At 68.0% G+C, this 45670-nt stretch carries 52 protein-coding genes and 1 pseudogene; 35 read left to right on the top strand and 18 right to left on the bottom strand.

Annotated features, from left to right (window positions below; translation table 11 throughout):
- Positions 1–11 precede the first annotated feature (11 nt).
- Together A5701_RS15825 and A5701_RS15820 are read right to left on the bottom strand one after the other, a co-directional pair.
- A pseudogene (locus A5701_RS15825) lies at positions 12–464 on the bottom strand (hemerythrin domain-containing protein); the annotation flags it as partial.
- A 164-nt stretch (positions 465–628) separates the two neighbouring features.
- Entirely contained in the window at positions 629–1726 is a 1098-nt protein-coding gene (locus tag A5701_RS15820) for a F420-dependent hydroxymycolic acid dehydrogenase (RefSeq protein ID WP_067755344.1), read from the bottom strand.
- A 66-nt stretch (positions 1727–1792) separates the two neighbouring features.
- Here A5701_RS15820 and A5701_RS15815 point away from each other — a divergent pair, with 66 nt between their 5' ends.
- Positions 1793–2398 (top strand): GNAT family N-acetyltransferase, encoded by a 606-nt coding sequence (locus A5701_RS15815; protein ID WP_067755342.1) that lies wholly within the window; start codon positions 1793–1795, stop codon positions 2396–2398.
- A gap of 37 nt (positions 2399–2435) precedes the next feature.
- On the top strand, positions 2436–2828 hold the full coding sequence (locus A5701_RS15810) for a hypothetical protein (RefSeq protein ID WP_067755338.1): 393 nt from the start codon (positions 2436–2438) through the stop codon (positions 2826–2828).
- Positions 2829–2877: 49 nt separating this feature from the next.
- Here the strand turns inward: A5701_RS15810 and A5701_RS15805 are convergent, their stop codons facing one another.
- The gene (locus A5701_RS15805; RefSeq protein ID WP_197499038.1) at positions 2878–3525 is read right to left on the bottom strand and encodes a TetR family transcriptional regulator; all 648 of its coding nucleotides are present in this window, start codon (positions 3523–3525) and stop codon (positions 2878–2880) included.
- Positions 3526–3622: 97 nt separating this feature from the next.
- On the opposite strand from A5701_RS15805, the gene A5701_RS15800 reads away from it, so the two are divergent.
- Genes A5701_RS15800 through A5701_RS15785 form a run of 4 tightly spaced genes read left to right on the top strand, consistent with a single transcriptional unit; the run spans position 3623 to position 7464 of the window.
- Positions 3623–4711, top strand: a complete 1089-nt coding sequence (locus A5701_RS15800) for a ferredoxin reductase (protein WP_067755336.1) — start codon at positions 3623–3625, stop codon at positions 4709–4711.
- 28 nt (positions 4712–4739) lie between these two features.
- A complete protein-coding gene (locus A5701_RS15795) occupies positions 4740–5846 on the top strand; it encodes an acyl-CoA desaturase (RefSeq protein WP_067755334.1) in 1107 nt (368 codons plus the stop codon).
- Positions 5847–5896: 50 nt separating this feature from the next.
- The gene (locus A5701_RS15790) at positions 5897–6421 is read left to right on the top strand and encodes an SRPBCC family protein (protein ID WP_197499039.1); all 525 of its coding nucleotides are present in this window, start codon (positions 5897–5899) and stop codon (positions 6419–6421) included.
- Positions 6421–7464 (top strand): LLM class flavin-dependent oxidoreductase, encoded by a 1044-nt coding sequence (locus A5701_RS15785; protein WP_067755332.1) that lies wholly within the window; start codon positions 6421–6423, stop codon positions 7462–7464. The genes A5701_RS15790 and A5701_RS15785 overlap by 1 nt, the downstream gene beginning before the upstream one ends.
- A 75-nt stretch (positions 7465–7539) precedes the next feature.
- On the opposite strand, the gene A5701_RS15780 is transcribed toward A5701_RS15785, so the two are convergent.
- Together A5701_RS15780 and A5701_RS15775 are read right to left on the bottom strand one after the other, a co-directional pair.
- The gene (locus A5701_RS15780; protein ID WP_067755330.1) at positions 7540–8652 is read right to left on the bottom strand and encodes a DUF1214 domain-containing protein; all 1113 of its coding nucleotides are present in this window, start codon (positions 8650–8652) and stop codon (positions 7540–7542) included.
- A complete protein-coding gene (locus A5701_RS15775) occupies positions 8649–9224 on the bottom strand; it encodes a TetR/AcrR family transcriptional regulator (RefSeq protein ID WP_067755328.1) in 576 nt (191 codons plus the stop codon). The genes A5701_RS15780 and A5701_RS15775 overlap by 4 nt, the downstream gene beginning before the upstream one ends.
- Before the next feature lie 28 nt (positions 9225–9252).
- Between A5701_RS15775 and A5701_RS15770 the strand changes: the two genes are divergently transcribed.
- Together A5701_RS15770 and A5701_RS15765 are read left to right on the top strand one after the other, a co-directional pair.
- Positions 9253–10488: a sulfotransferase gene (locus A5701_RS15770; protein WP_067755326.1), complete on the top strand. Its 1236-nt coding sequence runs from the start codon at positions 9253–9255 to the stop codon at positions 10486–10488.
- Positions 10489–10517: 29 nt separating this feature from the next.
- Complete coding sequence (locus A5701_RS15765) at positions 10518–11408, top strand: alpha/beta fold hydrolase (protein WP_067755317.1); 891 nt, start codon at positions 10518–10520, stop codon at positions 11406–11408.
- 3 nt (positions 11409–11411) lie between these two features.
- Here the strand turns inward: A5701_RS15765 and A5701_RS15760 are convergent, their stop codons facing one another.
- The 3 genes from A5701_RS15760 to A5701_RS15750 are packed head-to-tail and all read right to left on the bottom strand — an operon-like array spanning position 11412 to position 13322.
- Positions 11412–12455, bottom strand: a complete 1044-nt coding sequence (locus A5701_RS15760) for a zinc-binding dehydrogenase (RefSeq protein WP_067755314.1) — start codon at positions 12453–12455, stop codon at positions 11412–11414.
- A 3-nt stretch (positions 12456–12458) separates the two neighbouring features.
- A complete protein-coding gene (locus A5701_RS15755) occupies positions 12459–12671 on the bottom strand; it encodes a molybdopterin-binding protein (RefSeq protein WP_067755312.1) in 213 nt (70 codons plus the stop codon).
- 39 nt (positions 12672–12710) lie between these two features.
- Positions 12711–13322 (bottom strand): TetR/AcrR family transcriptional regulator, encoded by a 612-nt coding sequence (locus tag A5701_RS15750; protein ID WP_067755311.1) that lies wholly within the window; start codon positions 13320–13322, stop codon positions 12711–12713.
- A 131-nt stretch (positions 13323–13453) separates the two neighbouring features.
- On the opposite strand from A5701_RS15750, the gene A5701_RS15745 reads away from it, so the two are divergent.
- A complete protein-coding gene (locus A5701_RS15745) occupies positions 13454–14770 on the top strand; it encodes a cytochrome P450 (RefSeq protein WP_067755308.1) in 1317 nt (438 codons plus the stop codon).
- Positions 14771–14779: 9 nt separating this feature from the next.
- Here the strand turns inward: A5701_RS15745 and msrA are convergent, their stop codons facing one another.
- Positions 14780–15292 (bottom strand): peptide-methionine (S)-S-oxide reductase MsrA, encoded by a 513-nt coding sequence (msrA, locus tag A5701_RS15740; RefSeq protein ID WP_067755305.1) that lies wholly within the window; start codon positions 15290–15292, stop codon positions 14780–14782.
- Between the two features lie 90 nt (positions 15293–15382).
- Between msrA and A5701_RS15735 the strand changes: the two genes are divergently transcribed.
- From A5701_RS15735 to A5701_RS15720, 4 genes are all read left to right on the top strand, one after another.
- On the top strand, positions 15383–15889 hold the full coding sequence (locus A5701_RS15735) for a nuclear transport factor 2 family protein (RefSeq protein ID WP_067755302.1): 507 nt from the start codon (positions 15383–15385) through the stop codon (positions 15887–15889).
- Positions 15886–16905 (top strand): NAD-dependent epimerase/dehydratase family protein, encoded by a 1020-nt coding sequence (locus A5701_RS15730; RefSeq protein WP_067755299.1) that lies wholly within the window; start codon positions 15886–15888, stop codon positions 16903–16905. Before A5701_RS15735 ends, A5701_RS15730 begins: the two co-directional genes overlap by 4 nt.
- Before the next feature lie 78 nt (positions 16906–16983).
- Entirely contained in the window at positions 16984–17799 is an 816-nt protein-coding gene (locus A5701_RS15725) for a class I SAM-dependent methyltransferase (protein WP_067755296.1), read from the top strand.
- Positions 17800–17858: 59 nt separating this feature from the next.
- A complete protein-coding gene (locus A5701_RS15720) occupies positions 17859–18239 on the top strand; it encodes a DUF427 domain-containing protein (protein WP_067755293.1) in 381 nt (126 codons plus the stop codon).
- On the opposite strand, the gene A5701_RS15715 is transcribed toward A5701_RS15720, so the two are convergent.
- Positions 18236–18634, bottom strand: a complete 399-nt coding sequence (locus tag A5701_RS15715; protein ID WP_067755290.1) for a nuclear transport factor 2 family protein — start codon at positions 18632–18634, stop codon at positions 18236–18238. The two genes, A5701_RS15720 and A5701_RS15715, sit on opposite strands and share 4 nt — an antisense overlap.
- A 48-nt stretch (positions 18635–18682) precedes the next feature.
- Between A5701_RS15715 and A5701_RS15710 the strand changes: the two genes are divergently transcribed.
- Together A5701_RS15710 and dps are read left to right on the top strand one after the other, a co-directional pair.
- Positions 18683–19597 (top strand): DNA-3-methyladenine glycosylase, encoded by a 915-nt coding sequence (locus A5701_RS15710; protein WP_197498984.1) that lies wholly within the window; start codon positions 18683–18685, stop codon positions 19595–19597.
- A 94-nt stretch (positions 19598–19691) separates the two neighbouring features.
- On the top strand, positions 19692–20237 hold the full coding sequence (dps, locus tag A5701_RS15705) for a DNA starvation/stationary phase protection protein Dps (RefSeq protein WP_067755283.1): 546 nt from the start codon (positions 19692–19694) through the stop codon (positions 20235–20237).
- On the opposite strand, the gene A5701_RS15700 is transcribed toward dps, so the two are convergent.
- Positions 20234–22201 carry a chloride channel protein gene (locus tag A5701_RS15700; protein WP_067755280.1) on the bottom strand — a complete coding sequence of 656 codons (1968 nt, stop codon included), beginning with the start codon at positions 22199–22201 and terminating at the stop codon, positions 20234–20236. The genes dps and A5701_RS15700 overlap by 4 nt on opposite strands.
- Before the next feature lie 182 nt (positions 22202–22383).
- On the opposite strand from A5701_RS15700, the gene A5701_RS15695 reads away from it, so the two are divergent.
- From A5701_RS15695 to A5701_RS15665, 7 genes are all read left to right on the top strand, one after another.
- Positions 22384–23367, top strand: a complete 984-nt coding sequence (locus tag A5701_RS15695) for a pirin family protein (protein WP_067755277.1) — start codon at positions 22384–22386, stop codon at positions 23365–23367.
- Positions 23368–23369: 2 nt separating this feature from the next.
- Positions 23370–24005: a TetR/AcrR family transcriptional regulator gene (locus A5701_RS15690; RefSeq protein WP_067755274.1), complete on the top strand. Its 636-nt coding sequence runs from the start codon at positions 23370–23372 to the stop codon at positions 24003–24005.
- A 72-nt stretch (positions 24006–24077) separates the two neighbouring features.
- Positions 24078–25019 (top strand): class I SAM-dependent methyltransferase, encoded by a 942-nt coding sequence (locus A5701_RS15685; protein WP_067755271.1) that lies wholly within the window; start codon positions 24078–24080, stop codon positions 25017–25019.
- A gap of 29 nt (positions 25020–25048) precedes the next feature.
- Entirely contained in the window at positions 25049–25990 is a 942-nt protein-coding gene (locus A5701_RS15680) for a class I SAM-dependent methyltransferase (protein WP_067755268.1), read from the top strand.
- Positions 25990–26919, top strand: a complete 930-nt coding sequence (locus A5701_RS15675; RefSeq protein WP_067755265.1) for an SAM-dependent methyltransferase — start codon at positions 25990–25992, stop codon at positions 26917–26919. The genes A5701_RS15680 and A5701_RS15675 overlap by 1 nt, the downstream gene beginning before the upstream one ends.
- A gap of 129 nt (positions 26920–27048) precedes the next feature.
- The gene (locus A5701_RS15670) at positions 27049–28476 is read left to right on the top strand and encodes an aldehyde dehydrogenase family protein (RefSeq protein ID WP_067755262.1); all 1428 of its coding nucleotides are present in this window, start codon (positions 27049–27051) and stop codon (positions 28474–28476) included.
- A 53-nt stretch (positions 28477–28529) separates the two neighbouring features.
- Positions 28530–29393 (top strand): SDR family oxidoreductase, encoded by an 864-nt coding sequence (locus tag A5701_RS15665; protein ID WP_067755260.1) that lies wholly within the window; start codon positions 28530–28532, stop codon positions 29391–29393.
- Here A5701_RS15665 and A5701_RS15660 read toward each other — a convergent pair.
- On the bottom strand, positions 29390–30214 hold the full coding sequence (locus A5701_RS15660; protein ID WP_067755257.1) for a tyrosine-protein phosphatase: 825 nt from the start codon (positions 30212–30214) through the stop codon (positions 29390–29392). The two genes, A5701_RS15665 and A5701_RS15660, sit on opposite strands and share 4 nt — an antisense overlap.
- Positions 30207–31427, bottom strand: coding sequence for an acyl-CoA dehydrogenase family protein (locus tag A5701_RS15655; protein ID WP_067755350.1), 1221 nt, complete (start codon positions 31425–31427; stop codon positions 30207–30209). The genes A5701_RS15660 and A5701_RS15655 overlap by 8 nt, the downstream gene beginning before the upstream one ends.
- A gap of 240 nt (positions 31428–31667) precedes the next feature.
- Here A5701_RS15655 and A5701_RS15650 point away from each other — a divergent pair, with 240 nt between their 5' ends.
- From A5701_RS15650 to A5701_RS15635, 4 genes are all read left to right on the top strand, one after another.
- Positions 31668–32129, top strand: coding sequence for a nuclear transport factor 2 family protein (locus A5701_RS15650; RefSeq protein WP_067755348.1), 462 nt, complete (start codon positions 31668–31670; stop codon positions 32127–32129).
- A gap of 227 nt (positions 32130–32356) precedes the next feature.
- Entirely contained in the window at positions 32357–33439 is a 1083-nt protein-coding gene (locus A5701_RS15645) for a Re/Si-specific NAD(P)(+) transhydrogenase subunit alpha (RefSeq protein WP_067755253.1), read from the top strand.
- Between the two features lie 9 nt (positions 33440–33448).
- Entirely contained in the window at positions 33449–33778 is a 330-nt protein-coding gene (locus A5701_RS15640) for an NAD(P) transhydrogenase subunit alpha (protein WP_007167221.1), read from the top strand.
- Positions 33775–35199 carry an NAD(P)(+) transhydrogenase (Re/Si-specific) subunit beta gene (locus A5701_RS15635; protein WP_067755250.1) on the top strand — a complete coding sequence of 475 codons (1425 nt, stop codon included), beginning with the start codon at positions 33775–33777 and terminating at the stop codon, positions 35197–35199. The genes A5701_RS15640 and A5701_RS15635 overlap by 4 nt, the downstream gene beginning before the upstream one ends.
- Before the next feature lie 66 nt (positions 35200–35265).
- Here the strand turns inward: A5701_RS15635 and A5701_RS28230 are convergent, their stop codons facing one another.
- Positions 35266–35391 carry a hypothetical protein gene (locus A5701_RS28230; protein ID WP_007167223.1) on the bottom strand — a complete coding sequence of 42 codons (126 nt, stop codon included), beginning with the start codon at positions 35389–35391 and terminating at the stop codon, positions 35266–35268.
- Between the two features lie 164 nt (positions 35392–35555).
- Here A5701_RS28230 and A5701_RS15630 point away from each other — a divergent pair, with 164 nt between their 5' ends.
- Positions 35556–36179, top strand: a complete 624-nt coding sequence (locus A5701_RS15630; protein WP_067755243.1) for a TetR/AcrR family transcriptional regulator — start codon at positions 35556–35558, stop codon at positions 36177–36179.
- Here the strand turns inward: A5701_RS15630 and A5701_RS15625 are convergent.
- The gene (locus tag A5701_RS15625; RefSeq protein ID WP_067755240.1) at positions 36176–37075 is read right to left on the bottom strand and encodes an alpha/beta hydrolase; all 900 of its coding nucleotides are present in this window, start codon (positions 37073–37075) and stop codon (positions 36176–36178) included. The genes A5701_RS15630 and A5701_RS15625 overlap by 4 nt on opposite strands.
- 110 nt (positions 37076–37185) lie before the next feature.
- Between A5701_RS15625 and A5701_RS15620 the strand changes: the two genes are divergently transcribed.
- The 8 genes from A5701_RS15620 (at position 37186) to A5701_RS15585 (ending at position 43812) form a co-directional block, all read left to right on the top strand.
- The gene (locus A5701_RS15620) at positions 37186–38286 is read left to right on the top strand and encodes a diacylglycerol kinase (RefSeq protein ID WP_067755237.1); all 1101 of its coding nucleotides are present in this window, start codon (positions 37186–37188) and stop codon (positions 38284–38286) included.
- A gap of 16 nt (positions 38287–38302) precedes the next feature.
- On the top strand, positions 38303–39043 hold the full coding sequence (locus A5701_RS15615; RefSeq protein ID WP_067755234.1) for a glucose 1-dehydrogenase: 741 nt from the start codon (positions 38303–38305) through the stop codon (positions 39041–39043).
- 39 nt (positions 39044–39082) lie between these two features.
- Positions 39083–39673: a TetR/AcrR family transcriptional regulator gene (locus A5701_RS15610; protein WP_067755231.1), complete on the top strand. Its 591-nt coding sequence runs from the start codon at positions 39083–39085 to the stop codon at positions 39671–39673.
- 99 nt (positions 39674–39772) lie between these two features.
- A complete protein-coding gene (locus A5701_RS15605; protein ID WP_067755228.1) occupies positions 39773–40525 on the top strand; it encodes a cysteine hydrolase in 753 nt (250 codons plus the stop codon).
- Complete coding sequence (locus A5701_RS15600; protein WP_067755225.1) at positions 40512–41456, top strand: aldo/keto reductase; 945 nt, start codon at positions 40512–40514, stop codon at positions 41454–41456. The genes A5701_RS15605 and A5701_RS15600 overlap by 14 nt, the downstream gene beginning before the upstream one ends.
- A gap of 18 nt (positions 41457–41474) precedes the next feature.
- Positions 41475–42068, top strand: a complete 594-nt coding sequence (locus A5701_RS15595; protein ID WP_067755346.1) for a DNA-3-methyladenine glycosylase I — start codon at positions 41475–41477, stop codon at positions 42066–42068.
- Positions 42069–42086: 18 nt separating this feature from the next.
- Positions 42087–43427: an FAD-binding oxidoreductase gene (locus A5701_RS15590; RefSeq protein WP_067755222.1), complete on the top strand. Its 1341-nt coding sequence runs from the start codon at positions 42087–42089 to the stop codon at positions 43425–43427.
- A gap of 34 nt (positions 43428–43461) precedes the next feature.
- A complete protein-coding gene (locus A5701_RS15585) occupies positions 43462–43812 on the top strand; it encodes a hypothetical protein (RefSeq protein ID WP_067755218.1) in 351 nt (116 codons plus the stop codon).
- Here A5701_RS15585 and A5701_RS15580 read toward each other — a convergent pair.
- The 3 genes from A5701_RS15580 to A5701_RS15570 form a co-directional block, all read right to left on the bottom strand.
- Positions 43809–44351 carry a TetR/AcrR family transcriptional regulator gene (locus A5701_RS15580; RefSeq protein WP_067270068.1) on the bottom strand — a complete coding sequence of 181 codons (543 nt, stop codon included), beginning with the start codon at positions 44349–44351 and terminating at the stop codon, positions 43809–43811. The two genes, A5701_RS15585 and A5701_RS15580, sit on opposite strands and share 4 nt — an antisense overlap.
- A gap of 28 nt (positions 44352–44379) precedes the next feature.
- Positions 44380–45216: a thioesterase family protein gene (locus A5701_RS15575; protein ID WP_067755215.1), complete on the bottom strand. Its 837-nt coding sequence runs from the start codon at positions 45214–45216 to the stop codon at positions 44380–44382.
- Positions 45217–45229: 13 nt separating this feature from the next.
- Positions 45230–45670, bottom strand: a 441-nt coding sequence (locus tag A5701_RS15570; protein ID WP_197504989.1) for an SMP-30/gluconolactonase/LRE family protein, incomplete at its 5' end; no start/stop codon positions are given.

Below are 45670 nucleotides of genomic sequence, written 5' to 3'. Positions count from 1 at the left end.
CGTAGTCAAACGTGGGGGCGGGTGGGGGCCATTTTCTTTGCCTGCTCCAGCTTTTCGCCGATCTTCTCCAGATCTTCGCGGCTGATCGCCAACTCGACCTGCGGCCACACCACGTCCTGCTCGTAGGCGATGTGTTCGCGGCCGGCCTTGACGAACTCCTGCAGCGCTTCGTGATAGTCGGGTTCGCCGGGCTTGCCGTCCTCGAGCCGCTGCAAGAGTTGCTTGCCGGCCTGCTCCTGCTCGATCGCCTTGTCGACGATTCCGTCGCCGATCGCATCGCGCACCGCCGGCCAAAACAATTGTTCCTCAATGGCTTCGTGCTGGGACTCCGCGATGATGAGATTGTTCACGAAGGTCTCCAGGCCGCTCGCTTCGGCGCCCGAACCCGACGGCGCCCCGTCGAGCGTCTCGAACAATCCGAGCACGCTTTTGTGGTCCTGGCGAAGAAAAGTGATTGCGTCCATGCCTTGCCTTCCAGTTGGGCTGATGACTCGAAGTGGCCTGCGGATACCCGGGGCGACGGCATTGAAACGCGCTGGCCCGCGGCGAATTTCGAGTGATGGTGGGGGAGAGAGCTGCGCGCGGTGCGCGCCGTCTACATTCAGCCCGAGGCCCGTCCCACGTCGGACTAGCGCAACTTCGGCAAGACGTTGGTGCGGTAGAACTCGATGGCCGTCAGCGGATTGCCCTGCGGGAAGTGCAAAAACGGGACGGCGCCCGCGTCCAGGATCGCCTGCACCGCCTTGACGTGGGGTGTCGCGTCGGTTCCGACCGTCCAGTTCGCCAGCACCTTGTCGATGGGGTTGGCCTGCGCGGCGCGCTGGATTTCGACCGGATTCGGCTGGTCGACGGCGCCGGCGGTGAAGCGCCACAGATTTGCCGCGGCGGCGGCCTCTGCGGCGTCGCCGACGACGGCGAACAGCTCGGCCCGCTTGCCCATGCCGCCCGGGTCGCGGCCTGCGGCGCGCGCGCCGGCGCCGAACGCCGCCAGCAGCGCCGGATTCGTGACGTCGCGTGCCTGACCGATCCAGCCGTCGCCGTATTGGCCGGCCATCGTCGCACTCTTGGGCCCGCTGGCCGCCACGAAGATCGGCGTGGGGCTGGCGGGCGTGTCGTAAAGCTTCAACGCGTTGGTCTGAAAGTACCGACCGGCGAACGAGATTCGTGATCCGCTCCACAACTGTCGGATCAGGCTGATCGCTTCGACCAGCCGGTCGTGGCGCTCGGTGTAGTTGCCGAAGGCGTTGGTGCTCGCCTGTTCGTTCAGCCGTTCCCCGGTCCCGACTCCCAGGAACACCCGTCCGGGATTCAGGATGGCCAGCGAGGCAAAGGCCTGGGCCACCACGGCCGGGTGGTAGCGGTAGGTGGGGCAGGTCACGCCGGTACCGAACGAGACGCGGTTGGTGGCGTTGCCGACCAGCGCCAGGGTCAACCACGGGAACATCGAATGGCCCTCGTTGTCCTGCCATGGCTGGATGTGGTCGCTGGCCCAGACGTGGGCAAAACCGGCCTGTTCGGCCGCCTGGGCCTGCGCCACGAGTTGTTCGGTGCGGAACTGCTCGTGCGAGAGCACCAGACCCACCGGCCTGGCCGCGGGCGGTGGTGGGGAACCGGGCGCGGCGTGGTCGGTGCCCGGCCGCCCGCAGCCGGCACCGAGCCCGGCGGCGCCGAGCATGCCCGCACCGGCGGCCGCCCGCCCGAATGCGCGACGCGAAACGCCGGTCATCGAAACAACGTACCCACCGGTTCTGCGATGACACCCCGGATGCGGGTAACCGCTAACCTGACTCGGGTGACCCCCCAGGCGCGCCCGGCGCGGAAGGCCGATGTCCGCGAACTGTCGCGCACCCTGGCGCGTGCCTTTTACGACGACCCGGTGATGACCTGGCTGCTGCCCGACGACAGGGCGCGCACCGCGAACTTGCACCGGGTCTTCGGCACGATGACGCGACACCATCATCTGGGCTGTGGCGGCGTCGAGGTGGCCTGCGACGGCCCGGGCATCGGCGCGGCGGCACTCTGGGATCCGCCCAACCGTTGGCGGGAGACGCGCCTGGGCGAACTGGCGATGACCCCGACTTTCCTGCGCGTGTTCGGCATGCGCGCGACGAGGGCCCGCGGCGTGCAGGAATTGATGAAGCGCACGCATCCCGAAGAGCCGCACTGGTATCTGGCCGCCATCGGGAGCGACCCGTCCGTCCGCGGCCAAGGCTTCGGCCAGGCCCTGATGCGGTCCCGGCTCGACCGCTGCGACGCCGAATACTGTCCGGCGTATCTCGAATCGAGCAAGCCCGAAAACGTGCCGTACTACGAACGTTTCGGTTTCACGGTGACCCGCGAGTTGGTGTTGCCCGACGGTGGTCCCACCATGTGGGCGATGTGGCGCACGCCGCGGTAGCGTTTAGCCCCCCTACCCGGCGGGCAACCGATCCCGCATGAGCGAAAACCCGCAAGCCGAGGGCGACCCCGCGGACTTCCCCGAGGAGGGCGGGCCCGGCGACACCCTGAACGCGAGCGAAGGCACCGACTCCGACGAACTCCACAACGACGACGGTGACATCGTGGTCGACCCTCCCGAGGACTGGAGCGAGGCCAACCGCTTCGGCATGACGGCGCGGGAAGAGCGCGAGGGGGAATCCCTGGACGCCCGGCTCGCCGAGGAGGAACCCGACGTCTCGCCCGACATGCCGGGCGCGGGCGTGCCGACCGACGGTCCGCCCGGACGCGCTCATCGGGGCCAGATCGACGGAGCGCCCGAGGACGGTGAGTCGCTGTATGAGGTCGTCGACGAGAACGCGGCGCCGGACATCACCCAGACGACGGAGTGATGCGGCCAGTGTCCGACTGTTCACTGCGCATGCGGCGGCTGGGCGCCCGCTAAGGGGTGCTCTTCCAGCCGGCGATGCCGATCGCGATCATCCGCAGTTGCTTGACGGCGATCCGCCGGATGTCTTCGAGCGCCTCGGCGCTCTGCGCGTCCTCGATCGCCTCGGCGATGACGATCATCGCGTTGACGAACAGGGTCGCCAGGACGTTGAGGTCCTCGGTGGTCCACTCGTGCAGCCGCGGAAAGCGGGCCAGGTCGGTCGCCAGCTCGGAGGTGATCAACCGGATCTCGGTCCGGATGGCGTAGCGCAAAACGCTCAGCCCGCTGTTGCGTTCGCGCGCGATGAACCGCCAATGTTCGCGCCGCTGCGCGACGCTGGCGACCAGTATCTCCACCGATGACTCGATGACTCGGTTCGGGTCGAGCTTCCCGGCGCGGGCTTCACGCAGGGTATCGCGCAGGCTGCGGAATGATTCGTCGATCAGGACCAGCCCCAGTGCCTCCATCGACTCGAAGTGGCGGTAGAACGCCGCAGGCACGATCCCGACCTCGCGGGTCACCTCCCGCAGGCTGAGGCTGGAAAAGCTGCGGTCCTGCAGCAGCTTGAGGGCCGCGGCGATGATGGCGCGCCGGGTCGCCTCCTTGCGCTCCTCACGCGACCGGCTTTCGCGCACGCGCTCGCGACCAGAACCGCGCACCCGTGAGCTAGGAGTACGGCTGTTCACTGTGTGAACCCTACCACAGACCTGCAGTAAACCCTTGACTGACCGGGTGGTGCGGCTGCACGGTGTACATATGTTCACTCAAGCTACTTCGAGTCGGGCCCTCGCCCGAACTCTTCGGAAGCGGGTGTTGGGTTCCGACCTCCTCGATCTGCTCACCGGGCCGCACGGTGTCGACCGTTACACCGAGCTGGTGGACCCGACCTGGACGCTGGGCCAGGCCCGCGCCAAGGTGATCGACGTGCGCCGCACCACCGCGCGCAGCGTCACCCTCACGCTGGCCCCGAACGAAAGCTTCACCTCCGCCTGGACGGTCCAAGCCGGCCAGTACGTCAACCTCGCCGTCGAGATCGACGGTCGCCGGCACACCCGCTGCTACTCCCCGGCCAATGTCGAAGGAGCCGCCAATCTCGAGCTGACCATCGGCCGGCACGACGGCGGCCTGGTCTCCAACTACCTGTACGAGCAAGGCCGCCGCGGCATGGTGTTCGGCTTGACGGGCGTGGGTGGCGACTTCGTGTTGCCGGCAAACCGACCGAACCGGATCCTCTTCGTCTCCGGTGGCAGCGGCATCACTCCGGTGATGGCGATGCTGCGCACGCTGGTCGCCGAGAATCACCCGGGCGAGATCGCGTTCGTGCACTACGCACGCACCGCGGCCGAGGCCTGCTACCGCGACGAGCTGGCGACCCTGCCCGGCGTCCGCGTGCTGCACGGCTACACCCGATCCGGCGGTGGCGATCTGGAAGGCCGGTTCGGCGCCGCGCATCTGGACGCCGCCATGGCCTCACCCGACGCGGTGTTCGTCTGCGGCCCAACGCCTTTGGTCGACGCCGTACGGGCCCACTGCGACAACGTCTACACCGAAAGCTTCGTGCCGCCGTCGTTCGAGGCGCCCGCCAGCCCGTCGGGCGGCAAGGTCACCTTCGCCGACAGCGGGGTTGACGTCGTCGACGACGGACGCTCGCTGCTGGAACAGGCGGAATCCGCCGGCCTGTCACCCGAGAACGGCTGCCGGATGGGCATCTGCCACACCTGCACCCGACGGAAGACCGCCGGAACGGTGCGCAACCTGATCACCGGCGCCGTGTCCACCGGACCCGACGAGGACGTGCAGATCTGCGTGTCCGTCCCCGTCGGCGATGTCGACCTATCGCTCTAGCCGCCAGAAATTTCCGAGAGGAAAAGCCATGACACAGAACAAGATCAGCCTGACCCCCGAACAGGCCGACGCATTCGGCCGCGAGCTGGACGCCATCAGGGAGCGCGTGATGGCCAGCCTGGGAGCCGAGGACGCCGACTACATTCGCCGCGTCATCAAAGCGCAGCGAGCGCTGGAGGTCGGCGGGCGCGCGCTGCTCTTCCTGCCGCCCGCCTGGCTGCTGGGAACCACGATGCTCGGCTTGTCCAAGATCCTGGACAACATGGAGATCGGCCACAACATCATGCACGGTCAATACGACTGGATGCGTGACCCGACCATCTCCGGCCGGTCCTTCGAGTGGGACACCGCGTGCCCGGCCGATCAGTGGCGGCATTCGCACAACTACATGCACCACACCCACACCAACATCGTGGGGATGGACCGCGACATCGGCTACGGCATCCTGCGGATGAGCGAAGACCAGCGCTGGGAGCCCTACTTCCTGGGCAACCCGCTCTACGCCTTCCTGCTGATGGTGCTGTTCCAGTACGGCGTCGCGCTGCACGAGCTGGAAACCGAGCGCATCCGCGCGGGTGAGATCGAATTCGCCGACAAGCGCGAGGTGCTGCGCGAGATCTGGAAGAAGACTCGCCGGCAGACGCTGAAGGACTACGTGGCCTTCCCGCTGCTGGCCGGCCCCTTCGCGCCGTTCGTCTTCGCGGGCAACCTGTCGGCCAACCTGATGCGCAACGTGTGGTCGTACATGATCATCTTCTGCGGCCATTTCCCCGACGGCACCCAGGAGTTCACCGTCGAGGAGACCAAGGACGAGTCGCGCGGCATGTGGTACTTCCGGCAGGTCCTCGGTTCGGCAAACCTGACCGGCGGCAAGCTCTTTCACCTGCTATCGGGCAACCTCTCCCACCAGATCGAGCACCACCTGTTCCCGGACATGCCGGCACGCCGGTACGCCGAGATCGCGCCGGAGGTGCAGGAGATCTGTGAGCGCTACGGCATCCCCTACAACCGCGGCCCGCTGCTGAGGCAGTTCGGGACGGTCGTCCGCAAGATCGTTCGGCTGACGTTCCCCGACTCCATGGTGCGGAAGGTTACCGGCGACCGCTCGGCCGATCCGGTGCCCGTGGCCGCCTGACGGTCGCCCACGTCCCCCACGCGCAAACCGGGCCTTGCGCGCGGGGGACAATGGGCTGCGTGGAGTGGACCGGCGCACGCTATGCGGACAAACCGACGGTGGAGGCATCGACGTGGATCGATGCGGATCCGGCCCGGGTGTGGAGCCTGGTTTCCGACATCAAGCTGATGCCGACCCTGAGCAACGAGTTGCAAGCCGTCGAGTGGGCCGAGGGTGCCGACGCCCCGTGCGTGGGCGCGCGCTTCGTCGGACACAACCAGCACGACGCGTTCGGGCAATGGAGCACCACCTCCCAGATCGTCGCATACGACGAACCGCGTGAATTCTCCTGGGCCGTAGGCGAACCCGACAATCCCGCGGCGATGTGGCGGTTCAGGCTGACGCCCCGCGACGGCGGCACCGCGCTGAGCTACTGGATGCAGATGGGGCCGGGCCGTTCGGGGTTGTCGGTGGCCATCGAGTCGATGCCCGACAAGGAGCAGAAAATCGTGTTCGTGCGGATGCGCGAGTTCGAGGCCGCGATCGGCAAGACACTCGCGGCGATCAAGAGGCTGGCCGAACACGGGGTGCGCTGATGCGCACCGCGACGACGGTCGAGTTGTCCAGCGCCGCGGGCGAAACCGCCGCTTTCGTCGTCGAAGCGGAACGACTGGGCCTCGACGTGTGCTGGGTCGCCGAGGCCTGGGGCTCCGACGCGCCCTCGGCGCTCGGCTACCTCGCGGCGCGGACCGAGCGGGTCCTACTGGGCTCCGGTGTCCTGCAGGTGGGCGTCCGCTCGCCGGTCATGGTCGCGCAGACCGCCATCACGCTGTCCAACCTGTCGGGCGGACGATTCCTCCTCGGGCTCGGCGCATCCGGCCCGCAGGTGATCGAGGGCCTGCACGGCGTCTCCTTCAGCCGGCCCCTGGCGCGCATCTCCGAAACGGTCGACATCGTGCGGCAGGTCTTCGCCGGCGGCAAAGTGTCCTACTCCGGCAAGCAATTCCACATTCCGCTGCCCGGCGGCGAAGGGGTGCCGATGCGGTTGTCGACCCGGCCCGAGCACCCGATCCCGATCTACCTTGCCGCGCTCTCACCGGCGATGCTGCGGTTGACGGGTCGGACCGCCGACGGGTGGCTGGGCACCAGCTTCGTCCCGGTGGGTGCCGGCGAGGCCTACTTCTCACACCTCGACGAGGGCTTGGCCGCCGCCGGCCGCACCCGCGCCGACGTCGACATCTGCCAGGGCGCCGAAGTCGCCTTCGCTGCCGACGAGCAGGAGTTGCGCGGCATGGTCGCGGGCCGCAAAAAGGAGCTCGCCTTCAGCCTGGGCGGCATGGGCTCGTCCAGCACGAACTACTACAACCAGGCCTACAGCCGCCAAGGCTGGTCCGAGATCGCCGCCGAGGTACGCGAACGCTGGCAGCGCGGCGACCGCGACGGCGCGGCCGCACTGGTCACCGACGAGATGGTGTTGGCCACCACGCTGATCGGCACCGAGGAGATGGTTCGCGCCCGGCTCAGCGTGTGGCGGGACGCCGGCGTGAGCACCGTGCGGCTGTATCCGGCCGGCGACACGCTGGATGCGAAGCTTGGCACGCTCGGCCGGGCCATCGAGCTGGTCGGCGAGATCGGCTAAACCCCGACCGTGGCGGATATGGACAAATCAACGACGGGTTTTCGTACCCGGGCCACACGCTCGGCGGCCGGGGCGTCAGCGAACGGCCGTGGGCGCGTCGGTCGCCTTGACGAGTCGCACCTCCGGACGCTCCGGCACCCCGTCGGCCAGGAACCACCGGAAGGCGAGGTTGCCGCGCGGATAGTCCAGCGTGGTCAGCGAATTCGGGTGGGCGGTCATCCCGCGGGACAGGACGATGGTCACCGTGCCGTCGCTGTTGAGCGCGGCGGCGTGGCCGTTTATCGAGCAACGGGCGTCGGCCGCGCCGAACGTGGCCATGAACTGGTTCCATACGACCAGGTTCCAGAACCTGCACGACGGCGGGCGGTGCGTGATGACGAGCGCTTCGTCCTCATCGAGCACAAAGCTGCCGTAGGAGTAGCAGGCGTCGCGCGCCGACCAACCGAAGTTGGCGTCGGGGACCTGGTAAGGATCGGCGAATGCATTTGCCGCGTGCGCGGTCTCATGTCCGAGGGCGTGTTGGTCCTGCACGCGCGTCCCGACGGCCAGCGGCACGATGGCGAACATGGTGCGCAGCCAGGTCGCGATCGCCCTCAGCCGCGCGGCCGTCTCGGCATCCCCGTGCCGGATCGGGTCCGGCTCGTCGAGCGCCTCGATCCGCCAGGTGACGGGGCGGCCGGTCAGCGGGTCGGCCTGATAGTCGCGCGTCATCAGGACGGCCGCGTCGGGCGTGGGGCCGAGATCGAACGCGAAGTTGCCGGCGGCGTCCATATTGAGGACATCGAGATCGCTGTCGCGGACGATTGCCACCACCCGGTCCGACCACGCGCCCGGTGACGGCTCGTTGTAGGCCGTGACCGAAAAGTAGGCGCTGTCACCCTTGTTGCCGCTGATGCGGTAGCGGCGCCGCGGATCGATCGGGCAGATGTAGTAGTAGGCGTCGGTGTTGTCGCCGCCCCAGCGCCGGTCGCGACGAAACGGGGTGTTCACGGCGACGAACTGCGGCCGGCCGGGTTCGGTGAAAAGGTAGGTGTCGAAGGCGACGCCGAGCGTGCTGGCGATCATGCGGTAACCGTCGGCGACGTGCCGGTCGTCGACCACCGCGCGGTCGCCCTCCAGGAACGAGCGGTCAAGGGTGCCCAAGGTGGCGAGCAGCTCCTGCCACGCGGTCGTCGTCTCGTGCGTCATGCGCGGATTCCCTTCAGGAGCAACGTGGTTGTGCGATCGACCCACCCGTCGTCGAGTTCGGTGACGCGGGTGAGCAAGCCCATCAGCGTGATGCCGGCGATGGCATCCGTGAGTTCGGTGGCGGTCACTTCGGGCCGGACCTCGCCGCGGCGCGCCGCCCGTCGCAACAACTCGGCGAGGCCGCCGCCGATGACGCCGGCGAATCGCTCCAGCAGCGCCGAATGCAGGGTCGGGTCCGCGGCCATCTCACCCACCAGCCCGGGCAGGGCGGCTCTGGCGGCCGGGGTGGTCAGGAAACGCATTGCACGACGGACCATTTCGCGCAGGTCGTCGGGCAGGGACCCGGTATCGGGCAGCTCGGTGGCGGCGCCGATGGGGAACACCGCCTCGTGGACCAGGTGCGCTTTGCTCGGCCAGCGCCGGTAGATAGCGGGCTTGCTGGTGCCCGCGCGTTCGGCGATCGCGGAGACCAACAGCCCGCTGTAGCCGGTCTCGGCGAGCAGCTCCACGGTCGCGCTCAGCACTGCGCCGTCAATGCGTGGGTCACGGGGGCGGCCAAAATCCACTACCATTACGAAACCGAGAGTAACATAAGTCGCCGTGACCGACGCCGTTCGCCTTGATGACCTCGCCGAGCCCCGCTTCAGCCCCGAGGCCCGGCAAATCCTCGACATGATGGCCTCGCTGGCGCCGGACTGCCCACTGGACGCCGACGCGCTGCACGCCAGGGCCGCCGCCGACACCGGCCTGGACGATTTCGGGCCGCCGGACTACGGGGAGCGGCTCGACGTCTATCTGGCCGCGCTGCGTGACATCGACGGCCGCCACGACGCGGGCACGGTCAATTTCTTCGGGCAGCTGCTGCAGCTGCTCAAGAACCGGCTGCTGTTGACCGACCTGGTGCGGCGGCATCCCGAGATCGACGACATCGAGCTGCGACCGCCGGTGGTGATCGCGGGGCTGCCGCGCACCGGCACCACCCATCTGCACAACCTGCTGGCGGCCCCGCCCACGTTCCGCACCATGCCGTACTGGGAAAGCGTCGAACCGTTCCCGCTGCCGGCCGAGGCCGGGATCGAGCCGGATCCGCGGCGCGCGCGGATGGACGTGGCGGTCGGCGTGATCAACACCGTGATGCCCTATTTCCCGCTGATGCACGAGATGACCACCGAGCACGTCCACGAAGAGATCCAGCTGCTGGCCAACGACTTCTCGACCATGCTTTTCGAGACGCTGGCCCACGTGCCGCGCTGGCGTGCCTACTACCAGACCCACGACCAGACGCCGCACTACGAATACCTCGCCCGGCAACTCAAGGCCATGCAGTTCTTGCGCGGCGGGCGGCGCTGGCTGCTCAAGTCGCCCCAGCATCTCGAGCAGGTGCCGGTGCTCGATCGCGTCTTCCCCGGCAGCATCGTCGTTTTCACCCACCGCGACCCGGTGCCGGTGGCGCTGTCAATGATCGCGATGATCACCTACTCCGCGCGCATGCACCGCTCGCCGGTCCCGGTGGAGGAGATCGCGGCGTCGTGGATCGACCGCTTGGACGACATGCTGACCGCGCTCGTCCGCGATCGCGACACGATTGGCCCGGATCGGTCGATCGACGTCCGGTTCGACGACTTCATGGCCGACGAAATCGGCGTCGCCCAACGGGTGTACGCGCTGGCCGGCGAGCCGTTCGGCGACGACGCCAAGTCGGCGATCGACGAGTACCTGGCGGGCCATCGGCGCGGTCGGCTGGGGAACGTTGCGACGTCCTGCGCGATGTTCGGGTTGGACGAGGCCGACCTGCGCGACCGGTTCGCGCCTTATGTCGAGCGGTTTCTGGCCTAACCCGCGGCAGGCGGCTACGTTCTCCATTCATGGTCAATATGCCCGCGCTGGACGGTGTCGAACATAGGTATGTGGAGCTCGGAGGCGGCGTGACGATCCACGTCGCGGATGCGGGCCCCGCCGAAGGGCCGGCGGTGATGTTGGTGCACGGTTTCCCGCAGAACTGGTGGGAATGGCACAACCTGATCGGCCCGCTGGCCGCCGACGGCTATCGCGTGCTGTGCCCCGACCTGCGCGGCGCCGGCTGGAGCTCGGCGCCCCGCACGAGCTACACCAAGACCGAGATGGCCGACGACCTGGCGGCCGTCCTGGATCGCCTCGGTGTGGCGACGGTCAAGCTCGTCGCGCATGATTGGGGCGGACCGGCCGCGTTCATCATGATGCTGCGCCACCCGGAGAAGGTGAGCGGGTTCTTCGGAGTCAACACGGTGGCGCCGTGGGTGAAGCGCGATCTGCGTGCGGCGCGGAACTTTTGGCGGCTCTGGTATCAGATCCCGATTTCGCTTCCGGTCGTCGGGCCGCGGATGATCGGCAATCTCAACTCGAGGGCGAGCCGCGTGCTCGGCTCGTGGGTGGGTGGCGGCTACGCACTGCCCGAGGACGACCTGCGCATCTACGCCGAGTGCATGCGTCAGCCCGGCCACGCGGAGGCGGGCTCGCGCTGGTATCGCAGCTTCCAGACCGGGGAGATGCTGCGCTGGATGCGCGGCGAGTTCGACGACGCGCACGTCGAGGTGCCGGTCCGCTGGCTCACCGGCACCCAAGACCCGGTGATCACTCCCGACCTCACCGACGGGTATGCCGACCACATCAGCGATTTCAAAGTGGAGCTGGTCGACGGGGTCGGACACTGGATCATCGACCAGCGCCCGGAGCTGGTGCTCGACCGGGTTCGGACCTTCCTGCGCGGCGAAGGATAGGCGTCAGGGCTGCACCAGGATCCGGATGGGGTTGCCGTCCTGGCGCTCGAGCTTCTCGATGCCCTCCGTCACGTCCTCCAGCGCGACGATCTCGCTGATTGACCTCGAAACGTCAAGGCGCCCAGCCGAAACCAACTTCGCCAGCGTCTCGATGTCCACGTTCTGATATCCCAAGTGCCCGAGCACCTGCTTGTGGGTCAACCCGAACAGGGAGGTGGGCCCGACGGTCGGCGCCTCGGCGCTCATCCCGACACCCACCAGCCGGCCACCGGGTGTGAGGCAGTCGAGCCCCTGCTCGAACGTCACCTTTCGCCCGACGGCGTCGAAGGCCACATCGAGCAGCCGCCCGCCGGTGACTTCCGCGACGTTGTCCCTCAGCCCGTCGTCGCGGGGGTCGAACGCGTAGTCCGCGCCGAGGGTCAACGCCCGCTCCAGCACTGCGGGGTTGATGTCGACGGCGATGATGGGTGCGGCGCCGACCAGCCGCGCGAGCTGGACGATGTGGGTGCCGACCCCGCCCACGCCCCACACGCCGACCGATTCACCGACCGTGACTTTACCCGTCCGGACGACGGCCCCGAACGGCGTGGACACCGCGTCGGCCAGGATCGCCGCCTGCTCCAGCGGAACGTTGTCGGGCACCCGCGTCAGCCCCGTCGCTTGCGCCACGGTGTATTCGGCCCACGCCCCGTCGTAGGCGAATGCCATCAATTGGATTCGCAGGCAATTGACCCCATCGCCGCGGCGGCAGTTCGCGCAGCGTCGGCACGGCCGGCCGGCGGGGACCACCACCCGGTCGCCCTCGTCCCAGCCGGTCACCTCCGGCCCCAGTTTCGCGACGGTGCCCGACGCCTCGTGGCCCTGGGTCACCACGGGCTGCTGCGCCGGGAAAGTGCCGTTGATCAGGCTCAGGTCCGAGTGGCAGATGCCGCAGAAGGCGACCTTGACCAGAACTTCGCCGGGGCCCGGCTCGGGAATCGGAACGTCTTCGAGCGCAACGGTTCTGGTGTCTGCGTAGAAGCGCTCGGCGCGCATCGTCGGCGCCATGGGCTAGTCGACCCCGATGGTGACTTCCGTGGACTTGATGAATACGGTCGCCGGCTGCCCGGCCTCGAGCCCGAGATCGATCGCGGCGTCCTTGGTGACGGAGGACGTGACGATCTGCTCACCGCCGTCGAGCTTGACCTTCACGATCGCCATCACGCTGCCGAGGTCGACCTCGGTGATGGTCCCTTTGAGTTGGTTCCGGGTCGACAGCCGCATCGCAAGGTCCTTTGTTCGGTTGAGGTTCTGTGCTCGACCCTACTGTCGCGGGCCGAGCAGGGCGATGGAGGCGTCGACGGCCGGCTCCACGATGCCCCGCACCGGTTTTCCGTCTTCGACGGCGAGCGCGGTCAGTTCGCGCAGACCGCCGAGCAGGATGACCGCCAACGGGGCGGTCAGCGGAGGCAGCTCGGCTCGCTGGAAGCCGGGGCTGGCGCTGAGGTCGATCAGCAGACTTGACAGCAGTTGCAGCCCGCGGCGCTGTACCGGGCGGGCGGCGGCGCCGAGCGAGGGCAGTTCCCGAATCCAGCTGAGCGTGATCGCCGGCCGGGACTCGATGTAGCCGACGTACGCCTCGACCGCCTGGCGTATCTGCTGATGCCAGTCGGCCTCGGGATCGACGGCCGCAGCGATGCACTCACCGAGCCTTTCGATGTCGGTGCCCAAGAGCTCGAGGAAGCACTCGTCTTTGCTTGCGAACTGGTCGTAGAAGGTGCGCTTGGACGTGCGGGCGTGACGAACGACGTCGGCGACCGTGCTGGCGCGGTAACCGCGCTCGGCGATGGAGGCGGCGAGGCCGTCGAGCAACCTCAGCCGAAACGGGTCGCCAAGGACCGCTTCGTCAGCCGTCGCTGTCGCCGCTGGGCTCACGGGCGGCCCCTTCCATCGGTGCGGCACCCTCTTGTCATCGGTTGGTACCACAGAGTACCGTATCGGGAAAGGTTTTGGTACACCGCGGTACCACCCCGGCGTCCGGGGGAGATGATGGGGAGCAGCCCGCCATGAGTGAAGTCGTCACCGCCCCCGCGGCCGTCCGGTTGCCCCCGGCGGCTCGCCTGCCAAAGCTGTTGCAGGGTCTGGGTTTTGCGATCTCACGGCGCGGGATGATCCAGCGCCTGGCCCGTCGGTACGGCGACGTCTTCGCGCTGAACCTGCCCATGTACGGCGAGGTCGTGGTGGTGGCCGACCCGCAACTGGCCAAGCAGATCTTCACCACCAGCCCCGACGAGCTCGGCAACATCCAGCCCAACCTGAGCCGGCTGTTCGGCTCCGGCTCCGTGTTCGCGCTCGACGGGGAGGACCATCGCCGTCGCCGCCGGTTGTTGGCGCCGCCGTTCCACGGCAAGAGCATGAAGAAGTACGAGTCGATCATCGAAGAAGAGACCCTGCGGGAGACCGCGGGCTGGCCGGAGGGTGAGGCGTTCGCGACTCTGCCGTCGATGATGCGCATCACGCTCAACGCGATCCTGCGCGCGGTTTTCGGGGCCGAAGGCGCCGAGCTCGACGAGCTGCGCCGCCTCATCCCGCCGTGGGTCACGCTGGGCTCGCGGATGGCGACGATGCCCAAACCGCGGCGCAGCTACGGGCGCTTCACCCCATGGGGGCGCCTGGACGAGTGGCGCCGCCGGTACGACGCCGTCATCGACAGGCTGATCGAAGCCGAGCGGGCAGATCCCAACTTCGACGAGCGCAGCGACGTGCTCGCCCTGATGTTACGCAGCACCTACGACGACGGTTCGGTCATGTCGCGCAAGGACATTGGCGACGAACTGCTCACGCTGCTGGCCGCCGGTCATGAAACGACGGCCTCCACGCTGGGCTGGGCGTTCGAGCGGCTGACCCGGCATCCGGACGTGCTGGCCGGTCTGGTCGACGAGGCCGACACCGACGGCCAGGAGTTACGTCAGGCGACCATCCTCGAAGTCCAGCGGGCCCGGACGGTGATCGATTTCGCCGCCCGGCGCGTCTACCCCCCGCGGTACCAGCTCGGGGAGTGGGTCATCCCCCGCGGCAAGTCAATCCTGGTGAGCATCGCGCAGATTCACGAAAACCCCGAAGTCTTCCCGAATCCGGAGCGCTTCGATCCGCAACGCTACATCGGGACCAAGCCGTCGGCCTTCGCGTGGATCCCGTTCGGCGGTGGCACCCGCCGGTGCGTGGGGGCGGCGTTCGCCAACATGGAGATGGACGTCGTGCTGCGAACGGTGTTGCGGCACTTCACCATCGAGACCACGACCGCACCCGGAGAGCGGTGGCACGGCCGCGGCGTCGCCTACACGCCCAAGGACGGCGGCCGGATCGTGGTGCGCCGGCGCTGAGCCGGGCGCCTACTGGTCGGCCGTGGCCCGGCGCGGCAGTTTCCAGCCCGGGCGGATGTAGTGGCAGGTGTACCCGTTCGGGTAGTGCTGCAGGTAGTCCTGGTGCTCGGGCTCGGCCTCCCAGAAATCGCCGGCCGGGCTGACTTCGGTCACGACCTTGCCGGGCCACAACCCCGACGCGTCGACGTCGGCGATGGTGTCCAGCGCGATGCGCTTCTGCTCCTCGTCGAGGTAGAAGATGGCGGACCGATAACTGAGTCCACGGTCGTTGCCCTGGCGGTTCTTCGTCGTCGGATCGTGGATCTGGAAGAAGAACTCGAGCATGGTGCGGTAGTCGGTGACCGCCGGGTCGTAGACGATCTCGATGGCCTCGGCGTGCGTGCCGTGGTTGCGGTAGGTCGCATTGGGGACGTCGCCGCCGGTGTATCCGACCCGCGTCGAAACCACGCCCGGCTGTTTGCGGATGAGTTCCTGCATCCCCCAGAAACAGCCGCCGGCGAGTACCGCTTTTTCGGTTGCCATTGCTCGTCCTCCTAACCGGCCACGATGCCGCCCAGGCTACACTCCGCCGATGAGCCGCAACGTCGCGACGATTTCGGGAAGTGCCGCAGCATGACGACTCCTACGTTTTCCCGCGGCGAACTAGCCGCCGCCTTCGAGAAGTTCGAGCAGACGGTGGCCCGGGCCGCCGAAACCCACGACTGGGACGCCTGGGTCGAGCAGTACACCCCCGACGTCGAGTACGTCGAGCACGCGGCCGGCACGATGCACGGACGCGACGAGGTCCGCCAGTGGATCAAGCGGACGATGACCACGTATCCCGGCAGCCACATGGTGGCGTTCCCGTCGTTGTGGTCCGTCATCGACGAGCCCACCGGGCGGATCATCTGCGAACTGGACAACCCGATGCGCGACCCGGGGGACGGGAGCGTCATCAGCGCGACCAACATCTCGATCGTCACGTACGCGGGGGACGGGTTGTGGCGCCGCCAGGAAGACATCTATAACCCGCTGCGCTTCCTGCGGGCCGGGATGAAGTGGTGCCGTAAGGCCCAGGCGCTGGGCACGCTCGACGAGGACGCGGCGCGGTGGATGCACGAGAACGGAGGAGCCCAGTGAGCACCAAGCCCAAGCTCGTCATCGGCGCCAACGGCTTCCTGGGTTCGCATGTCACCCGCCAGCTCGTGGCCGACGGGTTCCCGGTGCGGGCGATGGTGCGCCCGAACGCCAACACCCGCTCGATCGACGACCTCGAGCTGACCCGCTTCCACGGGGACGTGTTCGACGACGCCACGCTGCGGGAGGCGATGGACGGTGTGGACGACGTCTATTACTGCGTCGTCGACACCCGCGCATGGCTGCGCGACCCGACGCCGCTGTTCCGCACCAATGTCGAAGGCCTGCGCAACGTTCTCGACGTCGCCGTCAACCAACCGGACCTGCGCAGGTTCATCTTCACGAGCACCTATACGACGGTGGGCCGGCGGCATGGCCACGTGGCGACCGAGGACGACGTGATCCGGTCCCGCCGCCTGACCCCCTACGTCCAATCGCGTTTGGAAGCCGAGAATCTGGTGCTGCGGTATGTGGCCGAGGCCGGCCTGCCCGCCATCGCGATGTGCGTGTCGACGACCTACGGCAGCGGGGACTGGGGCGGCACTCCGCACGGCGCCTTCATCGCCGGCGCGGTCTTCGGCAAGCTGCCGTTCCTGATGAACGGCATTGCGCTGGAAGTCGTCGGCGTCGACGACGCGGCGCGGGCCATGATCCTGGCGGCCGAGCGCGGGCGCATCGGCGAGCGATACCTCGTCTCTGAGCGGATGATCGCTTTGAACGACGTCGTCCGCATCGCGGCCGACGAGGTCGGCGTTCCACCGCCGCAACGCTCGATTTCCGTCCCGATGCTCTACGCCCTGGCGGCGGCCGGCACGCTCAAGGCCCGACTCACCGGGAAGGACGCCGAGCTCAGCCTGGCCTCGGTGCGGATGATGCGCGCCGAAGCCGACGTGGACAGCAGCAAGGCGAAGCGGGAATTGGGCTGGCAGCCGCGGCCGGTCGAGGAATCGATCCGTGAGGCGGCGCGGTTCTGGTCGGAGCTGAAGGTCGCCAGCGGCAAGAGCGCGACTCCGGGCTGAACGCCGCGCCGCCGCGCGTTCAACACGGCTGGCGCGGTCGCGGCGCGGCTAGCCTCGGGCGGCGTGACTGCCGAAAGGGTGAGCGTTGACCTCAGCGGGGCGCCCCAGACGATGCTGGCGACGTTGTACGCCAAGGCGCTGGACGCCGACTTCGAGACACCGATCCTCGGCGACGAGTATGCCAAGGAGATCGTCCGACGCATCGACTACGACTGGAAAAAGACCACCATCACGGCGCGCAGGGCACCGTCGGTCACCACCCGGTCCGCGCACTTCGATGCCTGGGTCCGCCAATTTCTTGCGGCGCACCCACGAGCCGTCGTGCTGCACTTGGGCTGCGGACTGGACAGCCGGTGTCTGCGGGTGCAGCCGGGCCCGGGCGTCGAGTGGTACGACGTCGACTACCCCGAAGTCGCCGCGCTGCGCGCGCAGCTCTACCCCGCGCGCGACCACTATCGGGTCATCGCCGCCTCCGTCACCGACCCGGCCTGGCTCCGGGACATTCCCGCGGACCGTCCCGCGCTGATGATCGGCGAGGGGCTGACCATGTACCTCACCGAGCAGGACGGCACCGCACTGCTGCGCCGCGTGGTCGATCACTTCGGCTCGGGTGAGCTGCAGTTCGACGCCTTCAACTCGCTCGGGATCAAGTCGCAGTGGCTCAACACCGTCGTGCGCCGTTCGGGATCCACGCTGTCGTGGGCGATCAACGGGCCTGACGACATCGTCGACGCGGTGCCGGGTGTACGGCTCCTGGCCTGGGAGCGGTGGTTCGAGTCGTACACATTCGCGCAACTCCCGCGCTCCACACGGGCGCTGGGAAAGGTCATGTCGCTGGTTGAGGCCGTCGCCAACATGGCGCAATACCACCGCTACGCGTTCGGGCCGCCCTGATCGGGAAGCCCCGAGACCCGGATGGCGTTGCAACGTCCATCGGCGTCTAGGAGGAAACCATGAGCCACCCCGAAATCAAAGAGCCAAGCGCTGGCCACCCGATCACCATCGAGCCGACGAAGGGGCGGGTACAGGTTCGCGTCAACGGCGAGCTGGTAGCCGACACGACGGCCGCCCTGGAATTACGGGAAGCCAGTTTGCCTGCGGTGCAGTACATTCCGATGAGTGACGTGGTGCAGGACCGGCTGACCCGCACGGACACCAGCACGTACTGCCCGTTCAAGGGCGAGGCCAGCTATTACAGCGTGACGGGTTCGCACGGCGACATCGTCGAGGACGTCATCTGGACGTACGAGCAGCCCTATCCCGCGGTCGCGGCGATCGCCGGCCACGTGGCCTTCTACCCGAACAAGGCCGAAATCAGCGTGTCGGCTTCCTAGTACGTCCACCCGGGAAGCGCGGCCTCGTGCGCCCGGGTGTCGCTGTACAGGCGCATCGAGACGATCAGTCCGTCGCGGGTGTCGAAGATGCAGACGAACGGGCTGTCGTACTCGACGCCGGCGGTGGTGGTGCCGGTGGCCTGCGCCTCGACGACCACGGTCTCTCCCTCGTTGACACAGCGCACCAGGTCGATGGTCAACTCGAGTTGCTGTTTGCGGCGCTCGATCGCCCGCCGGAACGTTTCCTTGTCACACTCGGAGCGCGTGAGCAGAGTCCAGTAGGTGAAGTCGTCGCTGAGCAGCGTGAAGCCCTCGTCGAGATCGCCGCCGTCGCTCGCACTCTGTAGAAACATCCAAGCCAGTTCGCCCTGCGGGTCATCGAACGGCGTCATCACATCGCAATATTGACTTGGCACATCGTTAACGGTCAATCGGAGATTTGGTTGGTGGAGAGCGCGCGCACGGTCACTTTCCCGGGGGCGGTCAGCTTCGGGCATACGTTGGCGCCGCTTCGGCGGGGGGCCGGGGACCCCTGTTTCCAGGCGTCCGGCGACGGCGCGATCTGGCGAACCAGCCTGCTGCCCACCGGACCCGTCACCGCCCGGATCAGCCGGGCCGCCGCCAACGCCGCGCACTGCGTCGCGTGGGGAAGCGGGGCGCCGGAGTTCGTGGAGGGGCTGCCCGCGCTGCTCGGCCTCGAGGACGACGCCTCGGATTTCGTGCCCCACCACCCGACCGTCGCCGCCGCGCAGCGCCGGGTGCCCCACCTTCGCCTGGGTCGCACCGGGTTGGTGCTCGAGGCGCTGATTCCCGCGATCATCGAGCAGCGGGTGCCGGGCGCCGACGCGTTTCGATCGTGGCGGCTGCTGGTGTCCAAGTACGGGTCGCCCGCCCCGGGACCGGCGCCGGCCAGGATGCGGGTGCCGCCATCGGCCGAGTCGTGGCGCTACATCCCGTCGTGGGAGTTCCACCGCGCCAATGTCGATCCCGGACGTGCGCGGACGGTGGTGACGTGCGCGCAGCGGGCCAGCAGCCTGGAACGACTGGCATCCCGTCCGGCGGCGCAGGCCCGTGCGGCGCTGATGTCGTTGCCGGGCGTGGGCGAATGGACCGCCGCCGAGACGGCGCAACGGGCGTTCGGTGACGCCGACGCGCTGTCGGTGGGCGACTATCACATCCCGAAAATGATCGGCTGGACGTTGATCGGCCGCCCGGTCGACGACGCCGGCATGGTCGAACTGCTCGAACCCATGCGACCGCACCGCCACCGGGTGGTCCGGTTGCTCGAGGCCAGCGGTCTGGCATATGAGCCGCGGCGGGGCGCCCGGCTGCCGGTGCAGCACATCAGCAACCTCTAAACGTGGTCATCGCCTCGCCGGCCCCGGGTTTTCAGCAACGGCCATCGGGTAACCAACCCCGAAGACGTGACCGTGTGCGAAACGGAGGAAATCGATGACACAGTTCACCATCCCGGGACTCACCGACAAGCAGGGAGCCCGGCTGACCGAACTGCTGCAGAAACAACTGAGCACCTACAACGACCTTCACCTCACCCTCAAGCACGTGCACTGGAATGTGGTGGGGCCCAACTTCATTGGTGTGCACGAGATGATCGACCCGCAGGTGGATGCGGTCCGCGGTTTCGCCGACGACGTCGCCGAGCGCATCGCCGCCCTGGGCGGGTCACCGCAGGGCACGCCGGGGGCCATCATCAAAGACCGCACCTGGGACGACTATTCGGTCGGCCGCGACACCGTCCAGGCCCACCTCGCGGCGCTCGACCTGGTCTACACCGGCGTCATCGAGGACATCCGTAAGTGCATCGAGGAGACCGAGGAGCTCGACCCGGTCACGCAGGACCTGCTGATCGATCAGGCCGGGAACCTGGAGAAGTTCCAGTGGTTCGTGCGGGCGCACCTGGAGAGCGCGGGCGGGACGTTGACGCACGAGAGGTCGACCACCGAGAAGGACGCGGCGAGCACCGCTCGCAGCTCCTAGTCGGGTAACGCATTCTCCTGCGCGGCACCGTTTTTGGGCGCCAGGATGTTGATCCGGTCGCCCACCGAAAGCCGTAACCTGGCGTCGGCGTCGATGAGCCGTCGGTTGTGCAGCACCGACACGGGCAGGTGGTCGTTCGGGAATTCGAGGTCGCCCAGGAGCCGGCCGACGGCCATCGAATCTTCGGCCAGGGTGTGTTCGATGATGCAGTAGCCGTCGAGCTCGCTGTGCGGGTCGTGGTCAGGCATTGCCGGTTGCGCGTCCGCCGCCATGTCGGTGAAGGACGCGGCGACCGCGCGTAACACGTTCTGATTTGTCAGCCAGCCCTGGACAGATCGGGCCTCGGTGTCGATGACCGGCAGCCCGTCACGCCCGAATAGGACGAGCTGGCGCAACGCCTGGGCAAGGCTGTCGTTGGCGAACAGCGCCTGCGGTTCGCGTATCCGGGTGAGGGGGCCGAGCAAGGCGGTGAGGTCGCCACCGACGGTGCCGGTCGGACGGGTCAAATCCAGGGGGACGGCGAACCTGTGCATCGCGTCGGCTGCGGTGAGGTCGGCGAAGGCGTGGGTGGGTTTGGGCCGATCGATGTCAATGCCACGGCGCAGCAGCTTGGTGGTGTAGATGGTGCCGTAGGAGACCCCGCGGGACACTGTGGTCCCGACGGCCACGGCCAGCATGACCGGGAGGGTCAGGGTGAAATCCCCGGTCATCTCGACCGTGCTGGCCAGTGCGGTGAGCGGGGCTCTGGCTGCGGACGCGAACACGGCCCCCATGCCCACGATCGCGTACAGGGCCGGATGCCCGACGGCGGTGCCGATGGTGTGCTGAACGAACAACCCAAAAGCCATGCCGGAGGTGGCCCCCACAAAGAGAGAAGGAGCGAACACCCCGCCGGATCCGCCTATCCCGATGGTCAGACTGCAGGCCAGCATCTTGCCGGCGGCCAGGACCAGCAACAGCCATAGCGCATAGTGCCCGGCGAAGGCGGCATACATCACCGGATAGCCCACCCCATAGAGCTGTGGGACAGCCAGCAATAGCAGGCCGAGCACGATTCCGCCGACCGCTGGCCGGGCCCAATCCGGGCGGCTGCCCCAGACCCGGTCGCACAGATCCTCGGTCTTGTAGAGAACGTTCTTGAAGAGGATCCCGATGAGCCCGGCGATCGCCGCTAGGAGCGCCACCAACAGGTAATTGGCGATGTGGTCCAATTCGATCCCGGCGGGCAGCTCGGTGAGGAACGGCGCGGAGCCGAAGAACACGCGGGCGACCACGTCGGCAACCATCGACGAGAGCATGATCGTGAAGATTGCTTCGACGGACAGTTCCCGGAGGATCAGCTCCACGGCGAAGAACACCCCGGTGATGGGGGCGTTGAAGGTGGCGGAGATGCCGCCCGCGGCGCCACAGGCCACCAGCACGCGCAGCCGGTTCTCCGGCATTCGCACCCACTGACCGAAGCCGGACGCGAGCGCCGCGCCGATCTGCACGATCGGCCCCTCCCGGCCAACGGAGCCCCCGGTGCCGATGCACAGCGCGGAGGCCAGCGCTTTCACCACGGTCACCTGGGGGCGGATGCGGCCGCCGTTCTCGGCCACCGCGATCATGACTTCCGGGACTCCGTGGCCGCGAGCCTCTCGGGCGAACCGCGAGATCAGCGGTCCGTATAGCAATCCGCCGACGACGGGGATGACCACGAAGAAGCCGATCCCCAGCCAGGGCAGATGGTCGCTGCCCACCCAACCGTCCTGGCCGAACTCGTCGTGCCCCGTCGCCAGCCAGGTAAAGCCGAAGATCAGGTAGCGGAACGCCACCGCGCCAATCCCGGCGCCAAGGCCGACCACGATTGCCACGCAGAAGAGCCCGAGCCGGTTCGCGCGCAGCCAGCCGGCGAATTGACCCACGGCGCGGGAGACGGGCCGGGTGGTCCGGATGGGAGCGGCGGCCGTCGGTTTTTGCCCCATCAGCGCATCCTTCCCCCGACGGCCCCGCTTTGCTCGTCGACCGTCCAAACGATTGTGCGGGACCGCCGACCCTTTCCCAGAGCAAATATTGCCCTACTCAACCATCGCCCGAGCAGGCAGGAGCCGGGGAATAACTGGACTGCAGTCCGGTTATACGAAACGTTCACATTTACGGAGGTCACATGCCCGCCATCACCGCCAACACGCTGACATTGCCACGGATCGGCGCCGCCGTCCCGGCCGAGACCGAGCGGCCGGTCCGATCGATCACCACCGGCCCGCGCGGCTACGAGGGGGAGGGCTTCCCCGTCGTCCGGGCCTTCGCGGGGGTCAGCGCCGCCGCGCTGGACCCCTTCGTGCACATGGACCAGATGGGTGAGGTCGAGTACCAACCCGGTGAGCCGAGGGGCACCGACTGGCACCCACACCGCGGGTTCGAGACGGTCACCTACATGATCGACGGCAAGTTCGCCCACCAGGACTCCCACGGGGGCGGCGGCCTGATCACCGACGGTGCCACGCAGTGGATGACCGCCGGTTCGGGGATCCTGCACATCGAGACGCCGCCCGCGGAACTGGTCGACAGCGGCGGCCTGTTCCACGGCATCCAGCTGTGGGTGAACCTGCCGAAGCGGGACAAGTTCGCGCCCCCGCGCTATCAGGCCATCGAAGGGGGCGACGCGAAGCTGATCGCCTCCGACGACGGCGGGGCGCTGGTGCGCATCATCGCGGGCGAGGTCGACGGTCATCGGGGGCCCGGGATCACCCACACGCCGATCACGCTCGCGCACACGACAATCGAAAACGGCGCTCGGCTGAACCTGCCGTGGCGGCGCGACTTCAACGCGCTCGTCTACGTGCTGTCCGGCAGCGGATGCGTCGGTCCGGTCGCTCATCCGATTCGGCAGGGCCAACTGGCCGTGCTCGGCCCCGGGGATCGGATCACCGTGGGCGCCGACCAGGCGCAGGAATCGTCGCGCACTAGCGCCATGGATGTGCTGCTGCTGGGCGGCCAACCCATTCGCGAACCGGTATTCCACTACGGGCCATTCGTGATGAACTCGAGGGCGGAATTGGTCGAGGCGGTGCAGGACTACGAGGCTGGAAAGTTCGGCAGCATTCCGCCAAACGCGCTAATGCCACACCATGGCAATGGCACACTTTAACGATGTCTTCAGGGGTGAGCCGCAGGCCTGGACGCCCCCCAGCCGCAAAGGCCGATGAGACGCGACAGCGGATCATGCAGGCGGCCCGCCTTGTGTTCAGCGAGCGGGGATACGACGGGGCGACGTTCCAGGCCATCGCGGCCCGCGCCGACCTGACCCGGCCGGCGATCAACCACTACTTCTCCAGCAAGCGCGTCCTGTATCGGGAGTTGTTGGAGCAAACCAACGAAGCCATCATCGGAAGCGGGATCAGACAGGCCGAGCGGGAGACCACACTGGTGGGGCAACTGACCGCATTCATATCCGCGGCGGCCCGCGCCAATTCCGAGAATCCCGCCGGGTCGGCGTTGATTATCTCCGGGGTGCTCGAGTCGCAGCGGCACCCGGAATGGAAAACAGCCGAAAACGACTCCGTGCGGATCTGCCGCGAATTCCTCGTTCGCGTCGTCAACGACGGATTGGAGCGCGGCGAGGTCCCCGCCGACGTCGACGTGCCGGCGTTGATCGAGGCACTGCTCGTGCTGATGTGCGGGGTGGGTTTGTACGCGGGCTTCGTTCAAGGTCCCGAAGCCCTGCTGTCCATCACCGGAATGATTCGGCGGCTGCTCGAGGGAGCGTTCCGGCGGTCCAACGCCTAGACCCGCGCCGGCAGTGAAGTTGCGCACAAAGCGTATAGGCTAACTAACTTATCCCGGTAAGATCGTCAGGTCATGACTGATCTGGACGAGTCGTTACCGCCTTCCCTGAGATCCGCCGGCGACAGCTGGGCCATCACCGAACTCGTCGGTGCCACCGCGCTGGGCGTCGCGGCGGCGCGCGCGGCGGAAACCGCGGGGAATGATCCGCTCATCCGCGACGAGTTCGCGCGCATCCTCGTGTCGTCGGCCGGCCCGGCCTGGGAACGGCTCGCCGACCCCGAGCTGGCCTGGCTCGACGGCGACGAGCCCGGCCGGCGCGCGCACCGGATCGGCATCGACTACCAGGCCGTGCGGACGCACTTCTTCGACGAGTACTTCGCCGACGCCGCGATGGCCGGAATCCGGCAAGTGGTCATCCTGGCCGCGGGACTGGACTCGCGGGCGTACCGCCTCGACTGGCCGCACGGCACCGCGGTTTACGAGATCGACCAGCCCCAGGTGCTCGAGTACAAGACCGGAGTGCTGCAGCGCCACGGCGCCACCCCCACCGCCAGCCGCCGCCCGGTCCCCGTCGACCTGCGTGACGATTGGCCGGCGGCATTGGCCGCGGCGGGGTTCGACCGCACCCAACCGACGGCCTGGCTGGCCGAGGGCTTGCTCCCGTACCTGCCGAGCGACGCGCAAGACCGCCTCTTCGAAATGTTCACCGCCCTGAGCGCCCCGGGAAGCCAGGTCGCCATCGAGGCGTTCGGCATGAACAAGCGGAGCAATTCGCGGCGCTGGCTGCGGATGCGCGAACGGCTGGGCCTGGACGTCAACGTCCAGGCGCTGACCTATGACGAGCCGGACCGTTCGGACGCGGCCCAGTGGCTGACCGACCACGGCTGGCAGGTGCGGGCCGTGGACAACCGCGAGGAGATGGCCCGGCTGGGCCGCCCGGTACCCGAAGACCTGGTCGACGACGCGGTGCGCAGCATCCTGCTGCGGGCCCGTCTCGACGACCCGACCGCCTGACCTACGCCAAGGACCCGAGGAGCAACCCGATGAGTTCACTGCGCACCCACGACGACACCTGGGACATCAAAACCAGCGTCGGCAGCACGGCGGTCATGGTGGCCGCCGCGCGCGCCATCGAAACCGAGCAGCCCGATCCGCTGATCCGCGACCCCTATGCCCGGCTGCTGGTCAACAACGCCGGTGCCGCGGTCTTGTGGGAGGCGATGCTGGACCCGGAGGTCGTTGCCAAGATCGAGGCCATCGACGAAGAATCCGCCGCCCGCATCCGGCACATGCGCGGTTACCAGGCGGTGCGGACCCACTTCTTCGACTCTTACTTCGCCGACGCCGTGGCCGCCGGAATCCGGCAGGTGGTGATCCTCGCGTCGGGGCTGGACTCCCGGGCCTACCGGCTGGATTGGCCGGCCGGCACCGTCGTCTACGAGATCGACCAGCCGCAGGTGCTGGCGTACAAATCGGCCACGCTGGCCGAAAGCGGCGCCACCCCGTCCGCCGATCGCCGCGAGGTTGCCATCGACCTGCGGGAGGACTGGCCCGCCGCGCTGCGCGCCGCCGGCTTCGACCCGACCCGGCCGACGGCCTGGCTCGCCGAGGGACTGCTGATGTATCTGCCCGCCGAGGCCCAGGACAAGCTGTTCACCCAAATCGGCGAGCTGAGCCCGGCCGGCAGCCGCGTCTCGGCCGAGACGGCACCCATGCACGCCGAGGAGCGTCGCCAGCAGATGCGGGAACGGTTCAGGAAGGTCGCCGACGAGTTGGGCCTGGAGGAGACCGTCGACGTCGGCGAGCTGATGTACCGCGACGAGCACCGTGCGGACCTCACCGAGTGGCTCAACGAGCACGGCTGGCGCGCCACCGCGCAGAATTCGATCGACGAGATGCACCGCCTGAACCGCAGGGTGCAAAGCGCGGAGGTGGACAACGACAAGGACGCCTTCTCCGACTTCGTCGTCGCCGAGCGGCTTTAATGCCGCGCTCGCTGGACGACTCCTGGGACATCGCCACCAGCGTCGGCGCGACCGCGGTGATGGTCGCCCTGGCCCGTGCCGCAGAGACCGCCAGCGACGAGCCGCTCATCCGTGACCAGTTCGCCGAGCCGCTGGTCTCCACGCCCGAGCTGGCGGGAGTTCGCGAGCAGGTGGCCGCGTGGTGGGCCGGGGACCCGGACGACCCGGAAGACGAAGACTTCTCGGTCCGGTCTCAGAACATGATCGACTCGCAGGCGGTGCGGACCCGCTTCTTCGATGCGTATTTCGCCGCCGCCGCACAGGCCGGCATTCGGCAGGTGGTGCTCCTCGCCGCCGGTCTCGATTCGCGCGCCTACCGGTTGGATTGGCCGGCCGGCACCGTCGTCTACGAGATCGATCTGCCCAAGGTGCTGGAATACAAGACCGAGACGCTCGCCAAGCACGGTGCGACGCCGCTCGCCGACCGGCGGCCCGTCCCCGTCGACTTGCGCCACGACTGGCCACGAGCATTGCGAGACAAGGGTTTTGACGCGGGTCAGCCGACCGCGTGGCTGGCCGAAGGGCTGCTGCCGTTCCTGCCGGTGGCGGCGCAGGAAGCCCTGTTCGTCGCTATCGACGGGCTGAGCGCATCGGGCAGCCAGGTCTCGGTCGAAGACTTCGGCATCGACCCGGAGAGGCGCCGGGAAGCGGAGGCGAGGTTTGCCGAATTGCGCGCCAAGCGCGAAGCGCGCGGCCAAGACACCTCTTTCAATCCTTTCGACTTGTGGTTCGAGGACGGGGAGAGGCCCGACTGTGCGGACTGGTTCACCGCGCACGGCTGGATCACCGGGGTGGTCGACGGGCACGAAGAGGCGCTCCGGCTGGGACGGCCGCCGCAGCCCGATGGCCGGCCGTTTGTGATCACCTATGTGACCGCCACCAAACCCTGACCGGCCGCAGCCAGATCCTTTCTAACTGCTCTCCCAACCGGATGGTTAGGATCGCGGTTATCACCCATGAGCGCTTGTGCGACGAGCAGCGGGCGCGCCCGGGATGACCGAAGCAGGGGAAGGACGACGATGACCACCGAATCGGTTACACCCAAGACATCCGCCACCAACGGCGCGCCGACCGCTCAGCAGGTAGACGTTCCCGCAACGGTGGCACGGCTCCGCAAGACGTTCGCGACGGGGCGCACCCGCGACATCGAGTGGCGCAAGCGGCAGCTGCTGCAGCTGGCGAAGCTGATGGAAGAGAACGAGGCGGCCATCGCGGACGCTCTCGCCAAGGACCTGGACCGCAGCCCGTTCGAGGCGTTCATCGCCGACATCGCGACCACCGCCGGCGAGGCGAAGTTTGCGGCCAAGCGAGTGCGCAGGTGGACGCGGCGCCGCTACCAGCTGCTCGAGATGCCGCAGCTGCCCGGCCGTGGCTGGATCGAATACGAACCCTACGGCACCGTGCTGATCATCGGCGCGTGGAATTACCCGTTCTACCTGACCCTGGGGCCCGCCGTCGGCGCGATCGCCGCCGGCAACGCCGTCATCCTCAAGCCCTCGGAGATCGCCGAGGCGTCCGCGCACCTGATGGCCGAACTGGTGCCCAGGTACCTCGACAACGATGCGATCGCCGTGGTCGAGGGCGACGGGTCGGTCAGCCAGGAGCTGATCGCGCAGGGCCTCGACCGACTGCTGTTCACCGGCGGCACCGAGATCGGCCGCAAGGTGTACGAGGGGGCCGCACCCCACCTGACCCCGTGCACGCTCGAACTCGGCGGCAAGAGCCCGGTGATCGTGGCGGCCGACGCCGACGTCGATGTCGCCGCCAAGCGGATCGCGTGGATGAAGCTGCTGAACGCGGGCCAGACCTGCGTCGCGCCCGACTATGTGTTGGCGGACGCCAAGATCAGCGACGAGCTGGTGAGCAAGATCGGTGCCGCCATCGCGAAGTTCACGGCGGACAAACCCAACGGGATGCGGATCGTCAATCAACGTCAATTCGACCGGATCAGCGGCTACCTCGCCAGCGGGGACGGCAAGGTCGCGGTCGGCGGGGCCTGTGATGCCTCGAGTCTGCGCATCCAGCCCGCCGTGGTGGTCGACCCCGACCCGAACGGCCCGCTGATGCAGAACGAGATCTTCGGGCCGGTGCTGCCGGTGGTGACCGTCCAATCCCTCGACGAGGCAATACGTTTCATCAACGCGCGGCCAAAGCCGCTGTCCGCCTACCTGTTCACCAAGACCCGGGAGACCCGCGAGCGGGTAATCAAGGAAGTGCCGGCCGGCGGCATGCTGGTCAACCACCTGGCCTTCCAGGTGTCGACGGCCAAGTTGCCGTTCGGTGGGGTCGGGGCGTCGGGTATGGGCGCCTATCACGGCCGGTACGGTTTCGAGGAGTTCAGTCACCGCAAGTCGGTGCTGACCAAGCCGACCCGGCCCGACCTGTCGAGCTTCATCTACCCGCCGTACACCGAGCGTGCCATGAAGATGGCCCGCAGGATGTTCTGACACTGCTCCAAATCGCTTGCTAGACGCTCGTTTTCATCGTAGAGAGGAACCTGATGCCCGGAGTGCAGGATCGCGTCATCGTCGTCACCGGAGCCGGTGGGGGATTGGGCCGTGAATACGCCCTGACCCTTGCCCGGGAGGGCGCCAGCGTCATCGTGAACGACCTCGGCGGTGCGCGCGACGGTACGGGCGCCGGCCACAACATGGCCGACGAGGTGGTCAAGGAGATCCGGGACGCGGGTGGGCGCGCGGCCGCCAACTATGACAGCGTCGCGGACCCCGACGGCGCGGCCAACATCATCAAGACGGCGCTCGACGAGTTCGGCGCCATCCACGGTGTGGTGAGCAACGCCGGCATCCTGCGCGACGGCACGTTCCACAAGATGACCTACGACAACTGGGACGCCGTGCTCAAGGTCCACCTCTACGGCGGGTACAACGTGCTGCGCGCCGCGTGGCCGCATTTCCGGGAGCAGAGCTACGGCCGGGTCGTCGTCGCCACCTCCACCAGCGGCCTGTTCGGCAACTTCGGTCAGACCAACTACGGCGCGGCCAAGCTCGGCCTGGTCGGCATGATCAACACGCTGGCCCAGGAGGGCGCGAAGTACAACATTCACGCCAACGCCGTCGCGCCGATCGCGGCCACCCGAATGACCGAGGACATCCTGCCCAAGGAGGTGCTCGAGAAGCTGACGCCCGAGTACGTCGCGCCGGTGGTGGCCTACCTGTGCACCGAGGAAAACCCCAACTCCGCTTCGGTTTTCGTCGTCGGCGGAGGCAAGGTGCAGCGGGTGGCTCTGTTCCAGAACGAGGGCGCCAACTTCGACAAGCCGCCGTCAGTCGAGGACGTCGCCGCGCACTGGTCGGAGATCGACGACCTGTCGGCGGCCAAGCAGGCGAACTTCAAGCTGGGTTAGACCAGCAGTTGGTCACGCAGGCGGTCGATGTCCGCCTGCGTGACGCCTGCATCGAGCAGGTAGGCGTTCAGCGAGCCGAACCGTGCGTCTATCGTCTCGCGCGCGGCAGCCAGGTATTCCGGACGCACGCCAAGCACACCGTCAGCCAGCCGCGCCTTGGTGAACGTGACCACCTCCGGCGTCAATTCGACGTCGGAGCGATGCTGAATCATCTCGTAGATGTGTTCGCGCAGTTGGGGCACCGCGGCGTTGCTGCGCAGGTAATCGGCGACGATGGTGTCGTGGTCGATGCCGATCGTCTCCAACACGGTGGCGATCACAAAACCGGTGCGATCCTTACCCGCGAAGCAGTGGGTGAGCACTGGACGCCCCGCCGCCAGCAACGAAAAGACATGCCGCACAGCGCGTTGCGCCCCGTTGCGGGTGGGAAATTGGCGGTACTCGTCGGTCATGTGGCGGACGGCGGCCTCGTTGACCTCTTCGTCCGACTGGTCGGGATCGCCCTGGAACAGCCGTCGAAACGCCGTTTCGTGCGGCGCGTCATCGTCGTCTGGCTCCTCGTCGCCGAGATCGGGGAAGGGCAGCAGATGGATTTCGACGCCGTCGGGAACCAGTCCCGGGCCGCGCCGGGCGACCTCGCGCGCGGCACGCAGATCGGCGACGTCGGTAATCCCTAACTGGCGCAGCGTGTCCCGTCCCTCGTCATCGAGGCGGCTGAGCTCACCGGAACGGAACAGCCGTCCGGGTTTCAACCCGCCGGCGCTGTCGGCGACGTCGCGAAAGTTCCACGCGCCGGACAGCTCTCGCAGCGTGTCAGTCATGCGAGGTGACCGCCGCGGCGAGCGGAGATTTCTCCCGGCCGAGTTCGGCGCGTGCGATGGTCCGCATGTGCACCTCGTCGGGGCCGTCGAAGAGGCGCATGGCCCGGTGCCAGCCGTACGACCGGGCCAGCACCGTGTCCTCGCTGACCCCGGCGGCGCCGTGCACCTGGATCGCGCGGTCGATCACGTCGCAGGCCACCTGCGGCGCCACCGCCTTGATCTGCGAGACGAGCGTGTGGGCGGCCTTGTTGCCGTGCTGGTCGATGGTCCACGCCGCCTTATGGCACAGCAGGCGGGCCTGGTCGATCTCGTTGCGCGACTTAGCGATTGCCTCCCGAACCACGCCCTGCTCGGCCAGCGGGCGGCCGAATGCCACCCGCTTGCTGGCGCGGTCCACCATCAGGGCCAGCGCGCGTTCGGCGCCACCGAGTGCGCGCATGCAGTGGTGGATGCGGCCCGGTCCCAGCCGGGCCTGGGCGATCGCGAAGCCGCCGCCCTCCTCGCCGAGCAGGTTGGTGACCGGCACCCGGACATTGTCGTAGATGATCTCGCAGTGCCCGGGCTGGTCCTGGTAACCGAAGACGGTGGTCGAGCGGACCACGGTCACGCCGGGGGTGTCGATGGGCACCAGCACCATCGACTGTTGCTGATGGCTGGCCGCCTCGGGGTTGGTGCGCCCCATCACGATCAGGATCTTGCAGCGCGGGTCCGACGCGCCGGACGTCCACCACTTGCGCCCGTTGATCACGTAGTCGCCGCCGTCGCGGAGGATGGAAGTCTCGATGTTGCGGGCGTCGCTGCTGGCGACCGCGGGCTCGGTCATCGAGAAGGCGCTGCGGATTTCGCCGGCCAGCAACGGCTCAAGCCACTGCTTGCGCTGTTCCTCGGTGGCGAACAGGTGCAGGGTCTCCATGTTGCCGGTGTCCGGTGCCGCGCAGTTGAGCGCCTCCGGCGCGATCTCCAGGCTCCAGCCGGTGAGCTCGGCCAGCGGCGCGTATTCGAGGTTGGTCAGGCCCGACTCGGCGGGCAGGAACAGGTTCCACAGCCCGGCCGCTTTGGCCTTGGTCTTGAGTTCCTCGATGATCGGCGGGACGGTGTGATCGTTCGGGCCGGCCTCGTGCCGGTACTTCTCGTAGTCGGCCTCGGCCGGGAAGACGTACTCGGTCATGAAGTCGGACAGGCGCTTGTGGTAGTCGTTGGCTTTGTCCGACATCGCGAAGTCCATGCCGCCACGATAGGACACGTGTGGGGTGGCCCCATATGGCGAGTGCTTTGGTTCACCCGCGCGACACTGAAACCTCGCACACGGCACGCCGCGACGGGTGTGCGTGGTTGCGGTCTCGCGGTAGGGCGAGTGGTCGCGGGTCCGCGAGACATAACCCATTGCGTTCGGCTGCGGCGTGTCGTCGCAGACGTTTATGTGTCGCGATTGCCGTCGAGCACCATGGACGCCATGACCGAGTCCCGTCCGCCGTTGCCCCCGTTCACCTACGAGACGGCGCTGCAGAAGGTGCAGGCCGCCGAGGACGCGTGGAACACCCGCGACCCGCACCAGGTCAGCCTGGCCTACACGCCCGACTCGCAGTGGCGAAACCGCGACGAACACGTCGTCGGCCGCGACGCGATCGTGGCGTTCCTGACCCGTAAGTGGCAGCGCGAGCTCGACTACGCGTTGCGGAAAAGCTTGTGGGACTTTCACGACAACCGCATCGCCGTTCGGTTCCAATACGAATGCCGCGACGCGGGCGGCCAGTGGTACCGCAGCTACGGCAACGAGCTGTGGGAGTTCTCCCCGTCGGGGTTGATGGCGCGTCGCGAGGCCAGCATCAACGACGTGCGCATCGACGAGTCCGAGCGCCGCTACTTCGGCCCGCGGCCCGCCGACCAGCACGGCCGGGACATCCCGCTCTGGTAACCCGCCGCGGCCACAACGCCTTGGTGTGACTCCACAACACGGCGGCCGGTACTGCGTGCGCCTCGGGTGACGAACCATCGACGGGAGTCGATCGGCCGCTCGGGGGCATCCCGCCCCGGTCGATCGCACGTCCGGGCCGAAAACCGGCAGGCGTTAAGGTAGCGAAGCGTGCGGCCAGCCAGCGGCACATCCAAACGGCAGGAAACGGGAAAGCAGATGTACGCGCCATGACAGATGCGCAGACGACGGTAGGGGTGGTCGCCGAGTCCGGGGCCGACGAACGACGGGTCGCGCTGGTCCCCAAGGCGGTGGCGTCGCTGATCAGCAGCGGTGTGGCGGTGGTGGTCGAGTCGGGGGCGGGCGAAAAGGCGTTGCTGCCCGACCAGCTCTACACCGAGGCCGGCGCGAGCATCGGGGACGCCTGGACCGCCGACATCGTCGTGAAGGTGGCGCCGCCGACCAAAGAAGAGGTCGGCAGGCTGCGCCGCGGGCAGACGCTCATCGGGTTCCTGGCACCGCGCAACGCCGACAACTCGATCGGCGCGCTGACCGAGGCCGGGGTGCAGGCGTTCGCGCTCGAGGCCATTCCGCGCATCTCGCGGGCCCAGGTGATGGACGCGCTCTCGTCGCAGGCCAACGTGGCCGGCTATAAGGCCGTCCTGCTGGCCGCGTCGGAGTCGACGCGGTTCTTCCCCATGCTGACCACGGCGGCCGGCACCGTGAAGCCGGCCAGCGTGCTGGTGCTCGGCGTCGGGGTGGCCGGCCTGCAAGCGCTTGCGACGGCCAAGCGGCTGGGCGCGCGCACCTCCGGTTACGACGTGCGCCCGGAGGTGGCCGACCAGGTCCGCTCGGTGGGGGCGCAGTGGCTGGACCTCGGCATCGACGCGGCCGGTGAGGGCGGATACGCCCGCGAGCTCACCGAGTCCGAACGCGCCGAGCAGCAGGAGTCGCTGGAGAAGGCGATCGCCGGGTTCGACGTCGTGATCACCACCGCGCTCGTCCCGGGGCGTCCCGCGCCGCGCCTGGTGACCGCCGCGGCCGTGGAGTCGATGAAGCCCGGCAGCGTCGTCGTCGACCTGGCCGGGGAGACCGGAGGCAACTGCGAACTCACCGAGCCCGGGAAGACGGTCGTCAAGCACGACGTGACCATCGCCTCGCCGCTGAACCTGCCGGCGACGATGCCCGAGCACGCCAGCGAGCTGTACAGCAAGAACATCACGGCGCTACTGGACCTGTTGATCACCGATGGCAAGCTGGCCCCCGACTTCGACGACGAGGTCGTTGCGGCCTCCTGTGTCACGCGGGCCTGAGAGGACTACATGTACGACGAGTTATTGGCCAATCTGGCGATCCTGGTGCTGTCCGGGTTCGTCGGGTTCGCCGTCATCTCCAAGGTGCCCAACACCCTGCACACGCCGTTGATGTCGGGGACCAACGCGATTCACGGCATCGTGGTGCTGGGGGCGCTGGTGGTCTTCGGCGAGGTGGAGCACCCCTCGCTGGCGGTGCAGATCATCCTGTTCGTCGCGGTGGTGTTCGGGACGCTCAACGTCATCGGCGGCTTCATCGTCACCGACCGGATGCTCGGGATGTTCAAGGGCAAGAAGAAGGCCGTGCCCGTGAAGACCGAAGACCTGGCGGCGAAATGAACTACCTGGTCACCGTCCTCTACATCATCTCGTTCGCCCTCTTCATCTATGGCTTGATGGGCCTGACCGGGCCCAAGACCGCGGTGCGGGGCAACCTGATCGCCGCGGTCGGCATGGCCATCGCCGTGGGCGCGACGCTGATCAAGATCCGCCATACCGAGTCCTGGGTGCTGATCATCGCCGGCCTGGTCGTGGGCGTGGTGCTCGGCGTTCCGCCCGCCCGGCTGACCAAGATGACCGCCATGCCGCAGCTGGTGGCCTTCTTCAACGGCGTGGGCGGCGGCACCGTCGCGCTGATCGCGCTGTCGGAATTCATTGAGACCAGCGGCTTCTCGGCCTTCCAGCACGGGGAGTCGCCGACCGTGCACATCGTCGTGGCGTCGCTCTTCGCCGCGATCATCGGGTCGATCTCGTTCTGGGGATCGATCATCGCGTTCGGCAAGCTGCAGGAGATCATCTCCGGATCGCCGATCGGGTTCGGTAGGGCGCAACAGCCAATCAACCTGCTGCTGCTGGCCGCCGCGGTGGCCGCCGCGGTGGTGATCGGCCTGCACGCCCACCCCGGCACCGGTGGGGTGCCGCTGTGGTGGATGATCGGCCTGCTGGCCGCCGCCGGTGTGCTCGGCCTGATGGTGGTGCTGCCGATCGGCGGCGCCGACATGCCGGTGGTGATCTCCCTGCTCAACGCGATGACCGGGCTGTCGGCCGCGGCGGCCGGCCTGGCGCTGAACAACACCGCGATGATCGTGGCGGGCATGATCGTCGGCGCCTCCGGTTCGATCCTGACCAACCTGATGGCCAAGGCGATGAACCGCTCGATCCCGGCGATCGTCGCGGGCGGATTCGGCGGCGGCGGCGTCGCGCCCAGTGGCGACGGCGGAGGCGACAAGCACGTCAAGGCGACGTCGGCGGCCGACGCGGCGATCCAGATGGCCTACGCCAACCAGGTGATCGTGGTTCCCGGCTACGGTCTGGCGGTCGCGCAGGCCCAACACGCGGTCAAGGACATGGCTTCGCTGCTGGAGGACAAGGGCGTCCCGGTCAAGTACGCGATCCACCCGGTCGCCGGCCGCATGCCCGGCCACATGAACGTGCTGCTGGCCGAGGCCGAGGTCGACTACGACGCCATGAAGGACATGGACGACATCAACGACGAGTTCGCCCGCACCGACGTGGCGATCGTCATCGGCGCCAACGATGTCACCAACCCGGCGGCGCGCAACGAGCAATCCAGTCCGATCTATGGCATGCCCATTCTCAACGTCGACAAGGCCAAGTCGGTGATCGTGCTCAAGCGGTCGATGAACTCCGGGTTCGCGGGCATCGACAACCCGCTGTTCTACGCCGAGGGGACGACGATGCTGTTCGGGGACGCGAAGAAGTCGGTGACCGAGGTCGCCGAGGAACTGAAGGCGCTTTAAGGGCCAGACGGCCGTGGCGATCGCGAGCGCGGCGGAGCCGGGCGCTGCGGGTCGCCACCAGGGTCGCTAGACGGGCGGGTAGGCGGGCGGCGGGTAGCCATTGCCGTCGACCACCCCGCGCAGCCCCCACGGGACGTAGCGGAAGAAGAACTCGATCTCGTCGCTAGCGTCGTAGTCCGGACTCGGATCCATGAGGCCACCCCTCCAGTCGCGACTTGAGCTTTGTGACAGCGAGTCTAGTCCCATCCGTGTCGGGGCGACACCTGGCGTTTGCCTAAACTGTCCAACCAGTTGATTGATAATTGGCCTTGCCCGGCACCCTAGGTCCCGCCCGGCAGTGACGATAGCGAGGGCAGATGCCATCCGAGAACGGACTAACGCGACGTGAGGAGCTGCTGGCTGTCGCCACCAAGCTGTTCGCCGCGCGCGGCTACCACGGCACCCGGATGGACGACGTCGCGGACGTGATCGGCCTGAACAAGGCGACGGTCTACCACTACTACGCCAGCAAGTCCCTGATCCTCTACGACATCTACCAGCAGGCCGCCGAGCGGACGCTGGCCGCCGTTCACGACGATCCGTCGATGACCGCCCGCGAGGCGCTGTATCAGTACACCGTGCGGCTGCTGGACCAGATCGCCGCCAACCCCGAGGGCGCGGCCGTCTACTTCCAGGAGCAGCCCTACATCACCGAGTGGTTCTCCGAGGAGCAGGTCGCCGCGGTCCGCGAGAAGGAGACCCAGGTTTACGAACACGTCCACGGCCTCATCGATCGGGGGATCGCCAGCGGCGAGTTCTACCAGTGCGATTCGCACGTCCTGGCGCTCGGCTACATCGGCATGACACTCGGTGCCTACCGGTGGTTGCGCCCCAGTGGACGTCGCAGCGCCAAGGAGATCGCCGCGGAATTCAGCACCGCGCTGCTGCGCGGCCTGATCCGTGACGAAGCGATCCGCACGAGCTCCCCGCTCGGTCCCTAAGGACTCACACCCTTGAGGTGTCTGTCGAGGAAGGCGAGCTGGTCGGCGACGACACGCTCGAACGCCTCGTCGACGTAGATCGCGAAATGGCCCTCGGGGTACAGCTTGACCTCGCCGCGCGGGGCCTTGGCCGCGTAGCGCAACGTCGGCGCCGCCGGTGCGACCGAGTCGGCTTCGCACACGCAGAACAGGATCGGGCAGGGAATCTTCGCGGTGTCGCGGCCGGGACGGTAGGCCATGATCGTCAACGCGATGCGGGCCGCCACCTCGTTGGTCAGTTCCTCACCCGCGGGGACGAGCCTGAGGTAGCCGGGGTAGGCGTCGGGCGTGGTCATCAGCGCGACGTCGCCCGGTCTCCCGACCGTCGGCACCATCACCGGGGGCTTGCGCATCCGGGCGGCCAGCAGGTCACGCGCCGCCAGCAGACCGACTTGAGCGAAGACCAGCGGGTTGCTGATGGTGCGCGCCGACGCAATGCCGTCGGTGAAGGGGCATTGGGCGATCGCGGCCGCGATGCCCGGCAGCCGGGCCGCCGTGGCGATCACGTGGCCGCCGGCAAACGAGGTGCCCCACAACGCGATTCGGTCGGGGTCGATCCCGGGCAGGGTGCGCGCGTAGGCGACCGCCGCCGCCCAGTCGGCGAGCTGCAGTCCGACATCGAGCACCTGGCGGGGCCGGCCCTCGCTGTCGCCGAAGTTGCGGTAGTCGAACACCAGGCAGGCGTACCCGGCCGCGCTGAACCGTTCGGCGTACGCGTCCAGCCGCATGGTTCGCACCCCGCCCAGGCCGTGCGCCATCACCAGCAGGGGCGCGCGTTCTCCGCCCTCCGGCCGGTAGAGCCAGGCGCTGATCAGATCGCCACCGGAGGGGAATCGGACGTCTTCGCGTTGTGTCATCAGCCAGCCATTCTGCCCCGGGTGATCGCGACCCGTCCGCCGGTATGCGGCAAAGATTTTATGGACTACTGTCTAGAAACGTTTGGAGCGCTCAACGGACGGAGACTCTCATGGCGATCCGCGTCGCGCATGTCGGTACCGGAAACGTCGGAGGGTTGGCCCTGGCCGAGCTGATCACCAATCCGCAGTTCGAGCTGACGGGCGTGTGCGTGTCCACCCCGGAGAAGGTCGGCAAGGACGCCGGTGAACTCTGCGGCGTCGCCCTGGAACCCGGTGTGGTCACCGGGGTGACGGCCGTCTCGGACCTCGACGCGCTGCTGGCCACCCGGCCCGAGTGCGTCGTCTACTGCGCGATGGGCGACACCCGGCTGCCCGAGGCGATGGCCGACGTCATGCGCATCCTGGCCGCCGGTGTCAACGTCGTCGGCTCTTCGCCCGGGCTGCTGCAATACCCGTGGGGCGTGATGCCCGACAAGTACATCGGCCGCGTCGAAGACGCTGCCAAGCAAGGCAATTCGAGCATCTTCATCAGCGGTGTCGACCCGGGATTCGCCAACGACCTGATCCCGTTCGCCCTCGCCGGGACCTGCCAGCGCGTCGAGCAGGTGCGCTGCATGGAGATTCACGACTACGCGAGTTACGACGGCGCAGAGGTGATGCACTACATGGGGTTTGGCCGTCCGATGGACGAGATCCCGATGCTGCTGCAACCGGGCATCCTCAGCATCGCCTGGGGCACTGCGATCCGTCAGCTGGCCGCCGGCCTGGGCATCGAGGTCGACGAGATCACCGAGTCCTACCAGCGGGAGCCGGCGCCGGAGGACTTCGATATCGCGGTGGGCCGGGTCGCCAAGGGCACCGTGGCGGTGCTGCAGTTCGAGATCCGCGGCATGGTCAAGGGCCACCCCGCGATCGTCATCGAGCACGTCACCCGGCTGCGGCCCGACTTGCGGCCGGACCTGCCTCAGCCCGCCGCGGGCGACGGCTCCTACCGCGTCGAGATCACCGGGGAGCCGTCGTACGCCGTCGACATCATCCCGAGCAGCCGCAAGGGCGATCACAACCACGCGGCGATCGCCGGCGCCGCGGGCCGCATCGTCAATGCGATCCCCGCGGTCATCGCGGCACCGCCCGGCATTCGGACCACGCTCGACCTGCCGTTGGTCACCGGCAAAGGCCTTTACGCACCAACCACTTTGGTGAGCACTTAAATCGAAAGGAGTCCCTGTGGGACGGGTAGATGGCAAGGTTGCGCTGATCAGCGGGGGCGCCCGGGGGATGGGCGCCGAGCATGCGCGGCTGCTGGCGTCCGAGGGCGCCAAGGTGGTGATCGGCGACATCCTCGACGACGAGGGCAAGGCCGTCGCCGACGAAATCGGTGACGCCGTTCGCTATGTCCACCTCGACGTGACCCAGCCCGACCAGTGGGAGGCCGCCGTCGAGACCGCGGTCAGCGAATTCGGCAAGCTCAACGTGTTGGTCAACAACGCCGGGACCGTCGCGCTCGGACCGCTGAAGAGTTTCGATCTGGCCAAGTGGCAGAAGGTGATTGACGTCAACCTGACCGGAACCTTCCTGGGCATGCGGGCGGCCGTCGAGCCGATGATCGCCGCGGGCGGCGGGTCGATCATCAACGTGTCCTCCATCGAGGGGCTGCGCGGCGCGCCAATGGTGCACCCGTACGTCGCCTCCAAGTGGGGGGTGCGCGGCCTGGCGAAGTCCGCGGCTTTGGAGCTGGCGCCGCACAACATCCGCGTCAACTCGGTGCACCCCGGCTTCATCCGCACCCCGATGACACAGCACCTGCCCGACGACATGGTGACGATCCCGCTCGGCCGCCCGGCCGAGTCGCGGGAGGTGTCGACGTTCATCCTGTTCCTGGCCAGCGACGAGTCGTCCTACTCGACTGGCAGCGAGTTCGTCATGGACGGCGGGCTGGTGACCGACGTGCCGCACAAGGCGTTCTAGACCGTCGAAGATAGGCGACCGGTCGGCTACCATCGAGGAATGCCGCGTCCGCCGAATCCCGAGGTGCGCCGTCGCCTCCTTGCCGCGGGGCTCGAACTGGTGCACGCTCGGGGATTTTCCGCGAGTGGTGTCAAGGACATCACCGACGCGGCGGGCGTCCCGAAGGGGTCGTTCTACGCGTATTTCCCAAGCAAGGAAGCGTTCGCGGCGGCGATCCTCGAGCATTACTGGGCCGACATCGAGGCGCGCCTGCTGCCGATCCTCGACGAAGCCGGTCCGGCACAGGACCGGATCACCCGCTTCTTCCATGCCCTTGCCGACGAGCACGAGGCCGGCGATTTCCTGCTTGGCTGCCTGATCGGCAACCTGTCGCTCGAGCTGGGCGGTTCGAGCGAGCCGGTGCGCGCCGAACTCGTGCGCATTCTCGATCGCTGGGGCGCCGCCCTCACCGAGTGTGTGCGGTCCGGGCAGCGGCGCTCCGGTGGCGTCCGTCGCGACCTCGCCGCTCCCGAACTCGCCTCCCAACTGATCGAGGCGTGGGAAGGTGCGGCCCTGCGGGGGAAGGTGACCCGCAGTAGGGCCCCGTACGACCGATTCGAGGCGACGACGGTCCAGGCGCTTCTGCACTGATGTGGTCGGCGGCGGAATCGTTCACGGGCGCCGCTTGTTAAATAGACGACTGGTCATTTATTATCGAGGGACCACCCCTTCCGACCCCGAGGACGCGCCATGCCGGAGCCAACCAGAGACGCCGACCCCCAGACGCCTGGGCTGCCCGCTTCCGGCTTCGAGCTCGACCTCGACCGCGCCGCGCTGGTTCTCATCGATCCGCAGATCGATTTCCTGAGCCCGGCGGGCGCCGCATGGCAGGTGTTCGGCGACGGCGTCCGGGACAACGACGTCGTCGCCCATATCGGCGAGTTGCTCGACGCCGCGAAACGGGCGGGCATCACCGTCGCGGTGTCGCCGCACTACTTCTTTCCCACCGACAAGCAGTGGCGGTTCGGTGATCCGCTGGAGAAGTTCATGGACTCCGCCGGCATGTTCGCGCGCCAAAGCGCCTACGCGGCAGACGGATTCGTGGGCTCCGGCGCCGATTTCCTGCCGGCCTACCGCAACCACATTCACGACGGCCGGACCGTCATCGCCTCACCCCACAAGATCGTAGGCCCGGAATCGAATGACCTGGTGCTTCAGCTGCGCAAGCGCGGGGTCAGCCAGGTCGTCCTGGCGGGGATGGCCGCCAACCTGTGCGTCGAAGGCCATCTCCGCGAACTCATCGAGCAGGGCTTCGAGGTGGCCGTCGTCAAGGATGCCACGGCCGGCCCGCGCCTGCCCGAATGTGACGGCTACCTCGCCGCTTTGGTGAATTTCCGATTCCTCGCCAGCGCCGTTTGGACCACGTCCGAAGCCGTCGCCCTGCTGACCAACCCGGTAGATCCGTCGAAAACAAAGGAGTCCGAACGCCATGGCACCGAATGAAAGTCTCAGTCAACGCAGGTTCGTGCTGAACGACGGGAGCGGCGCGATCCCGGCGCTCGGGTTCGGCACCTCGCTGTCCGACAACACCAAGACGCGTGATGCCGTAAAGACCGCGGTCCAAGCGGGGTTCCGTCACCTCGACGCCGCCGAGCGGTATCGGAACGAAGCCGAGGTCGGTGCGGCCCTCAAAGATCTGTTCGCGCAACGAGCGGTCCGCCGCGAGGAATTGTTCGTGACCACCAAGTTGTGGAACAACAACCATCGACCGGAGCGGGTGCGGCCCGCCCTGCGAGCCAGCCTGGACAGGCTCGGGCTCGACGCGGTCGATCTGTATTTGGTGCACACCCCGTTCGCTTTCAAGCCGGGCGACGACCAAGACCCCCGTGACATTCACGGGGCCGTCGTCTACGACGACGGGGTCACCCTGGCGGAAACCTGGGCGGCGATGGAAGACCTTGTCGACGAGGGCCTTACGCGGGCAATAGGCCTCTCGGACATCGACGCCGACGGCACCAGAAAGATCATCGAGACCGCGCGCATCAAGCCGGCGGTCGTGGAAGTCGAGTCGCACCCGTACCACCCCCAATGGGAGCTGCACCAGCTGCGCGAGACCGACGGCATCATCTTGTTGGCCTTCGCCTCACTCGGGCACGCACTCGAACCGCGGCTGCTTGAGGACCCTCTCGTCGTATCGATCGCGCGGCGGCTCGGCAAGACGCCCGCCCAAGTGCTGCTGGCCTGGGGCATCCAGCGCGGCAGCGCGGTTCTGACCGCATCGGTTTCACCGCCGCGCATCCGCGAGAACTTTGATGTCACAACGCTTCCCGACAGCGCGATCCAAGAGATCAACGAACGTCTGGAAACTCGGATCCGGTTCAATTCCGTCGTCGACGCGGGTGAACCGGGATTCGCCGAGGTACCTCGGGGCTAGGGTCGTGTCGTGAGGGCGATGGCCGGCGTCGGCGTGCCGACCCACCTTGCCAGCGTGATACCCGGTCCCGACGGCGTCACCCGCTGCCGGTGGGCCACCCAAACGGGCCGCGATCTGACCGCGTATCACGATCACGAGTGGGGAACACCGACACACGACGAGGCCTTGCTCTTCGAGGCGCTGGTGCTGACTTACTTCGAGAACGGCCTGTCGTGGGCGACCGTGTTCGACAAGCGGGACAACCTGCGCAAGGCGTTCCACGGCTTCAACCCGGCGGCGGTCGCAGCAATGACGCCCGGCGACGTGCAAAGGTTGATGACCGATGCGTCGATCATTCGCCATCGCCGCAAGATCGAAGCCACGCTACACAACGCCCGCCTGTTATCGACGCACTCGTTGTCGCGTCTGGCCTGGCAGCATCGACCCCACAGCCACCATCGGCTCCGAACCTTCAGCGATGGCCGGCTGGTGAGTCCGGAATCGCGCCAGCTGTCAACAGCGTTGCGAGAAGCGGGTTTTCGGATGGTCGGACCCGTGGTCGCCCACTCGTTCATGCATACCGTCGGGATTGAAAACGGTCATTTCGAGGGCTGTTTCCGTGCCCCGGCGTGAGGTGCTATAACCGCGAGCATGCTGCGCAGCCTGGCCGAGGTAGTGGGATCGAACCACGTCGTCACCGATCCCGATGTGCTCGCGGGCCGCAGCGTCGACCACACCGGCCGCTATCGGGGCCGGGCCAGTGCGCTGGTGCGCCCCGGCTCGGCCGAACAGGCCGCCGAGGTGCTGCGGGTCTGCCGGGATGCCGGGTCCCACGTGACCGTGCAGGGCGGGCGCACGTCGCTGGTGGCGGGCACCGTCCCCGAGCACGACGATGTCCTGCTGTCCACCGAGCGGCTGCACGCCCTCGACCCTGTCGACACCGTCGAGCGCCGCATTCAGGTGGGCGCGGGCGCGACTCTGGCCGCGGTGCAACGGGCCGCGGGGGTCGCCGGCCTGCTGTTCGGCGTGGACCTGGCCGCGCGGGACACGGCGACGGTCGGGGGGATGGCGTCGACGAACGCCGGCGGGCTGCGCACGGTCCGCTACGGCAACATGGGCGAACAGGTCGTCGGCCTCGAGGTGGCGCTGCCCGACGGCTCGCTGCTGCGCCGCCACAGCCGGGTGCGCCGGGACAACACCGGCTACGACCTGTCGGCGCTGTTCGTCGGCGCCGAAGGCACCCTGGGGGTGATCACCGCGCTGGAGTTGCGCCTGCACCCCACCCCGGCGCGGCGGGTGACGGCGATCTGCGGGTTCGACGACCTGGCGGCGCTGATCGATGCCGGCCGGACGTTCCGGGACGTCGACGGCATCGCGGCGCTGGAACTGATCGACGGCCGGGCCGCCGCGCTGACCGGCGAGCACCTCGGGGTCGGCTCACCGGTCGACGGCGACTGGCTGCTGCTGGTGGAACTGGCCGCCGACCACGACCAGACCGACCGGCTCGCGGACCTGCTCGACGGCGCGCGAATGTCCTCCGAACCCGCGGTTGGCGTGGATGTCGCCGCGCAGCAGCGGTTGTGGCAGGTGCGTGAATCACTCGTCGAGGTGCTCGGCGTGTACGGGCCGCCGCTGAAGTTCGACGTCTCCCTACCACTGTCGTCGATCGACGAATTCGCTGCGGAGGCAGTCGATTTGATCGACGCCCACGCGCCGGAGGCGCTGCCCGTGCTGTTCGGCCACATCGGCGAGGGCAACCTGCACCTCAACGTGTTGCGCTGCCAAGTCGAGAGGGAGGAGGCGCTGTACAGGCCGATGATGGAACTGATCGCGCGATCCGGCGGCAACGTCAGCTCCGAACACGGCGTCGGCACCCGCAAGCGGGGTTACCTGGGCATGTCCCGCGAGCCCGCGGACGTCGCGGCGATGCGCACGATCAAGGCCGCGCTGGACCCGACCGGCTACCTGAACGCCGCGGTCCTGTTCGACTGATCGTTCTTGCGCCGCCTGACATAAGCTGGGATCCATGGCATCCGGGATCTTCGACACGCCCATCGTCGGAGTCGTCAACAACTTGTTCAACGGCATGATCGACGCGCCCGTCGTCGGGCGACTGGTACGACGCGGGCTGATCAAGATTCGCTACGTCGGCAGGCGTTCGGGCAAGACGATCCAGACCCCGGTCGGCTACCGCCGCTCCGGTGACGGCATCGTCATCAACGTCATGTCGCCCGATAACAAGACCTGGTGGCGGAACTTTCTCGGCGAGGGCGGTCCGATCACGCTGCTCAACTTCGACGGCGCGGACCGGACCGGACACGCGAGCGCCAGCCGAGACGAGAAGGGCCGCGTCAAGGTCGCGGTGCAGCTCGACTAATCGGACGGCGGCTTGATGCCGACCGCGTGCCGCAGCTGCGCCAGGAACTGATCGGCGTCGTCGCTGGGGACGATGTAGTGCGAGATCGCGATCCGGATGACGGTCGCCGCCTTCACCGCGGCGTTGGGTCCGGGCAGGTGGCGCTGGAGGCCCTCCCGCATCTGCGGGATGACCCCGGAGAACTGGGCGATGGTGTGCTCGGGCTCGACGTCGACCATGCGGACGCCGGAGTACGAGTGCTGGTACTCGACGATGAACCGCAGCACGGCGTCGAGCTTGTCGACCCCCTTCAGGCCCGCGGTGGCCCGCACCAGGCCGCTCTCGAAGATCTGCCGCTCGTAGCTCGAAAAGGCGGACAGCAGTTCCTCTTTGGACGCGAACCAGCGGTAGAGCGTCGGGCGGGAAACCCCCGCCTGGGCGGCGACGTCGGAAAGGCTGAGTTTGGTCTTGCCGTTGCGGCCGAGCACCTCGGCGGTGGCGTCGAGGATCCGCTGACGCGTCGAGGTGTCAGGTTCTGCGGTCTGGGCCGGCCGGCTCATATCTGCAACTCTACGAAGTGGTGGAAGGTCATTTCGCTCCCCGGCCGGACTTGGGCGGGCGCGGGCGCACCAGGACGGACTGCTGGATGGCCCCGACCGCGCCCTGCTCGTCGAACAATGTGCCGACCGTGGTGCCGACGCCGTCCGGGCCGTAACTCGTCTCGGCGCGGATGCCGATCCAGTCCCCGTCGGGAACCCGGAACACGTGCACGGCCAGATCGGTGTTGAGGAAGGTCCATCGGCTGATGTCCAGCTTGCTGCCGATGCCGTTGGCGCAGTCGGCGACGGCGAACAGGCGCTCCAGCGGTGTCATGCTCTCGCCGGTCACCAGGTCCACGGTCGGGTGAATCCACGACTCGCCCGGGCCCTCGCTGAGCGGTTCCGTCAGCCACAGCCAGTCGAGGCTGTGCACGTAGTTGCGGTCCCAGTCCCGCGCCGTCAGGTTGCGGTCGCGTGCCTCGCTGCGCGGCGCGGGCATGTCGGGCGCGGCGTGGGCCACCTCCCGGGTGTCCAGCGTCTGCAACCGCCAGCCGCTGGCGCGCGCCACCGGGCGGGGCTCCCCGTCGGGACCGGGCGCCAGCATCTCGGCCCCGACCAGTTCGATCTGCTTGCCCCCGCGCTGCACCCGCGCGTTGACCCACAGGTCACCCTCGGCGGGAACCCCGCCCAGCAGGTCGATGACGACGCGGGACAGGCGGGTGTCGTCGCGCTGTTCGCACCGCTCCAGGGCGCGGACCAGCAGCGCGGACACCGGCCCGCCGTGCTGGATCGCGGCCGACCAGGTGCCGCGCGCCAGGTCGGTGGCCCGGAACTTCTCCCCCAGCGGGTCGGCGCCGTCGACGAGCTCGTAGTAGGAGTCGGTCATCCTCAATCTCTCGTCAGGGCAGGCCGGCGCCGGGGGTGGTCACGGTGACGGCGTCCAGCCGGGACAGCCGGGTCCCGACCAGGCGCTGGGGATAGGCGTCCGTGCTGGACAACAGGAACAGCGTCCGGCGCTCGGGGCCGCCGAGAGCGCAGGCGATGGCGACGCGCTCACCCATGTCGATGCGGTCGGTGACGGCGCCGCCCTCGATGATCCGCTCGAATTGGTGGGCCAGCGTCATCGACGCCCACACCGCGCCGTCGGCGTCGAGCGCGATGCCGTCGGGCGGACCGTCGAGGCCCTCGGCGAAAACGCGGCGGTCGGCCAGCCCGCCGTCCTCATCGATCGTAAACGCGGTCAGCCGCCGGCCGATCGACTCGGCGACGATCAGGGTCCGGCGATCGGGCGTGATCACCATGCCGTTGGGAAAGTCGAGTTCTTCGGCGACGACGCGGGC

It is taken from the genome of Mycobacterium sp. E3305 (assembly GCF_001666785.1).
In the GTDB taxonomy this organism is placed as follows: domain Bacteria; phylum Actinomycetota; class Actinomycetes; order Mycobacteriales; family Mycobacteriaceae; genus Mycobacterium.
Note: the sequence above shows the minus strand (reverse complement) of the source record. Positions and strands in the feature narration are given on the sequence as shown.

What these genes read in the sequence shown, in the direction of transcription:
- msrA (WP_067755305.1), bottom strand. Translation starts at nt 15,292, where the DNA reads ATGGCAACCGAAAAAGCGGTACTCGCCGGCGGCTGTTTCTGGGGGATG.
- A5701_RS15660 (WP_067755257.1), bottom strand. Translation starts at nt 30,214, where the DNA reads ATGACTGACACGCTGCGAGAGCTGTCCGGCGCGTGGAACTTTCGCGAC.
- A5701_RS15605 (WP_067755228.1), top strand. Translation starts at nt 39,773, where the DNA reads ATGCCGGAGCCAACCAGAGACGCCGACCCCCAGACGCCTGGGCTGCCC.
- A5701_RS15685 (WP_067755271.1), top strand. Translation starts at nt 24,078, where the DNA reads ATGACTGATCTGGACGAGTCGTTACCGCCTTCCCTGAGATCCGCCGGC.
- A5701_RS15755 (WP_067755312.1), bottom strand. Translation starts at nt 12,671, where the DNA reads ATGCGGCTGTCGACCCGGAACCAACTCAAAGGGACCATCACCGAGGTC.
- A5701_RS15720 (WP_067755293.1), top strand. Translation starts at nt 17,859, where the DNA reads ATGAGCCACCCCGAAATCAAAGAGCCAAGCGCTGGCCACCCGATCACC.
- A5701_RS15620 (WP_067755237.1), top strand. Translation starts at nt 37,186, where the DNA reads ATGGCGATCCGCGTCGCGCATGTCGGTACCGGAAACGTCGGAGGGTTG.
- A5701_RS15735 (WP_067755302.1), top strand. Translation starts at nt 15,383, where the DNA reads ATGACGACTCCTACGTTTTCCCGCGGCGAACTAGCCGCCGCCTTCGAG.
- A5701_RS15675 (WP_067755265.1), top strand. Translation starts at nt 25,990, where the DNA reads ATGCCGCGCTCGCTGGACGACTCCTGGGACATCGCCACCAGCGTCGGC.
- A5701_RS15745 (WP_067755308.1), top strand. Translation starts at nt 13,454, where the DNA reads ATGAGTGAAGTCGTCACCGCCCCCGCGGCCGTCCGGTTGCCCCCGGCG.
- A5701_RS15780 (WP_067755330.1), bottom strand. Translation starts at nt 8,652, where the DNA reads ATGACGCACGAGACGACGACCGCGTGGCAGGAGCTGCTCGCCACCTTG.
- A5701_RS15610 (WP_067755231.1), top strand. Translation starts at nt 39,083, where the DNA reads ATGCCGCGTCCGCCGAATCCCGAGGTGCGCCGTCGCCTCCTTGCCGCG.
- A5701_RS15625 (WP_067755240.1), bottom strand. Translation starts at nt 37,075, where the DNA reads ATGACACAACGCGAAGACGTCCGATTCCCCTCCGGTGGCGATCTGATC.
- A5701_RS15800 (WP_067755336.1), top strand. Translation starts at nt 3,623, where the DNA reads ATGTTCACTCAAGCTACTTCGAGTCGGGCCCTCGCCCGAACTCTTCGG.
- A5701_RS15810 (WP_067755338.1), top strand. Translation starts at nt 2,436, where the DNA reads ATGAGCGAAAACCCGCAAGCCGAGGGCGACCCCGCGGACTTCCCCGAG.
- A5701_RS15595 (WP_067755346.1), top strand. Translation starts at nt 41,475, where the DNA reads ATGGCCGGCGTCGGCGTGCCGACCCACCTTGCCAGCGTGATACCCGGT.
- dps (WP_067755283.1), top strand. Translation starts at nt 19,692, where the DNA reads ATGACACAGTTCACCATCCCGGGACTCACCGACAAGCAGGGAGCCCGG.
- A5701_RS15670 (WP_067755262.1), top strand. Translation starts at nt 27,049, where the DNA reads ATGACCACCGAATCGGTTACACCCAAGACATCCGCCACCAACGGCGCG.
- A5701_RS15590 (WP_067755222.1), top strand. Translation starts at nt 42,087, where the DNA reads ATGCTGCGCAGCCTGGCCGAGGTAGTGGGATCGAACCACGTCGTCACC.
- A5701_RS15790 (WP_197499039.1), top strand. Translation starts at nt 5,897, where the DNA reads ATGGGCTGCGTGGAGTGGACCGGCGCACGCTATGCGGACAAACCGACG.
- A5701_RS15680 (WP_067755268.1), top strand. Translation starts at nt 25,049, where the DNA reads ATGAGTTCACTGCGCACCCACGACGACACCTGGGACATCAAAACCAGC.
- A5701_RS15640 (WP_007167221.1), top strand. Translation starts at nt 33,449, where the DNA reads ATGTACGACGAGTTATTGGCCAATCTGGCGATCCTGGTGCTGTCCGGG.
- A5701_RS28230 (WP_007167223.1), bottom strand. Translation starts at nt 35,391, where the DNA reads ATGGATCCGAGTCCGGACTACGACGCTAGCGACGAGATCGAGTTCTTC.
- A5701_RS15585 (WP_067755218.1), top strand. Translation starts at nt 43,462, where the DNA reads ATGGCATCCGGGATCTTCGACACGCCCATCGTCGGAGTCGTCAACAAC.
- A5701_RS15665 (WP_067755260.1), top strand. Translation starts at nt 28,530, where the DNA reads ATGCCCGGAGTGCAGGATCGCGTCATCGTCGTCACCGGAGCCGGTGGG.
- A5701_RS15695 (WP_067755277.1), top strand. Translation starts at nt 22,384, where the DNA reads ATGCCCGCCATCACCGCCAACACGCTGACATTGCCACGGATCGGCGCC.
- A5701_RS15785 (WP_067755332.1), top strand. Translation starts at nt 6,421, where the DNA reads ATGCGCACCGCGACGACGGTCGAGTTGTCCAGCGCCGCGGGCGAAACC.
- A5701_RS15575 (WP_067755215.1), bottom strand. Translation starts at nt 45,216, where the DNA reads ATGACCGACTCCTACTACGAGCTCGTCGACGGCGCCGACCCGCTGGGG.
- A5701_RS15795 (WP_067755334.1), top strand. Translation starts at nt 4,740, where the DNA reads ATGACACAGAACAAGATCAGCCTGACCCCCGAACAGGCCGACGCATTC.
- A5701_RS15760 (WP_067755314.1), bottom strand. Translation starts at nt 12,455, where the DNA reads ATGGCGCCGACGATGCGCGCCGAGCGCTTCTACGCAGACACCAGAACC.
- A5701_RS15690 (WP_067755274.1), top strand. Translation starts at nt 23,370, where the DNA reads ATGTCTTCAGGGGTGAGCCGCAGGCCTGGACGCCCCCCAGCCGCAAAG.
- A5701_RS15630 (WP_067755243.1), top strand. Translation starts at nt 35,556, where the DNA reads ATGCCATCCGAGAACGGACTAACGCGACGTGAGGAGCTGCTGGCTGTC.
- A5701_RS15765 (WP_067755317.1), top strand. Translation starts at nt 10,518, where the DNA reads ATGGTCAATATGCCCGCGCTGGACGGTGTCGAACATAGGTATGTGGAG.
- A5701_RS15580 (WP_067270068.1), bottom strand. Translation starts at nt 44,351, where the DNA reads ATGAGCCGGCCGGCCCAGACCGCAGAACCTGACACCTCGACGCGTCAG.
- A5701_RS15635 (WP_067755250.1), top strand. Translation starts at nt 33,775, where the DNA reads ATGAACTACCTGGTCACCGTCCTCTACATCATCTCGTTCGCCCTCTTC.
- A5701_RS15775 (WP_067755328.1), bottom strand. Translation starts at nt 9,224, where the DNA reads ATGGTAGTGGATTTTGGCCGCCCCCGTGACCCACGCATTGACGGCGCA.
- A5701_RS15820 (WP_067755344.1), bottom strand. Translation starts at nt 1,726, where the DNA reads ATGACCGGCGTTTCGCGTCGCGCATTCGGGCGGGCGGCCGCCGGTGCG.
- A5701_RS15645 (WP_067755253.1), top strand. Translation starts at nt 32,357, where the DNA reads ATGACAGATGCGCAGACGACGGTAGGGGTGGTCGCCGAGTCCGGGGCC.
- A5701_RS15650 (WP_067755348.1), top strand. Translation starts at nt 31,668, where the DNA reads ATGACCGAGTCCCGTCCGCCGTTGCCCCCGTTCACCTACGAGACGGCG.
- A5701_RS15600 (WP_067755225.1), top strand. Translation starts at nt 40,512, where the DNA reads ATGGCACCGAATGAAAGTCTCAGTCAACGCAGGTTCGTGCTGAACGAC.
- A5701_RS15700 (WP_067755280.1), bottom strand. Translation starts at nt 22,201, where the DNA reads ATGGGGCAAAAACCGACGGCCGCCGCTCCCATCCGGACCACCCGGCCC.
- A5701_RS15655 (WP_067755350.1), bottom strand. Translation starts at nt 31,427, where the DNA reads ATGTCGGACAAAGCCAACGACTACCACAAGCGCCTGTCCGACTTCATG.